The organism is Thainema salinarum CENA647 (assembly GCF_057732415.1).
On sequence record NZ_JBYJZJ010000022.1, the window covers coordinates 5,523,689 to 5,581,359 of the forward strand.

Sequence of the window (57,671 nt, forward strand, 5' to 3'; positions counted from 1 at the left end):
ATTTGGCGTCGAAATGCCGCCGCTTCCCCCTGGCGCACCGTTTCCAATTCCGCCCGTCCCCTCACCCTCAGAATTACCGCTCGATTCCGAAGCCAGCTTTTTCCAGGCGCTAGAGCTGGCCGCAACCGCTATTGATACCGTAGAAAATTTCGTCACGCTGGAGCCAGAAGGGATTCAGTTCCAAAGCCGCGTCCACTTCCGCTTGCCGCAGCTCAGCTATGCGCTGCTCGATGACGTGGATCAAATCTATGAGCAGATTCCTGCACCAACTTATTTTCTCGCCAGCGGTCAGGATTTGTCGAAACTGTGGCTAACGGTGAGTAGTTTACTGGAGGCCAATCCCGCGACGGCTGAATATCTCAACATGGCCCGCTTGGGCACACAATTGACGACAGGTTTAGATTTGGACGAGGATATCTTTCGCTGGATGGACGGGGAATACAGCCTATTCCTGTTTCCGAGCCGTTACAGCCTGCTGGATGATTTCTTACCTAATCTCGACTTGGGTTTAGGCGTGATGATCCAAACCCGCGATCGCAACTCTGCCGAAACCGCCCTTGCTGCCCTCAGCGATCTGGCAGCCAGCGCTCTGCAACTCGAAGTCACGCCTAGCCAGGTGAATGACCAACCGATTACAAGTCTACGCATCCCATCAGATGTCACGGTTCCCGCTAGTCTTGATCCCAATGTGTTTAGCTATGGCTGGGTGAATGACAATACTCTGGTGATGACGCTGGGCGAATCCCAAATGTCACTGCTCAATCCCGCCCCGCTCGATCCAATTTCGACCGCCTATCCGTTTTCCACCATCAATCAGCGCTTGCCTCATCCCAACTATGGTTACGCCTTTCTCAATACGGGTGCAACACTGTCCCTGATTTATCAATTGCTGCCATCAGAATGGAAAACAGCCGAATTTCGCGAAGTTCAGCGCTTTCTCGGCTCCATCCACAGCTTCAGCAGCACCCTCTCCAGCTCCGAAGACTATCTGCAAGCCGACTTCCTCTTCGGCCTCTCCCCTGCCCGACAACCATTACCTTAACTCCCTCGCTCTCCTCGACTCCCTTTACTACCCCCTTCTCCCTCAGCCCTTCTACAGCCTCTACAGCCTCTACAGCCCTCTACCTACCCACTACACCAAGCATCATATTCCTGGTCTTTGAAGGCATCTGGATATTCCGCACGGAATTGTTCAAATGCTGTTTGCTCCAGCGATTCAAATTTCTGACGTGCAAATTCGGCCTGTAGTGCATCCACCACGCTCCAAGCCTCGGCGCAGGCAGGAGAATTCGGGCCGTTCTCCTGGCAAATTTGGCGAGCCGTTGCTGACAGTTGCTGAATCTGATTCGCCAGTTCAAATTCTTGTGGCTTTTCAATGGCGCAACTGCGATGCAGGATGTCGGTCACAGACAAAATGCCCAGTAATTCGGATTGAATGACCGGAGCACAATGCAAATCATGTTGGGTTAATAACCGAGCCGCATATTCAATTCCTAAATCTGGATTGAGTACAATGCAGGGCTTGGTCATAATTTCATAAACTCGGATGCGCCTTGGATTGTGACCAAACGCAATCACTTTGCCGACAATGTCGCAATCTGTGATGATACCGTAGGCATCAAATTCATGGCTTTTCTGCACAATGATTGCCCGTATACCTCGTTCCCGCATGACTTGAGCGGCTTCGGCCACCGTCGCCGAATTCCGAATGGTCACGACATTCTGGGTCATAATGTCGGAGACTTTCATCATCATGGTCACTTTCTCCTGCTTCGCTTAACCCTGTCAAAATTATTGGATCAAAATGCCTCGTTTCGCCGATCTAATCACGCCAAGTAGTCTGTGGAGCCTCTGGGTTCCGGTGACATTATTGTTATTCATTTGTCTGGCAGCGGTTTATTTCGCCAGGTTTAGTCGTTAGTCGCTATTATCAAGGCAATTATCTATCTCTAATCTGTCTGGATTACGAAGCATCGAATGTCCTCATCCCTCGCTAAAAACGCGATCGCGTTCCTGATTGATCTGGCCGAACGAGGCGAGATCGATCCGTGGGATGTGAAAGTCATCGAAGTGATTGATCGCTTTTTGGCTGAATTGGGATCACTACAACTGCCGCAGAGCGGCCAGGGACGAACAGCCTATGAAGCGAATTTGTCCCAGTCGGGACAGGCATTTTTGTATGCGTCGATGCTGGTTCTGCTCAAGGCCGATACTCTTGCTCGGATAGAGGCCGAAGAAGAGGTCGAGGAGGAACCTTTTGCGGAAGAATGGCTAGCCGAGGGGACGAACGATGCGCCCCTGCCCCACAAGCTGGAAAAAACGCTGAAGCGGCGTACAGCAGCTACGCCACCCCCCAGTCGGCGAGTGACGCTCACTGATCTCATTGAGCAGTTGGAGCTGATGGCGGCGGCAATGGCGAATGCGACACCGAGATCGCGCCGTCCCCGTCCTCGGCCCCAATCTGCTCGACAGGCCGTTCGCGCCATCAATCAACTGGCTCACCAAGAAAATCTCTCTGAAATTGCCAGCACTCTGGAAGCGTTTCTACATCAGTATTGGCAAGACAATCTAACTAACGATCAGGAATGGATCGACTTTGAATATTTGCTGTCGCTGTGGCCTGCTGGCGCATCTGGTATTAACAGCGATAGGAATGGGAATGGTGCGATCTCAGTTTCTCCTGCCCACGATTCACATTCACAACATCATGGAGAACAGGCCACCGATCGAGTCGGCGTGTTCTGGGCGCTTCTTTTTCTATCAGCCCAGTCCAAAGTAGAACTTTCCCAAGACGAGTTCTATGGAGCACTGAAAGTCCGTCATCTATCTCCAGATAGTATTAAATCGCCATCTCAATAACTTCATGTTTTGTTAAACCATACGACAACGTTTCAGCATATCGAAGCTCAATTCTCAGCCCAATCCGTACGGTTCTTGGCTTTACAGGGTTTAGAAACCGCATTAAATTTCAGTAAGCTTCTGTAAAGACCATCCTGAAGTACTTAGGGTAAACCGTTAAATTCGGTAAATTAGACCCAGTATCTCTCAGCAGCACAGCTGCATACCGTAAAATCTCTAAATTTGATTCAGAGATTAGGTTTTCCAATATGGGTTTCTAGCATCACATCCGACATGTTATGCCAGATGTATAGGTTTGTAAGTAGCTGTACGCAACTAAGCTAAAAACCTAAAAAATGGAAAGGTGCCCCTCCGGGCACCTCCTCAAATTTTTAGATCAGCTTATTCCCATCAGCCCACTTAGTAAAATCCGTCATACATCTAATCCATAGAGAGTTCTCACCTCACTTTGAAGGCCGCTCATATAGCTTTGACCACTAAACGCGGGAATAATTATAACTAAGTACATAACGGTCACCTTCTAAGTGAGAACCATATCTCAGTCCTTCGTTTGGCATGCTGTCTGCCCCCAAATTTCTGATGTCAGTTACAGCCTTGCTTCATACAGGATCTGAATCATAAATCCAGCCACGAAACCTTAAATGGTTTCGACTTGCGGGTTTAGTACTGGGCTAGTCGGCTAGACGTCAATATACTCAATTCAAACCGAGGGAATAGCCCTCTAAGGCACACCTCCGGTTGAGATTTTTAGTTCAATTTTCGCCTGGCGACTTACTAGCTGCTTAGTGATACATCTTGAAGATTACAAAGTTGAGAGAAGTGAATCTATGAAAGCCATGATTCTGGCAGCGGGTAAAGGTACTCGTGTTCGTCCAATCACGTACACCATTCCCAAGCCAATGATTCCAATTCTGCAAAAGCCAGTAATGGAGTTCCTGCTGGAACTGTTACGTGAGCATGGGTTCGATCAAATCATGGTGAATGTCAGCCATCTCGCCAATGAAATTGAATCCTACTTCCGGGATGGACAACGATTTGGTGTAGAAATTGGATACTCCTTCGAAGGCCGAATTGCCGATGGAGAACTAATTGGTGAAGCCGTTGGTTCAGCTGGCGGCATGCGCAAAATTCAAGACTTTTATCCGTTCTTCGACGACACATTTATTGTTCTCTGCGGTGATGCCCTGATCGATCTCGATCTCACTGAAGCCGTGCGTCAGCACCGTGAAAAGGGTTCGATTGCCACAATCATTATGAAATCCGTACCTCGTGAAGAAGTCTCCAGCTATGGAGTTGTTGTCACGGATAAAGATGGCCGCATTCAATCTTTCCAAGAAAAGCCAGCTGTTAATGAGGCTCTAAGTACGAGTATCAATACCGGGATTTACATTTTCGAACCGGAAATCTTTAACTTCATTCCCTCCGGCCAACCCTTTGACATTGGTGGCGATCTGTTTCCGGCGTTGGTTCGGGCTGATGCGCCGTTCTACGGCATCACAATGGACTTCCAGTGGGTAGATATAGGTAAAGTGCCGGACTATTGGCACGCTGTTCGTGAAGTGTTGTCTGGGCATGTTCGCAATGTACCGATTCCAGGCCGCGAGGTAATGCCGGGTGTTTACACGGGGATGAACGTTAAAGTGAACTGGGATAAAGTCAATATCCGTGGGCCTGTTTACATCGGTGGCATGACCCAAATCGAAGATGGAGTCAATATTGTTGGCCCAACGATGATTGGCCCCAACTGCCGCATTTGCGCTGGGGCGGAAGTGGACAACAGCGTTATCTTCGAATACTCGCGGCTTGGCCCCGGCATTCGACTTGTCGATAAGCTGGTGTTTGGTCGCTACTGTGTAGATAAAACGGGTGCTGCAATCGACGTTCAGGCAGCGGCACTTGACTGGCTAATTACCGATGCCCGTCAGGCCGAACCCTGCATACCGCCAGATGGTCACGAGGCTCTCGTTGAGCTGTTGGGACAAGCTGTATAGACGGCTGATTACACCTATCTAGTTAAAAGGCTCTGACGTAGTTTATCAGAGCCTTTTTGATCAGACTTCGGCTAATCAAAGCTTGCTCTTTATTGATTTAAAACCCGAAAGAGCGATGTCGCCACTAATTGCAGTGGCGACATCGCTCTTTCGGGTTTAACGCAGGATATGAGACGAGGTGCTTAGTAAGCATCCTGCAACTCGTAAAAGTCAGGCGAAATATAATCTTTACGCAGCGGCCAACCTACCCAATCTTCCGGCATTAGCAAGCGCTTCAAATTGGGATGGCCCTCATATACAATGCCGAACATGTCATAGCTTTCCCGCTCTTGCCAGTCAGCAGACTTCCAGATCCAATAAACAGACGGCACTGTAGGGTTATCACGAGGCAAAAATACTTTAATTCTCACCTCTTCGGGCCGATCGGCATTATCATCTACCTTTATCAGATGGTACATGCTGACCAGTTCTCCGCCCGGCCCTGTGTCGTAAGCTGCTTGGCACTGTAAATAGTTAAATCCGTATGCATAGAGCGCCGTGGAAAATGGGATTAGATATTCAGGTTCAATCTTTAGAACCTCAACCCCCAAATGATCAGGTTCTACAACTTCATGCTCAAAGCCGTTCTCAGTTAGCCAGCGAGAAACCTTACCAGCCTCAACAATGTTTGCTGATTCTTCTGGTGCCTGAGTTTCTTCTTTGGACTTATCTTCAGCCACGCTAACGCTCCTCCTTTTCTACTTCAGCCGATTCTAAAGCTTCCGGCGCAGGCATTCCTATAGAAGCCATTAGCTCCTTCGGTGGTGCTTGCCGAGTTTCAGTCCGTAAGTACTTCCCGTCATGAATTTGAGGAACGACATTCATATTATGGGTTGTGCTGTAGTAGCGATGGGTCTGCTTCAAATAACCCCGCTCTTGCATCGATTCATTGGCAACTTTCTTCCGCAACTTGATGATGGCATCAATAATGGCCTCTGGGCGCGGAGGACAGCCTGGCATATAGACATCCACTGGAATAAGCTTGTCCACTCCTCGTACTGCTGTGGGAGAGTCTGCGCTAAACATACCGCCAGTAATCGTACAAGCTCCCATTGCAATCACATACTTTGGTTCCGGCATCTGCTCATACAGACGAACTAAAGCCGGAGCCATTTTCATTGTGATAGTTCCTGCTGTAATGATCAGATCTGCTTGTCGGGGACTTGAACGAGGCAGCAAACCAAATCGGTCAAAATCAAAGCGAGAACCAATTAAAGCTGCAAACTCAATGAAGCAACAGGCTGTACCGTACAGCAGCGGGAACAAACTAGATAGCCTCGACCAGTTGTAGAGATCATCAACGGTCGTCAGGATAACGTTCTCAGACAGATCCTGTGTAACAGTTGGTGGACTTGTCGGATTCGCTATACGTTCGTTCGGCTGCATCAACATAGAATTTTGTTTTGGTGTCGTATTAGACGTCATGACCACTCCAATGCTCCTTTTCTCCATGCGTAGACAAGGCCAACAACCAAAATTGCGATAAAGATGAGAGCCTCGACAAACGCAAGTAGTCCTAGCTTGCTAAACGCAACTGCCCATGGGTAAAGAAAAACCGTTTCCACATCAAAAATGACAAAAACCAGGGCAAACATGTAATACCGAATATTGAATTGAATCCAGGCTCCCCCAATCGGTTCCATACCCGACTCATATGTTGTTTTCCGCTCTGGGCCACGGCTATCGGGGCGCAGTAACTTGGATGCAGTGAGAGCCAAAATCGGGACTAGGCTACAGATAATCAGGAAACCCAAAAAATATTCGTATCCAGACAGAACAAACACGGCAGTACGCTCTTACTAGTTTTTCCAATGAATTCTGTTGCTTGCGCTTTACATTTCACATTATAAAGATCATTCAGGGCATATCTAATCTGGGTTTCGATAGAGATCCGTCAACCTTTCCATTAGTAACACTTAGTAACACTATGATATTGCTCAATCTGGTTCTCATTAATACGGGAATACAGTTCATTGATGCAGTTCAGTAAAGCGATGCTGAATTAGGTCAGCACATGAGCAAGTTGAATATGGATGACCCAACAACACTACAATGCTTTACTGCGTTAGTGTATAGCATCCAAAGCTTGTTCAATTTCAATCTGGTTACATGAATTTCAGAATATGGGATGTGCTACGTTCTCATTTTCATCGGCAGCTCCAGTAATTCAGATTTCACGGCGATTTCAAGCAATTTGATCGACTCAACCCTGAGATTGGGGAGCGCTGTATGTCATAATCGTTTACAGAGTTTTAATGTTGATGGGTCAGGGAGCTGTTCAGCAATGACCATAGAAGAGCCTGATGCGATCTCATCTGCATCTACAGATACTGCTGCTGAAGATGCACCTGTAGAATTCGATTGTTATGAGTGTTTAGCATGTGGCTATACCTATGAGCCCCTTAAAGGCGACAGTCGAACTCAAATTAAACCAAATACGTTATTTACAGAGCTGCCTGAGGACTGGCGCTGTCCTGTTTGTGGCGCTCGTAAATCCAGATTTACAAATATTGGTCCCAAAGGTACACCATCAGGGTTTAAGGAAAATCTGGGCTATGGGTTTGGCGTAAATACCCTAACACCCGCTCAAAAGAACATCCTGATTTTTGGTGGTCTTGCCCTTGGCCTGATCTTTTTCCTAAGCTTGTACGGTCTACAGTAAGAAAACTGGCTTAAGTAAACATCGTTTTAGTGTGACGTTGAATTAATCGTGATGCAGTCAATCTTGAGACACCTTAGAAAGGTTGTAGCGCTAGTCGCCATCGTTTTGCTGGGGACAGGTTGCAACGCCTATCTGGACTCCTTGGAATCTAACCCTTGGACTCCTGTGGCGTTAGATACTGATACAACCATGTTGGATTTAGCGTTCACAGACGATTTGAATCACGGTTGGTTGGTTGGCAAGCGTTCTACTCTGTACGAAACCCAAGATGGCGGCAAGACTTGGGAATCCCGAAAGCTAGAGTTGGGAGAACAGCCTCATACGTTTACATCGGTCAGTTTTAGTGGCGAGGAGGGCTGGATAGTGGGTCAGCCCAGTATCCTGCTGCACACCACGGACGGTGGAAAGTCGTGGTCACAGATTGCTCTGAGTGAACAGCTACCGGGCGAGCCTGAGACAATCAAAGCTTTGGGTACTAAGTCCGCAGAAATGACGACCGATGTTGGGGCGATTTACCAAACCAATGATGGTGGAGCTAACTGGAAAGCGCTGGTTCAGCAAGCCGTTGGCGTAGTCCGTAATATCTCTCGTTCAGCCGATGGTCGATATGTCGCGGTATCATCTCGGGGTAACTTCTATTCCACTTGGGAACCGGGGCAAGCTGCTTGGCAACAGCACAATCGTACCAGCTCTAAGCGCCTACAAAATATGGGCTTTGGCTCTGACGGTCAATTGTGGACTATTGCTCGGGGTGGAGAAATCCAGTTTAGTGAACCCAATTCCTACGAAGAGTGGAAAGATGCTGTCAATCCTGAATTCTCAACGAGTTGGGGTCTGTTGGATTTGGCCTATCGTACGCCGGAAGAAATCTGGGTAACAGGCGGCAGTGGCAATTTACTCTGTAGCCTAGATGGCGGACAAACCTGGCTCAAGGATCGAGCAGTTGAAAATGTTCCTGGTAATTTTTACAAGATTGTCTTTTTGAATCAGGACAAAGGATTTGTCATTGGGCAAAATGGTGTTTTGTTAAGGTATGACGCATAATCTTCACAAGCGCCTTCTGCCTAGACACATAGCGTTCAGATGATTTTCTGAATAGTTTCATTGAAGCTCTTTAGCGTGTGCTTCAGCTTAAATTATGCGGTTTAGGGACAACATATGCTTTGACTTTGTTGAAAGTAATCTTGTTACAAAACCTCTAATTCCGTATTATTGAAGAAGACTTTAGTTGCTGTCAGAGGAGAAACATAAATGGCTGGTTCGACTGGAGAAAGACCGTTTTCAGATATTGTTACCAGTATTCGTTACTGGATTATCCACAGCATTACGATTCCGGCTTTGTTTATCGCTGGCTGGTTGTTTGTAAGTACTGGTTTGGCTTACGATGCTTTTGGCACCCCACGTCCGAACGAATACTATACTCAAGATCGAATTGATTTGCCAATTCTTCAAGATCGATTTGATGCGAAGCAAGAAATCGATCAGTTTACGGCGAAGTAATTTTGTGTTTTTGAAAGAGTAAATTTAAGCTAATGACTGGAAATAGTCCTAACCAACCCACTGTATATCCCATTTTTACGGTTCGATGGCTAGCCGTACATACGTTGGCCGTTCCAACTGTATTTTTCTTGGGCGCGATCGCGGCCATGCAGTTTATTCAGCGCTAGGAGATTATTGTGGCTCAAAGACCCGGCAAAAATCCTAACAGCCAACCTGTTGAACTTAACCGAACCTCTTTATACTTAGGTTTGTTGCTAGTTTTCGTTCTTGGTTTGCTGTTTTCAAGCTACTTCTTTAACTAAACTCTTGATTTATTGCAAGAGTTAAACGGTTTCAAATCTTTGATGATACAGAATATTATTTTTGAATGGCTGTTACTTAGCCATCGTGATTAGGAGGAGATAATGGCACAGACAGGTCGTATTCCTTTGTGGATCGTTGCAACAATTGCAGGAACAGGCGTTTTAGTAGTAGTTGGCTTGTTCTTCTACGGCGCTTATGTCGGCGTCGGTTCAGCAATGTAGGGTTTAGGAATAGAAACCTAGCCCAACGAAAAAAGAAGAGGTTGTGACTGAGTCACAACCTCTTCTTTTTTAGGTAACTGAATTAAAACTTTGATTCAGATAAAGCCGAATCAGAGTTTAAGCTTGTTGCCCACGCTCAATGTACAAGAACAAGAACGCCATTGTGATTGCTGGGAAAACCAGTCCTACAACAGGAACGAGAATGGACGGTAAATAAGATGCTGCCATTTGAAAGTACCTTTCTATAAGGATCAGTTTCTTCCAAAAACTTACTGTGTTGTTTGTCCTAAATTGGAAATTGCTAAAGATTTTTAACAAAACAAGAATCTAGCAGAGGCTTTGGGCAGATTTAGCGGCCAGATGATCGATTAAAACTCAAGTTTGCTGATGTCTGCTCCTCCACTGAACGCTTTTTAGACAAATCGTTCCCGTCCTAAAAGCGCTCGATTCCTTCCATTTCTTGAAACTGGAACGACTTGGCCCCTTCACCACAGGTCTTGGGGGTGGGGAAAATCTTGCCTGGATTGGCTAGCCCTTGAGGATTAAACGTACTGCGAACCCACTGCATTGTTTCCAAATCAGCGGCGCTAAACATGTCTGGCATGTAGCAGCGCTTGTCTGCACCGATGCCATGTTCGCCGGATATACTGCCACCGACAGCGACGCAGAGCTTGAGAATGTCGCCACCCAATTCTTCAACAGCCTCCAGTTGACCGGCAATAGAGTTGTTATACAAAATTAGTGGATGAAGGTTCCCATCTCCAGCATGAAAGACGTTTGCAACCCGATAGCCATGCTTTTTTCCAAGTCGCTCAATTTCTTGTAGAACATAGGGGAGCTGAGTACGAGGGATAACGCCATCTTGCACGTAATAGTCTGGGCTTAATTTACCCATCGCGGCAAAAGCCGCTTTTCGGCCTTTCCAAAGGCGTAATCGTTCATCGGGCTGCGCTGCTACAGTAATATTGCGTGCTCCATTCTGTTTGCAGATGGCTTTTACTCGGTCGGTATTTGTTGCGACTTCGGCATTGAGACCATCGAGTTCAATCAGCAGAATGGCTTCTGCATCACGGGGATAGCACTCAGTCATCACCACATCTTCAACGGCATTGATGCTGAAGTTGTCCATCATCTCCATGCCAGCAGGAATGATGCCACTACTAATGATGTCAGAGACAGCCGAGCCAGCGGCTTCAACGCTCGTAAAATCGGCTAGGAGTACCTGGATTGCCTCAGGTGATTTGAGAATCTTTAAGGTGATTTCAGTTGCAATGCCTAATGTTCCTTCTGAACCAACAAAGATGCCGGTGAGGTCGTAGCCTGGCATCTCTGGAACGGGGCTGCCGAGATCAACGATGTCTCCTGTGGGAGTGACGACTTTGAGAGCTAGTACATGGTTCGTCGTCACGCCGTATTTGAGGCAGTGAACGCCGCCAGAATTCTCTGCCACATTGCCGCCGATTGAACATACGCTTTGGCTAGAGGGATCCGGCGCATAGTAAAAACCTGCACCGCTGACAGCCTGAGTCACCCAGTTATTAATTACACCGGGCTGAACGGTAATACGCTGGTTTTCTAGATCCAGGGAGAGAATGCGATTCATAGTTGCCGTCACAATTAGAACGCAGTCCTCTATAGGAAGCGCACCGCCTGATAAGCCGGTGCCCGCACCTCGGGCGACGAAGGGGACAGAATAGCGATCGCAGATCTGAACGGCTGCTGCCACCTCTTCCGTGGTGTGAGGTAGGACAACAACGGCTGGACGTTGCCGATAACTGGTTAATCCATCACATTCATAGACCAACAGCTCTTCTCGCCGTCGAATGACTTTCTTTTTGCCAAGGGTGGATTCAAAAGCTTTGACAATGGCAGACCAGTCATACTGAGTTGGTGTAGCGGTTTGATTACGAGTCAACATAGTTTAAGCGTAGGCGTCTGTTGATACTTAAATGCTACATCTTTAGCGTTTAGCAGGCAGACTAGAATGAAAGCCTGCCCCATGTCGTACGAAATATCTAGCAGTGGTTCTTCAACTTCAGACTCAACACCAAGAGCAGATTTCGGCTCAGGCCGAACATCTCTACCCAGAAGAATGTTGCGGATTAATGATCGGCCTGCTCGATCACAGTAGCCAGCCTGAGACACGTCGAGTGGTTGAAATTTGGCCAACTCAAAATACCTGGACAGCCGATGTCATGGAGCGTAGCGAGATTGAAAATAGTTTTTCTGAAGCGTCCGATTTTGGTAAAGAACGGCGATTTTGGATTGACCCCAAGGAACTTCTCGAGGCACAGAAATATGCACGAGCGCACAAGCTCGATATAATTGGGATCTATCATTCTCACCCTGATCATGTTGCAGTGCCATCAGAGTGCGATCGCACATTTGCTTGGCCGCAATATTCTTATCTGATTGTTTCTGTTCAGCAGGGTAAAGCTCAAGACTATCAAAGCTGGACTCTTGACGATCAGCATCAGTTTCAAGCTGAGGAGATCATAACCCCAGAGTTTCAGGTTCGAGAACAGTTTTAGGCTCGCTCTCTAACTTGAGCCATCAATCGATCAATCAACCTTTCGTGCCCATCGATTCAGCGTCTCGCCCTCGCGAAGATTCTTATGCTCAATCCCAACCTGGATGAAATCCAACTCAATAAACAAGAATACGAGCGCTACTCGCGCCACCTAATCTTGCCCGAAGTCGGCTTGGAGGGCCAAAAGCGCCTCAAAGCCGCCAGCGTGCTCTGTATTGGCACGGGTGGATTAGGTTCCCCCCTGCTGCTGTATCTGGCGGCGGCTGGCATCGGTCGGATTGGTATCGTCGATTTCGACGTTGTTGACCATTCCAACCTGCAGCGCCAAGTCATTCACGGCACGTCCTGGGTTGGTAAGCCCAAAATTGTTTCCGCCAAAGATCGCATCCTGGAAATTAATCCCTACTGCCAGGTTGATCTATATGAAACGCGGCTCAGCTCAGAAAATGCTCTTGATATCGTTGAACCCTACGACATTGTTGTAGACGGTACGGACAATTTCCCAACCCGCTATTTGGTCAACGACGCCTGCGTCCTGCTCAACAAGCCCAATGTTTACGGCTCTATCTTCCGCTTCGAGGGACAGGCCACTGTCTTCAACTATGAAGGTGGGCCAAACTATCGCGATCTCTATCCCGAACCGCCGCCGCCAGGACTGGTTCCATCCTGTGCTGAGGGAGGAGTTTTAGGCATTCTGCCTGGGGTGATTGGTGTTATTCAGGCCACTGAAACCATCAAGATTATTCTTGGTAAAGGCACTACCCTAAATGGCCGTCTGCTGCTCTACAACTCTCTCGACATGACTTTCCGGGAATTGAAGCTGCGTCCCAATCCAGAACGCCCAGTTATCGAAAAGCTGATTGACTACGAGCAGTTCTGTGGCATTCCTCAAGCCAAAGCCGCTGAGGAGAAAGAGCAAGCCGCTATCCCTGAAATGTCCGTCACGGAATTGAAAGAATTGTTGGATAGTGGTGCGAATAATTTTGTACTGTTGGATGTTCGGAATCCCAACGAGTATGAAATTGCTAAAATTCCAGGTTCTGTTTTAATTCCGTTGCCGGATATTGAAAATGGTTCTGGGGTTGACAAGGTCAAAGAGCTACTCAACGGTCATCGCCTAATTGCCCACTGTAAGATGGGTGGTCGCTCCGCTAAAGCGTTGGGTATTCTCAAGCAGTCCGGCATTGAAGGAACCAACGTCAAAGGTGGTATTACGGCCTGGAGCCGTGAGGTTGATGCATCCGTTCCAGAATACTAAGGTATTCCAACCAGGATGCTTCTTTGTTAAAAAGGAATGATGAAGCCCCAAAACCGGGAAATCGCTGGTTTTGGGGCTTTCTAGATTTAATGAAACTGAAACTGTATTAGACTTTATCGGAAATTGTTTTGTGGCGCGGCGAAGCCGCGCCACAAAACAATTTCCAACCCCAAAAACTTTATTTCCAATAAAGTCTATTGTACTGGCCCATACGATTAGTAGTTCTCAAGCCTGTCTTCGCTGCACAGAAACGATATGTCCTAACGGGGCTGACTACAGCTGCAAATTTGAGCGAGACAAAATTTTCTCATCAGAATTTAACAATGCTGCGCGCTCAAGGTCGGGATAATCTATAGACTACTAGGTTTATAGTTCTGACCTGTGGGAATATCACCAGTCATCTAGGTTTAGAGCGTTTTTCTTGCAGTGCTATTTGGGCGAAACACCCTTGAAACGCCCTTATCCCAACCAACATAGCGACTGCCATCAACAGCGACCCGATGATTGTATTAGCTTTAGTAATAGGTCTGATTTGAATCTATGTAGTGGGTTCTTGACGATAAAACAACAACAGAGTTGTTTTAATTGATAGAATAGAGTCTATCGAATGCTGTACATTGCATTGAGGTAAGTCGATTTTGATTCACGCGACCCTACATCAACTGCGAGTCTTTGAAGCCACTGCTCGCCACGGCAGCTTTACAAGAGCGGCGGAAGAGCTTTACCTAACGCAACCAACTGTGTCAATTCAAGTCAAACAATTGACAAAGGCGATCGGTTTACCTCTATTTGAGCAAATTGGCAAGCGGCTATATTTAACGGAAGCAGGCCAAGCACTGCTAGAAACATCTCAAGAGATTTTTTCACGGCTAGAGCAATTCGACATGTCGGTGGCAAATCTCAAGGGTATGAAACAGGGGCGACTAAGCTTGGCTGTCATCACAACGGCAAAATATTTTGTTCCTCGTTTGCTTGGCCCCTTTTGCGAACGCTATCCGGGCATTGACGTGGCGCTGCAAGTGACTAATCATGAAGTCATCCAAGAGCGCATGGCAAATAATGAAGATGATTTATACATCGTCAGTCAGCCACCTGAACATTTAGATCTAGACAGCCATCCATTTCTAGAAAATCCGTTGGTTGTGCTGGCTCGCAAAAACCATCCTTTAGCTGAATCGACCAATATCCCGATTGAAAAGCTAGATGGAGAGGCTTTTATTATGCGTGAACCGGGTTCTGGTACGCGAAAAGCGGTTCAGCAGCTATTTGAAAAATATAATATTGAAGTCAAAGTTCGTCTAGAACTGGGCAGTAATGAAGCAATTAAGCAAGCGATCGCAGGTGGGCTAGGCATCTCAGTTTTATCTCGCCACACGCTGATTTCAGAGGGTATTGGTGGCGAGCTGACTATTCTTGACGTCGATCATTTTCCGATTCAGCGCCAGTGGTATGTGGCTCACTTAGCGGGCAAGCAGCTCTCAATCGTGGCTGAAACATTTCTCGATTACCTGCTGAAGGAGAGCAAGACAATTGCCAACGAGATTACACCTGCACAGTTAGCAAAGATTTCGTAACTCCGATCAATTGGCTGCTGCAGTTAGTACGGCGACTCAGTTACAGCAAAAATACAAAATACAAAAGAATGCGGGGAAGGTAATTCGTCACCGCCCCCGCATTCTTTTTATTACGGTTCGGGTTCAACGGGGTTCGAAACTTCAATGCAGCTACAGATCACAGCTACAGATCAATGCAAAGCACAAGTAGAGCACTAAAAATATTTAGCGTTGCAAGCAGCTCTGGAAGCATTGATAAAAGCATTGATATGGGATGACAAACTACAACCAGGCCCAACTGACCACTTTATTTTGATTCTACTTTGGTGCTCTAAAGAATCCTTATCAATGCAGCCCGTCATTTTCCATCAAGTTGGTGATCAACAGCACTTATGTCCGTTTATTAGGGCAAAATCGAAATAAATTTAATCAGATGTATAAGCTCTGCTTTTCAGAAAGCGGATTGCAGCCTCCACGGCGGGCTAAAATCCGCCTGCACTGCACGAAAAGCCCCCGATAGCAGCTTAATTTTAATAAGAAATTTATATATTAAGTGCAATTCTACCCCTGCTTTTTAGCCGTGATTGGTCACGATCTCAACGATCCAATTTTCTCTATCCAAAATACTGCTGATTACTAGCGATCATCTACGTTTCGTGGACTAACATTCACTGCTCAGTAATGCGATCGCAGTTTGAGATCCGCAAGTATACGAATGCATAAAAAGAAGAATCAGCTTAGATTTTCGATTGGTGCATTAATTGACCTGCTGAACTGCTCAAACAACCAATAGCAAAGAATCACAAGATTCAAGATCAGGGTCATTATCCAGCGAATTTCCTTTCAAAATTTGGTAGTTAATCTTGACAAGGTTGTGTGATAGCAGGTAGAAATCCTTTTCATGGATGCATCAAGGTAGTTCCTGGGTAGAATACCTAGGGAAATAGCAAAGGCTCATCGAGTAAATGTCATTGCTGTCATAAGGCAATCAAATGCTTTGCCGCCATGCTAATGTGTCGAGTTTAATAGTTGGGTGCTTGAATTTTTTGTTAAGTAGTGTAATCTTGTCTAAATAAAAAAAGCGGAGTAATGTTACCTAGGCAGAAATTCTGTCGTAACACCGCTGCTGATAGTCAAGATTGCTATCGCAAGCTGTTCAGTGAACTGGTTTCGAATCGGTTGATTCATACACAGCAGTTGAACGCTGGTCATTAGGAGGTCGTTCCTTGAAACGAGTATTTCTGCAGGAGGCTAAGGTTGCCTCCTCTCACAACTTTGAAGCTGGTTTGGTTTCAGCCAGATCACAGAAGCAAGAGTTGTCTGGAGGCAATCGTAAGGCGCGCACTTCTGCCGCCATGCTGGGTCTTGCTTTATCGATGGGGGCATCTGGTGTCATATTCCATCGGGACAGCGAGGCCATCGCATCTGAGCCGATGACAGCCGAGCCTGCATTTTCTGCCAATCCGATGCCGCAGGCAGTTTCCTCGACTCGCCACATTGTTCGAGAGGGGCAAACGCTATGGCAAATCGCTCAGGAGCATCAAGTTGATGTCAGCGCGTTAGCCGCAATCAACGGTTTATCACCGGATGCGCTACTTCCAGTTGGCACCGCTTTGCAAGTTCCGGCGAAAACCGAAGCTGAAGTCGCCGTCCAGGTGCCTACTTCACCGGCAAAACCACAGCAGGACAGTGTAGGTAAAGCTGTAGAAAAGCTGATTCCTGAGCAGACAAATATCAGCTCTAGCCTGAATCGCTACGAGCAAGCTGATGAGAGCTTAAAGGTTGCTCAGGATGAGTCACTTGTTCGTCTCCGCCAAAGTTCAGATGAATTGAGTGCGGCTTTGGCAAGCGAGCAGACAGAAACTAGCGTAGAAGCCAACCTAGATGATTCTGCATCCAAGCCAGAATCATTAGCGCTTGATAGCTTGGATGCAGATGTAATTCAGCCCGAAGTGGAAACCAGCACAGCGGTTACCGTAGCTGCAATGCCAGAACCTGGCACATCTGCTGATATATCCACTGATGAGCTTGCCGCTAACAACAATCTGAACATTAGCAATACTGCAGAGATCGGCTCAGTACAAGCAGCTGCTTCAGACAGCGTGGCCACACCTTCTACAGAGACGACGGCAACCATTGCTGAGGTTCCAGTCAACTTCAGATCCATTCAAAACTCAGCCGATGCGGATGAGCTACCGTCTGTTTTGCCGCAGATTCAGGTTGATCAGCCGCTATTAAGCATCTCGACTGATGCCAGTGCTGTCGTGGCAACTGAATCTGTGCATGTGGCAACCAATGCAGATACTGCCGCAGAATCCCAAGTGCAAAACACAGCGGTTCAACCTGTCGATCAAAGAAGCTACCAAATCCAGCCTGGGGATACGCTGAATCGAATTGCTCGCCAATATGGAGTAACACGCGAGCAATTGATCAGTGCGAACAATATTAGTAATCCCAATGTTATTTGGGCTGGTGCGACTTTGGTGATTCCCAGTAATACTGACAATTCCGAGGAATCCTCCATTAGCCTCAAAGAGACAGAAACTCCAGTGACAGTTGCGGCCAACCGTGACGTTGTGAACTTATTGGAGCGCCGTTCACAATCTGACGCTGCAATAGAGTCGTCCACAGATCAATCGAGATCATTACTAGACTCTCGGGCTGATTCCTCTATGAGCCAGGAGATTGCGGCAATTCGTCAGCAATCATCCGAGTCCAGTGCAAATTCTTACAGCTCAGAATCGGATCGCAATATTAGTCCTTACGCGGCTCGATTGCTAGAAGAAATTCGGGAAATGCGATCGCAAAAAGCTGAACAAGCAGCCTCATCCGTTGCGCAAGAAGATGTTCAGCCGGAAGACGGTGTTCAGCAGGTTGCGGCGATTGCACCGGCTCAATCGGCAGACGCATTAGAGCAAGAACCAATCAATCCTGAATTTGAGCGCCAGAATCAATCCGAAAATCGGACTTCAGAGCAAGAAGCAGTTGCGGAAGAGCGCAATAATGCCGATTCTCAGCTCGTTGCAGCGGCTCCTGTTGGTTCTGAAAGCTATGCACCTTTAGCGCAGCCAGTGTCAGGGCAAATGGTTTCACCTGAGTTACCAGGTTTGCCTAATTCTGAAGAGTATCTCCCTGAAGCAATTTCGAATGGATACATTTGGCCGGCTCAAGGTGTCCTCACATCAGGCTATGGCTGGCGCTGGGGTCGGATGCATAAGGGAATCGACGTTGCCGCACCAGTTGGGACCCCAATTTATGCCTCTGCTTCCGGCGTAGTCGAGCGTTCAGGTTGGAACTCTGGTGGATACGGTAATCTCGTCGATATCCGTCATCCAGATGGCTCCATGACTCGCTATGCCCACAACAGCCGTTTGTTGGTTAGCGTTGGGCAGCGGGTTCGCCAAGGTGAGCAGATTGCGGAAATGGGCAGTACGGGTTATAGCACTGGTCCGCATGTTCACTTCGAGATTCATCCTCCCAATCAAGGCGCAACTAATCCAATGGCCTTTTTGCCAAGCCGCTAAGTGCTTTGACTGTGATCTGGAACAAGCAGCTATCCTTCAGCAACTTGTTCCAGATCACCTAGGCTTGGTCAGCTTAAATGCGGACTACCCTTGTTTTAATTGCCGATCCCACTCTTCAGTAAAGAATATTTTTGGGTTGCCATTGTCCCGTTTAGTGATACAATTAAAAACTGTTGAGGTTTGCGAAGCAGCCGCAACAAAGCAAGGCTCAGTAGCTCAGTTGGTTAGAGCAGGGGACTCATAAGCCTCGTGTCGCGTGTTCAAATCACGCCTGAGCCATTTTTATAAAATTGCAAAAGCCGTGGGTAAATAAACTCACGGCTCTTACAGTTTTTAATTCTGGACTCTCACCATAGAAAAAATTTTATCTAACAAAATATCTAACAAAAATTATGCAGATTCATCGAGGAGGAGAGTAAAAATACTTACCCCTATGACGATTATGATATGGTTGTAATACTGCGCGGCCAGTTGAAAGCTAGCGAATCACCAATTTTTTGTGTACTAAATCCAATCAAAGGTTAGACGACTGGATTGTTAGGGAGAAATTGTATGAATTATTCTGAGAACTGCCTCCGTGTTGGCCAGGAGGCTCCTGACTTCACTGCAACAGCCGTCGTTGATCAAGAATTTAAGACAATCAAACTTTCCGATTACAGAGGTAAATACGTCGTTCTATTTTTCTATCCGCTCGACTTTACGTTTGTTTGTCCAACTGAAATTGCAGCATTTAGCGATCGCTATTCTGAATTCAAAGAACTGGGTACGGAAGTGCTGGGTGTATCGGTTGATAGTGAGTTCTCCCACTTGGCCTGGATTCAAACCGATCGCAAAATGGGAGGCGTTGGCGACCTTAACTATCCTCTGGTGTCAGATATCAAAAAGGAAATTAGCACGGCTTATAACGTCCTCGATCCGGATGCTGGGGTTGCGTTGCGAGGTCTGTTCATCATCGATAAGGAAGGGGTTGTTCAGCACGCAACCATTAACAATCTTTCATTTGGACGGAATGTTGATGAAACGTTGCGAGTACTCCACGCGATTCAGCACGTTCAGAAATATCCAGACGAAGTCTGCCCAGCCGGTTGGCAACCAGGCGAAAAGACCATGACACCTGATCCAATTAAGTCAAAAGAGTTTTTTGCAACTGCTTAGAAGATAACCGCTGTTGGCAAGCAGTCGATCAGATCGCGCCACATCGTGGTTGACAAAAGCCCGTTTATTGTTGCAAAAGCTGCTTTTGCAACAATAAACGGGCTTTCATATGTAGGCAAATAAATGAGCAAGTCGAATTAGGGGTAGACTTTTTTATAGTTCAATTGTACTATATGCGTAGACAAATCATTGTCTAGCCTCTCATTTGGGACTGCCGTGATGCTGTTTCTCGAACCACATTGGAGATCAAGTTTGATCTTGCTCCAGCATTGGTTTTCGAGAAGCAGCATTTATTTCTTTTTCTGTAAGATTGATCGCGATCGCAAACTTATCAGTACAATGAGTCGTCAAACTGTACGAACTCGGCTGTTATTAAGCCATTGATTGCAAATCATTAGCCAAAAGGATATCCAGTTATGGAGCGACGCCAGTTTTTAAATTGGGTTGGAATTGGGTTTCTTGCTACGTCTTTACCAGTTGCGATCGCAGCCTGCGACTCCGGGTCTTCAGACTCTACGATAACTGGTACCGATGAAGAAGGAACTGCAGTTGGCACATTAGCTCAATTAGCGCAAGACGGTTCTATTCTCAACGAGAGCGGTGCTAACTCTATTCTTGTGATTGCTGATCCCAATGCTGACGGTAGCGTTGTGGCCGTGAACCCTACCTGTACTCATGCTGGATGCGCTGTGGAGTGGGATACCGACCAAACCCAGTTTATTTGTCCCTGTCATGACTCGAAATTTGACACCAGCGGAGCCGTAACTCAAGGACCTGCGACCAAGCCATTAACCGTCTATTCCACCATCATTAACGGTGAACAAATCTTAGTGCAAACTAGTTAATTTTTTGGTCAGCTTTGCGGTACGATGATTAGCATTTGTGGTGTATCTACATCGAGTCTATAACCGCTAGATATAATGCAGTGTATTGTAATGTAGCACCTGTTCAGCGCTATATCTGCATAGCATTTTCAGTTCTCCTCACACAAAATTAAGTTATGAATCGACTGTCACTCTTCCAGATTCGTAACTGGCCATCTCGTCGAAGCCAGTTGGTTATTCTCAGCCTTTTAACCGCCTTAGGATTGACACTGCTCGCAGCTAAACCTGCTGCTGTTTCTGCTATCGAGGCTAGTTCGCAACAGGCGACAGCGCCTCTATCGTGGAATCATGCCTCATTCCCGGTTGAGAATTTTCAGGACTATACCTCGCCCTTTGGCTACCGTAATTCTCCCTACGGTGGCGGAACTCGCTTCCACTACGGGCTTGATCTGGCTGCTCCACGGGGTAGCTATATCCGCAACTGGTGGGCTGGCTACGTAGCTGAAGTCTCCGATGATAGCGCCTGCGGCACGATGGTTGCCGTTCAGTCCGGTGAGTGGACACATATCTATTGCCACATGGAAGGCTGGGTTGAAACTGTGGACGGCAAACGAGCCATCGTCGATCGGGATGGTGGATTAGTCATTTCCGAAGGGCAGCGGGTGCCTACTGGAGCACGGATTGGCCGAGTGGGGATGAGCGGTCGCACGACGGGGCCTCACCTGCACTGGGGCATGAAATATTCATCGCAGTGGGTTGATCCAGGTATGGTGCTCAAGGCAATGTATGACCAACAGCAGTATTCTCAGGCTGCTCCTAGCGAGTAGTGTATTGATCCGACCTCGATGTGACACTAAAACGTCGTGTTAAACCCAGAAGAGGCGGTTTTGTTGCCATAGTCGCAGCTACAAAATCGCCTTTTAACTTACAAGGTGCAAGACGGTGTTGCTAGACCTAATGTTGTAAAGACTGTCTAACCTGTGATTGACAGTTAGCTCTGACAACCGAGCGATGCCCGATGCTAGGTTTCCTTTCTACGGTACAAAGTGGGGGGGCTGATCAGCGCTTCCGCTTTTATTGTTATAGGAAAAACTGATGAGCGATCGCTACGAAAAAAAATACACCAAGCCCGATTTGCGCCGTGAAATCAAAGACGATTTGATGCAGTCCGATAAAGGCGGTAAGCCTGGGCAGTGGTCAGCCCGTAAAAGCCAGCTGCTTGTGCAGGAGTATGAAAAGCAGGGCGGCGGCTATAAAAACGATGAAAAAGACGAGTCTGCCAAATCGCTGGAGCAGTGGTCAGAGGAAGATTGGCAAACTCAAGGCGGCAGTAGCAAAGCCCGTCAGGATGATAAAACGAAGCGCTATTTGCCAAAAGCCGTTTGGGACAAGCTGAGCGATTCTGAGAAAAAAGAAGCCGAAAAGAGTAAACGAAAAGCCTCCAAAAACGGTCAGCAGCACGTGGAATGGCCGGATGCGGTGCAAAAGGCAATGGATGAGTTCAAGCAAGAGCAATCTAGCTCTGGCTCCAGTGATTCTGACAATGAACCCACGAAGGAGGAACTGTACGAACAGGCGCAAGAGATGGAGATCAGTGGCCGCAGCTCAATGAAAAAAGATGAGCTGAAGCAAGCTGTTCAATCTGCTCAGGCCGATGCCGATGAGCTGGATGAGAAAACTTGTGAAGAACTGTATGAACAGGCGCAAGAACTGGAGATTGAAGGGCGGAGCAAGATGAATAAGGATGAACTGAAAAATGCGATCGCATCGCAAGATTAATGCCTATAAAAACAGCTTAAAAGTAACTGAATTGAGCCTAAACTAAACAACGTCATCAGAGTAACAATTGCTGGCTATCCGGCTACTGTACAATCAGACGGTTGATCCCCAGGTGTTTGACGCGAATGCTGTCTCTAGCAGCCACTTCGCCAAGACCTACTTGGGGATTTAATTATGTTGAAACCACGTCCACTGGACAAAAACCCAACTATCATTTTTAGCAAAATGCGGCCTAAGCGAGCATTTCGCCAAAAATTACTCTGAGAGAAAAATAGTGGATTTCGCATGTTCTATCGTTATGTGACGATTTATAAGGTAGTTAACGCTGCATGAGCGGTTTCACTGTTAGCCTATTGCCAAAAATCGCTAAAATTCTCAACTGCGGCCTAACTTTCATTACAATTTTGCCGATAGGAAGCCGCTTGATTCGAAATAACTATCATTAGTGCATTGACGCTCTTAACCCAACTTGGTTTAGGATGAGTTCTAATCTAAATAATTATTCATAAATAAAAGCAATTAAAAACCAGACGCTCAACGCTATGTTAAAAGCCCCTTTGAAGCAAGCCCTGTATGTCATCCGTCGCAACTCGATGGCTCGACGACATCCTCGTCGGATGAATCGATGGTTTAAATGGCTTGCTCCAGGCTTGTTTATCAAGCGATGGTTGCTGATCAGCCTAGCCGGGATGCTGCTGGCTGGATTAGGACTCGCGATCTGGCTAAAAATGACGCCCGTCTTTTACACCGCCCGCTTTGTTGGTAATGCGCTTGAAATCGTTACGACCATTGTGCCAAGTTATGTCAGCGGGCCGCTTGTGCTGCTAGGCGGAGTTGGTCTCTTACTTTGGGGGCAATCTCGCACGCTGGGCGCAATTACCGAAGTGCTGATGCCGGACAGCGATGAGGAACTAGTCGATGTATTGCTACAGCATCGGCGGCTGTATCGGGGGCCAAAAATTGTCGTTATCGGTGGCGGTACAGGGCTGTCAACTCTACTTCGGGGGCTGAAAAGCTACAGCGCTAACATCACCGCTATTGTTACAGTGGCCGATGATGGCGGGTCGTCCGGACGACTGCGGCGGGAAATCGGCGTGTTGCCGCCTGGCGATATTCGCAACTGCCTGGCGGCACTGGCTGACGAAGAGAAACTGCTCACGGAACTGTTTCAGTACCGCTTCAAAGCGGGCGCAGGACTGTCGGGTCACAGCTTTGGTAACTTGTTTTTGACCGCGATGACCGAGGTGACGGGCGATCTGGAGCAGGCGATTGCCGCTTCGTCCAAAGTTTTAGCGGTACGAGGGGAAGTGCTACCCGCGACGCTAAGCGATGTTTGCCTATGGGCTGAACTGTCCGATGGGCGGCTGATTCACGGTGAATCGAATATTACGGAAGCCAAAGGCCGGATTGTCAATATCGGCTGTCTGCCCGCTAATCCGCCTGCGCTACCGAAAGCGATTCAAGCTATTAAAGAGGCAGACTATATCGTGATTGGCCCCGGTAGCCTCTATACCAGCATTGTGCCGAATTTACTTGTTCCAGACATTGCTCATGCGATCGCACAGCGGACAGATATTCCCCGCATCTATGTCTGCAACATCATGACCCAGCCGGGCGAAACGGATAACTATACCGTTGCCGATCACCTGCGAGTGCTGGATGCCATTTGCAATCGTTCCCTTTGCGATGCGGTGTTGGTGCAGCGGCGGGTGCCCTCTGCCGGAACGCTGATCCGCTATGCCCAGAGCAATTCCCATCCGGTTTTCTTTGACCGCGAGAACATCATGCACCTGGGCCGCCGAATCGTGATGGCTAACGTGATGGAAGAAGACATGAATACGGGCTATGTGCGGCACAGTCCCGACCGTTTAGCCCGCGTCCTGCTGCGCTGGTATACCCGCGTCCATAAGACATCTTAAGCCCGCTTGGCACAAGGCGCGATAGGTTTCATTCAACTGCGCATCCGGCGGGACAAACACGATCAGGCCGTCCCGCCCGCGCGAGAGCAAGACTCGATAGCTATTCAGCCGCAACTGATACGGATCGCGGACATGGCGCTGACGGGTGTGAGTCTGCCACTGACCATCCTGCCAGCGCAAATCGCTGCCCCAGCAGACAATGGGCAAATCTAGCTCCAGTCCCTGACAGCTAAATTCCGTCGCCACCCGCTCAAAGGCACAGCAGGATAGAGGCGCATCCGGCGGATCGACGTACCAGGGACCAATCTTCATCCACTGCGTGGACTTGTAATCGTTGGGAATCCCATAATTCGGTAAGTTCCGAGCACGAGACGAAGCCAGCAGTCCGTAGCGCTTGTTAGGCGATTGAACATAGCGATCGCAACAGTACTGCTTGGCTAATTCCAAATCGCGAGTCACATAGGCATCAAATCCCTCGGCTTCCAGCCGGGGCATCCAGGCGGCGGCCTGTTCGAGTTCACCATTAAGCAGGTCGGCAATCCAGCTCTGCACATCCTGCGCCAGGTGACTGCGAAGGGACAGGCTGAGATTGAACTGTGGATCAACGTGTAGTCGTTCAGCAGCAACAGCATCGAACCATTTCGCCTGAGCGGGCGCACAGTGAACCTGCCAGTTGGCCTGAGCCGCTTGCAGCGACTGATTCCACTGCTCAATGCCGTCTTCCTCGCCCACATGAATCGTCTGCCCCTCACCAATCAGCGCCACCACGATTGACCAGTCCGGAATCCGCTCGGCAATCCGCAAAATGGCTCCGCTGGCGGCACTATTGATGCCGTACTTTTCCGACATACGATCGCAATCCCAGGCGCGTTGGGCCTCGTCGAACACGATAATGTGCTCCGGCGGCGCGGTTTGACGGCGCACTTCGTACTGCAAGTAGAAGTTACGCACCGCTTGAACAAATACCTTGCTGTTCAGCGCATACTGCAACACCTGCACCAGCGGCGCGTTACCCGTGAGGAAAACGGCTTGGGGCTGATTTGAATCCTGGTCTTTGAGCGGATTTTGATAGACGTACTGTAGCCCGACCAGCGTTTTCCCGGCTCCCGGCACGCCCGTAATCAGCACCAAATGCCGCTCTTGCTGCTGCTGCGCCTGAAGCGTCAACTTATGCAAGAAATCCAGCAGGTCGGGAATACCCACGCTCTGCGCTTGCCGAATGCTGGGCAGTGGTTCCTGCCGAAAAATCTGCTGCGCGGCTTGAACCACCGTCGGTAATGGCGCATAGTCCGACTGCACCCACTGCTCGGCGTTGATGTCTGGCTCAACGGGCTGGAGTTGATTAAGGTATTCAGCAATTTGATGAGGCGCGATCGCAGTTACCGTTCTTGTATCTCCATATTCCTGACTGGTCACAGGAGGCCCAGAGGCAAAGGACTGACTGGCGCGAGTCGGCACAATCAGCGGCATGACCGGATGATGATGAGAAGCTTGATGATAGGTGGCTAAATCGCGGGCATAAGCGGCAACTTGGTCACAGTCGGCCAGCGAAGGCTTACTCTTTTGTTTGAATTCAAATACTAAAATACGACCCGCTCCCAGCAGAACTAAATCCAGTCGGCGTCCGCCTTCGCGGGGTAGTTCATATTCAAAAATGAGCGTCCAGTTTTGCTGTTGGGATGGTTTGAGATGGGAGAGTTGCGATCGCAAAATGTCGCCGCTATCCTGCCACGCTTGTTTTTGAGTCGTTGTAGCTTGCTGCTGATAAAGCTGCTGATAGCGGGTACAAAGCTGAGCGAACCATTCGTCGGCTGGCAGAGCTAAAAACTGCTGTACGGAACCCATCCAGCCATATTGTCCTTGCGCTGTGGCACCGATATCGAAATTTAGCTCAGTAGAAATCATCTCAAGGCGATAAATATATACAGCAGCAGATGCTGTTTGAGAGTCTAAACGACATAATTACTAGAACCATCATTCGTTAGACTGACGCGGCGTGCCTAATTTCAAGGCAAGTTAATATATTGGATTTTTTGTTATGGCTAATTGGTTTGACTCAGCAGCGAAAGCAGCAGGCAAAACAGCAAATAATCTCGGTAAAAATATTAGTAAGACGACATCTGGACTAGCCGAAGCCGCAGGTGAAACAGCCAGCAGTATTGGCAAAAACGTGAGTCACGCGACATCTAGTGTCGTGACAACCGTTCGAGGCTGGTTGCCGTTTTCGAATGAAGATACCCTTGCGTTCTTTGCGATCCTTTTTGCTGTTGCCGCCGCAGACCAAAAGATTGATGAAGATGAGATGAGCTTCATTCTGTCGAGTCCTGAAGCGGACAAATTATCGGCTGAGGAGAAAGAAACGTTACAGTCATATTCTTACAATCCACCCTCATTAGAGGAATCTATCCAGAAGTTATCAAAAGCAGATCGCGAACTCAAATTTGGCTTGATGTTCTATATTCTGAGCCTAGTATGGTCTGACCAGAATATGACAGCCGAGGAGGAATCTGCGATTAAAACGGCTCAGCGAGAGTTTGAGATTAATGACGTACAGGTCAAGGCAATTGAAGACTTTATTAATGTGCTAGATCAAACCCGACATGGGCAAGATCAAGCATCAATTGATCAGGTGAAAGCCGCAACTAAACGGATGGAAAATGTTGGGATTCCGGTTCAAGCCATGACACATTCGCAGGACAGTGCAGACGAAAATATGGAATATTCCGATGAAGCTTTTTGGGACAAGATGAGAGCATTTGGCACAAAGGCCGGAAAAAGTCTCGTCGAGCAGGCTTTTGTGATGTGGAATGCCCTTCATGATCCAAAAACTCCCATTTCAGCCAAGCTAACCATTGCAGGTGCATTGGCCTACTGGATTCTCCCGGTGGATATGATTCCTGATGTGCTGCCTGCCGTCGGATTCACGGATGATTTATCGGCCATTACAGCCGCACTTGCCAGTATTGCAATGAGCATCACGCCTGAAATGAAAACGAAGGCAAAAGCACAAACGGCAGCTTTATTTAATGAGCAAGACATTCCTGAATCAGAGATTTTGTAGAGATTCGTAGAGAAGGGATGTGCGATCGCAATTTATCGCAATTTATGGCAATGTGATGCGATGCTTGATTGCCCAGTAGGGCAATTGAAACATTGGCCTCTGTTGCCTGACGCAGCGAAGCGGGAAGGCTAACATGGGGAGGCTTTTGCTTTCTCTACTGAATATCGCCAAGTATCGCTACCGATCTGCACCATGCCTATTCTGACGATTTGTGAAACGGGTCTACTTGCTGACAATGCTGGTTTTGCCGCGATGGTGAGTATTGATCATCAAACGCGGTATGAGATTAGGGTTCACGATCCGTTTGATGCGCGGAAAGAGCGGGAGCTAGAGTTCTACTTTGAGCAGTGGATTAAGTTTCCATTTGACGATTACGTAATCGCACAGCGGGCGGCGGCGAGCATTGAAACCTATGGTCACGACCTGTTTAAGCAGGTATTTGCTGATCCAGATGCCTACAGCGACTATAAGCAAGCCTGTCGCGAGGGACTGACCCAACTGCGGATTGAAATTGAGGGCAATTCACCGGATTTTCAGGCGCTGCACTGGGAGGCGCTGAAAGACCCGAAGCAGCCGCGACCGTTTGCGGTGGAGGGTATTTTTACGCGCAAGCGGTTTCAAAAAGGCATTACCCAAATTGATCTGCAATCATCGCCGACGATTAATTTGCTGGTGGTGACGGCGCGACCGGATGAGGAATCGGATGTGGGCTATCGGACGATTTCGCGACCGCTGATTGAGGCGATTCACACGGCGCAGTTGCGGGTGAATGTGGAAATTTTGCGTCCGGGGACGTATCAGGCGCTATCGGATCATTTGGAAGGGAAGGAAGGGCATTATCACATTGTCCATTTTGACGCGCATGGGGGATTGATGACTCATGAGCAGTACAAACAGGGCGTGAAGGCGGATCGCTATACGTATCAGGCGCGGTATGGCCGAGATGATCTAGAGCGCTATGACGGGGTGAAGGCGTTTTTGTTTTTGGAGGGGCAGAGCAAAGGCAAGGCCGATCCGGTGGAAGCGGAGGAATTGGCGAAATTACTGACAGGCAAAGGCATCCCCATTTGTATTTTGAACGCCTGCCAATCGGGGAAACAGTTAAAAACAGAAGGCGGAAAAAAGGCAGAAGCGGACGAAACAGAACCGGAAATCCAAAATCCAAAATCCGCAATCCAAAATTCCGAGACCAGTTTGGGCAGTCGGCTGATGGCGGCAGGTGTGCAGATGGTTGTGGCGATGGGCTATTCCGTCACCGTGACGGCGGCGGCGCTGATGATGGAGAAGCTGTATGGTCAGTTGTTTGCGCAGCAGGGGATTCCGGAGGCGATTCGGCTGGGGCGGAAGGAGCTGTATAACCAGAAGAATCGGCGGGTGTATTTTAACCAAATTGTGGAGCTGGAGGACTGGCTGCTGCCCGTGGTGTATGCCAATCGGGATGTGGATTTGAAGCTGCGGGAGTTTACGTCTCAGGAACGCACCGAATACCTGATGCAGCGGCGGCAGCGCTATCGGTTTAGCGGCGCGACCTATGGCTTTGTGGGGCGCGATCTTGAAATTCTCAAGATTGAGAAAGCGCTGCTGCAGCACAATATTTTGCTGCTGCGGGGGATGGGCGGCACGGGCAAGACGACGCTGCTCAACTATCTGCGGGAGTGGTGGCAGACGACGAATTTTGTGCGGGATGTGTTCTATTTTGGCTATGACGAAACGGCGCATACGCTCCAGCAAATTCTACGGGTGATTGGTAAAGGGCTGTATCCTGACTCTCGTAAATTTTCAGACTTTGAATCAATGCCGATTGAGGCGCAGATGGAAGATGTGGCCGATCACCTGCGGGCGAAACCCTATGGGCTGATGCTGGATAATTTGGAGTCGGTGACGGGGCAGGCGTTGGCGATTCAGAATACGCTGCCGGAGGCGGAACAGGCGCAGATTCGCGAGTTTTTGCTGCTGTTGCGGGGTGGCGAAACGAAGGTGGTGCTGGGGTCGCGGAGTGGGGAAGAGTGGTTGGCGGATGTGTATACGAAGGCGGGGAAGGCGAATGTGTATCCGCTGGCGGGGCTAGACCCGGAATCGCGGACGGTGCTGGCGGAGAAGATTTTGGATGCCCAGGTGGGGAACCCGAAGCGAATTGCGGAACTGCGGAAAGATGACGGGTTTAAGCGGCTGATGAAACTGCTGGCGGGGTATCCGCTGGCGATGGAGGTGGTGCTGGCGAATTTGGCGAACCAGTCGCCGCAGCAGATTTTGGACAGGCTACAGGCGGCGGATGTGGATCTGAATGTGGGGGGTGGGGATAAGACGAATAATATTCTCAAATGTGTGGAATATTCGCACAGTAATTTGTCACCGGATGCCCAGAAATTGTTGGTGTGTTTGGCACCGTTTAATAGTTTTATTGATCGGGCAGATTTAGAAAATTACGGCCAGCAATTGCAGGAGCGGGAGCCGTTTAAGGATTATGATTTTAGTCGGTTTGATGAAGCAATTCAGGAGGCGATTCAGTGGGGTTTGCTGTCGGGAATGAACCCGGATGGATCCCCCCTAGCCCCCCTTAAAAAAGGGGGGAAAGATTATTGAGTATTCAACCGATTTTCCCTTATTTTTTGCGGACGAAGCTGAATGACCTGGATGCCGCGACCCGCGATGCGCTCTATGACGGGTTTAAGGCACACTATCAGGGCTTGGCGGGTAGCTATCAGCAGTTGATGAAATCCAAGAATCCGCAAGAACGACAACTGGGACTTCTCTTCTGTCGTCTAGAGTATGAAAATCTCTATAGTGCATTAAAGATTAGTTTAGCTAATCGTGAAATTCCAGAGATCTTTAATTGCTTAGGATTGTATTTCAATATTTCTAATAATTCTCAAAAAGAACTAGAGATCTTGGAATTTGTATGTAATGCACTAGGTCAGTATCCTTCAAACGTTAAAGTTGATGGGTTAGGAGAAACTATTGTTCGCGCTTTTGGTCAACGTGCAAATCTTTATCTAAAGACACAGAAATATCGAAAAGCGGAGGAAGCTTATAATCAGGTTCTTGATGTTTTAGAAGAAGTTACAGATATAGATCATCAGGAAAAACAACTTCTGGCTGCAAACACTTACCACATGTTAGGTATGGTTGCCGAAGAGCTGAGGGAGTTTGAGCAGGCGCGATCTCACTATCAAAAGGCGCTCGACATCAAAATTGAATTCAATGACCGCTATAGCCAAGCTCGCACCTACCACCAGTTAGGCAGGGTTGCCCAAGAGCTAAGGGAGTTTGAGCAGGCGCGATCTCACTATCAAAAGGCGCTCGATCTCAAAATTGAATTCAACGACCGCTATAGCCAAGCTCATACCTACCACCAGTTAGGCATGGTTGCCCAAAAGCTGAGGGAGTTTGAGCAGGCGCGATCTCACTATCAAAAGGCGCTCGATATCTGCATTGAATTCAACGACCGTTACAGCCAAGCCAGCACCTACCACATGTTAGGTATGGTTGCCGAAGAGCTGAGGGAGTTTGAGCAGACGCGATTTCACTATCAGCAGGCGCTCGATATCTTCATTGAATTCAACGACCGCTATAACCAAGCGAACGTCTACCACCAGTTAGGCAGTGTTGCCCAAGAGCTGAGGGAGTTTGAGCAGGCGCGATTTCACTATCAAAAGGCGCTCGATATCTGCATTGAATTCAACGACCGCTACAGCCAAGCCAGCACCTATGGTCAATTAGGAAATCTTTGCAAGGCTCTACGTGAATATGAGCAGGCGCAACAGCATTTCCAAAATGCTCTTACGATTCACATGGATTTTAATGATCGCCACAGCCAAGCACTGGATCATCACAATTTAGGCATGGTTTCCCAAGAGCTGAGGGAGTTTGAGCAGGCGCGATCGCACTATCAAAAGGCGCTCGACATCAAAATTGAATTCAACGACCGCTACAGCCAAGCGGGCACCTACCACCAGTTAGGCAGGGTTGCCGAAGAGCTGAGGGAGTTTGAGCAGGCGCAGTCTCACTATCAAAAGGCGCTCGACATCAAAATTGAATTCAACGACCGCTACAGCCAAGCGGGCACCTACCACCAGTTAGGCAGGGTTGCCCAAGAGCTAAGGGAGTATGAGCAGGCGCAGTCTCATTACCAAAAAGCATTAGAGACATATACGGAATATGGGGATGAACATAATGGTGGAATTGTTTTCCGAAGTTTTGCCCGACTTTATCAAACCACCCAAGACCCCAACATCCTCACATCTGTCGCCCAATGCCTCAACGCCACCCCCGCAGACATGCAGCAACTCTTCGCCAATTTCAACCGCGATGAATAGAACAGTCTGAAAACCCAAACCGTTGCGTAAGGGTGGGTTTAGCCGACAAATGGTAAATTCGAGGCAAAATCGGTCAACAAAACCCGCCCCTACAACGGGCATCATCATTACCGAAACGTTACGTAGGGGCAAATGGCCATTTGCCCCTACAGGTGGGGTATTTTTAACCATTTTGACCGTTTATTCCGGTTCCGGTTCCGTGTAGTCGCAAAACGTGCGAATCCCCAACTTCAACACCCAGAGCACAACAACAGTGGCAATCGCCGGATTAATCGGCAGCGTCACCAAATCAATCACATACACAATCAGCCCCGCCAGCAGCGCCGCCTCGCCCGGTTTCTTGTTGTACTCCTCCACCTTGGCCAGAAACCCATCATCCCCACAGATCTCCCGCCGCAGATTCTTCAGAAACACCTGCCGCAGCGTCTTGCGCTCCTCCCCATAAACCGCCGTGCCCGCTTCTGCCGCGATCAGATCTTCCAGGCTGGTTTTTAGATCGCCATCATGTTCTTGCAGAGTTGCGATCGCAGGTTGGGCTTCGTCATAATCCTGAAGCAGCTCCTGGACAGTTTGCAGTTCAGTGGAAGATAGCTGGGGACTCATACATGATCTATGGGTTCAGGGCATCTGAATTTTAGAGCAAATCCTTTCGTTTCGTTTTCACTCGTTCGTAAAACTCTTCCATTGCTTCAATAAACGAGTTCTCCCGCGACCAAAAGGGTGGAAAATCACCCTGCTTCTTCACGACCACAGCCGACACCGTTGAAGGTGCAGGTACTTCAATCGTCTGTGGCAATCGCTTTTCCCCTTGCCAGAAGGCTTTGGCGCTCAGTTCTGTCGCCTCAACTAGCTGCGGTTTCGTGTAGTAGGATTCAACGGGTGTGGGCGGATGCCGCTGAGCCGAAAGTTCGGCAGATAGAGCTTGACCGAGTGGCGTTTTAGCCAATTCGGCTTTAAGTTCCTCTTTCTTGAGACCCCGCAGTTCAAAGAGCAAAAACGGATCCCGATCTAGCTCAGCCGCGATTAGATAATACACTCCGGCAACATGCTTACAGGGATTGTTCCAATCGGGGCAGGAGCAGCGGGTGTGAAAGTCTCTGTTACTTGCAGGCAGCAGATGCAGCCCCAGCGTATGGAAACTGTCTTCAATATTTTCCGGAATTTCGTTCAGCAACAGCCGCGAAATCAGACCTGCCTTAGACGCAATCAGTGCAATGACAGCCGTCCATTTAGCTTTACTAATTGGCTCAAAATCAATCAGCACATCATATCGCGGTTCGCTATAAACGCCAAAGTAGGGATTAACAGAACCCCGCACCTGCGCCGTAATCAGTCCCCGATCAATCTTAAAGCCAATCACTTTACCGTTGCTGGCATAGGAGCGCCCCCGACTCAAACGGCCTGAATCGGTCAGCTCTTCAATTGCTTCAATAAATTTTTGTCCCCACCAGGATCGACTAAATTTAGCCATAATTTTGACTCCCAGGACTACTCCAAAATGGCATTGCGATTCAGGGCAATCAGTTGCTTAAAGGCATCATTATCTAACTCCGTCAGCCAGGATTCATCGGCACCCACAATTGCTCCGGCCAGCTTTTTCTTATCTTCAATCATCTGATCAATGCGTTCTTCCAGTGTCCCCATCGTGACAAACTTATGCACGAAGACGTTCTTCTGCTGACCAATTCGGAAGGCACGGTCAGTGGCCTGATCTTCCACAGCCGGATTCCACCAGCGGTCGAAATGAAACACGTGGTTAGCTTTGGTCAAGGTAATCCCCACACCCGCTGCTTTGAGAGATAAGACAAAAATTGACGGTTCCGTTTCTGGATCTTGGAACTGGGTAATCATCTGTTCCCGCTTGTTGCGGTTGGTGCCGCCGTGGATGTAGTAGGTGTTGTAGTGGCGGGTGTGGCGCAGGTGGTTGGCGAGAGCATCGCCAATTTCGCGGAACTGGCTAAAGACAAGAGCGCTCTCCCCTTCTTCAATTACTTCGTCCAGCATTTCTAGTAACCGATCCAGCTTGTGCGATCGCTCTGCTGTAAACCCGCTTTCATCCTGCAAAAACTGGCGGGGATGGTTGCAGATTTGCTTCAGTTTCGTCAAGGTAGCCAGAATTAATCCTTTACGCTTCATCCCCTCAGCAGCTTCCAGCTGCTCGGTGACATCCTTGAGTACGGCTTCATACAGGGACGCTTGCTCTTTGGTCAGATTACAGTAAAGCTTCTGCTCTACCTTATCGGGCAGGTCTTTAATAATCGCCTGATCGGTTTTGACTCGCCGCAGGATGAACGGCTCCACCAGTTTCTTGAGCGTGGCCGAGCGAGTGGGGCTGTTGTCTTTCTGGATCGGCATTTCGAACTGCTTGCGAAATTGCGTCTGGGTGCCCAAATAGCCGGGATTAAGGAAGTTAAAGATTGACCACAAATCCAGCAGGCGGTTCTCTACGGGCGTTCCGGTCAGGGCCAGCCGATGGTGGGCATTGAGCTTCAGAATCGCCTTGGTCTGAGCCGTTTTGGGATTTTTGATATTCTGCGCTTCGTCCAGGACAATCCGGTGCCAGGTAATGCCCGTCAGCAGCTTGGCATCCTTACGAGCCAGGGTAAAGGAAGTGATAATCACGTCATGCTGGCGACAGAGGGCTTTGAATTCTTTCGTATCTTTTGTGCGATCGCTACCGTGATGCACCACCACCGTTAAATGGGGCGCAAACTTGTGCAGTTCGTGATACCAGTTGCCCACAACGGAGGTGGGCGCGATCAGCAGGGTTGGCGGCACTTGCTTGACTCCGGCCTGGGTTGCCATTTCTCGCTCTTGCACGAGACGAGCAATCACCTGCACTGTTTTGCCCAAGCCCATGTCGTCCGCCAGACAACCATTAAGGCCCAGATTTTCCAAATAGTGCAGCCAGGACAGGCCCCGCTTCTGGTAATCCCGCAGATTGCCTTGGAGCTGATCGGGATTGGGGGTTAGCTCCAAGCGGCCTTTGTCGCTGAGCTGGGTCAGCATCGTCGCCAAGACATCATTGCGATCGAAATCGACTTCTAGCTCATCATCTTCGCCAGCCGTCAGCCGCATGAAGTCAAGCAGACTCATTTCCGGATTGTCGGCCTGCTGCTGCTTCCAGAAGTCCAGCATTTGCTGCATTTTCTCCTGGTCTAGCTCCATCCACTGACCGCGAAACTTGACCAGCGGCGACTTAGCCTGCACCAGTTGCTGCCACTCCTGTTCGCTGACGGGCTGGTCACCAATGGACATCTCGTATTTGTACTGCACCAGCGTTTCAAACGAGAAGTAGCTCTTGGCCTTGTCGTTGCCGCCCAGAGATTTGCCCTTGGCCTTGAGCCGAATCTTGGCCCGCTGCCGTCCTTTTGGTGTCCACCAGGCAGGCACAATAATCTTGTAGCCAGCATCCTCCAGCACCCAAGCGGAATCCTTGAGGAAGTCAAACGCCGTATTTAGATCGACAAAGATGCCGACAGGCTCATCGGTTTCGAGTCCTTGCCAAAAATTAGGATAAATTCGCGCCGTATAGCCCAGATTCATCAGCAGATGCTGCTCAAAATCCTCGCCGAACTGCTTCCGCAGTTCCCGCTCTTGTTTGCCCCGCAGTCGCCAAAAGTCCATGAGGGCGATTTGCAGCGATGGGTCATGCTTGGGTGCAACTTGAAACAGGATTTGCCACGGATCATCTGGTTTTGCAGGTTCCTCCAGTTTGAATCCCACATGAAACGGAGCTTCGGTTTCAGAGCGAGTAATGCGATCGCGCCATCCCTGCCACTGCTGATAGCGTTCTAAATGATAAGCCGTGCCAGCCCAAGGGTATCTAAGGTTCTGAGTTAGGCAGCTTTCAACTAAGGAGCCTTCGATTTTCTTGAGGTAGGTCTGGGGTAAAGAAAAGGATGTACCTCTGACCAGATCATTCACCCAGCATTCTGAAAAATGCCGCAGGAGAGTTTTGCGGTCATAAAAGGTCGGTCGGTCTGGCTCTTTCTCAAATCCAGCTACACACAGATGCGGCATGTATTCAACATAGGCATCCAAGCTGGCTTCGTAGCGATCGCCAACGATATCCCAGGCTGGATAAATCTCAGCATCACCACCTAATCGCTGACTAGCTGCTTTCGCTTCTGCTTGAGCCTGAATTTGCGCCTTGCTAGTGTTTGCTCGGGTCGATTTCGATGAGGCTTTAGACCGAGATTTAGAGCGGCTAGATGTTTTGGCAGCAGCAGACGACGCTTGATCTAAATGACGATACTTCAGCGCAGGAATATACTGATCGCGCAGAATCACCTGCTTCAGAGATTGGGTGTAGTGATACCAAAACAGCAGGTCGGCTCCGAGCTGCACATCCGCCAGATTGTAGAGCGCCAGAAAGTGCAGGTCATTCAGCACACTGATAATTTGAGTATTCTCTCGAATTGGATAGCAGTCTATTTTCCAGAACTGCCAATCAAATGTGTCGGGGCTTTCATCTTCTAAATAACGCGATAGCTCCAAAGACGGCAGCGGCTCGTCCTCGGTTGTGGGCAACAGGAAGTAACACTGTGTAATGTAATCCTCCAGCTTGCGAGCACCCAGAACTTTAACCCCCAACTCATCCGCCAGGGTCGCTGCTAATTCCGGCGCAAACAAATGGCGAGGATGACCCGACCGACGGCGGCGGCTTTTCTCGTCGGTTTCAATCCAGAGATAAAATGTACCCGTTTGAATAAAATCGTCAGTTGGCTGGGGAATCCAAGTGCCGTGGAGAATTTTCATCATAGCGTCAACCCTTGACGCAGCTTCAGTAGGAATGATTGTGCTGATCTTACACTAACGGCTCTGACGAATTCTGTACGTTGCGTTTACTGAGCTTGTGAAATGGGTTTGGCGGCAGGAGCATCCGTTGCCCTGGGCTGAATCAGCAGAAATCCGGCGACCTCGTCCACTACCCAGTAAGAGGGCTGCGGTAGCTGAGCCTGATCCGCAGCGGGAATCAAGAAATACTGATCGGGTTGCCAAAACTGCTGTAATGTCTGTGGCCCAGCGGGTCGAATATAGCGATCGCTATAGAAATCCAGGCTGGGCCGATGATAGGAAAACGTGGTCAGGATTTTGCTTTGAGCGGGCGTATGCTCCTTAAGCATGGCGGCCACGGGCTGCACAGGGAAAGCTTCATTCAGTTCCCAGAGCCAGAAATCAGAGCTGACAAAGATTAATAGCACCACGTACAGTCCGTTGATTAGTACCGGAATAAAGTTGCGATCGCACTTCCCCAACAACCACGCTGCAATGCCCAGCGTTCCCGCCAGCACTAGACCAATGGGCATCAGCAACCACTGCTGCTCGATCCAGCCGATGACAAAACCACCGATCAAGCTAGCAACTGCGATCGCACCTAGCAGCCAGCTCCAAACCTTGTAAAACGGTCGGCGGTTCACCCAAATCTCGCCAAGCTGTGCGCCAATTGCCAGCGCCACAAACGGATACAGCGGCATGATGTACCAGGACAGCTTGGTGTCCATAACGGAAATTGTGCCCAGGTAAACCACTGTACCGACCAGTACTAACTGCGCCCAGGGTTGCGATCGCAATTTCCAGGCCAGCCACAGACTGCTCGGCCAGAACAGCAGCCACGGCCAGCCATACTCCAGCAGTTCAACGAAGTAGAACCATAACGGTTCCTGATGGTTGTCCACTGCTGCCCAAATCCGGTCAAGCGACTGGCCCATCACGTGTCCCTGCCAGAAGGTTGTGCCGTAGTGCTGAAACTGAAGCGCGTACCATGCGATCGCAGGTAGCAGCCCCAATACCAAACCAGCCCAGGCAATTGGACTTTTGAGTAAATTCCACTGCCGATTAACAAGCAGAAAGATTCCGGCTACAGCTCCCAACAGCACAGCCAGCAAGCCTTTCGTCAATGCAACCAGCCCCAGAGCCAGTCCAATGCCCAATCCCCAGCGGCGATCCTGTCGCGCTTGCAGCAAGCAGTATAGTAAAGCTAGAAACAGCGTAACGGCAACGCCATCGCGCATGGCTAAGCGTCCGTGGCGAGCGACAGGCAGGAGGGTTAGATAGACGCCTGCACTGCATACGGCAAAGGCTTTCTGGACAAACAGCTTCCGTCCTAGTAGGAAGAGTAATGGCACAGCCAAGGCACTGACAGCGGCAGGCATGAAGCGAGCTGTCCAGGTCTGGACGCCGCCAAGGCTATAGCCGATGTTAATCAGCCATTCCACCAGTGGCGGTTTATTCAAATACGGCGCACCGTAGATGGTCGGATAGAGCCAGTCGCCGGATCGATACATTTCCTTAGCGACTTGGGCAATCGTGCCTTCGTCCCAATCGCGCAGGGCAACCTGTCCCAGGTTGAGCCAATAGAGAAAGAGAGCTGCGATCGCAAACCCAACCGCGCACCAAGCATCGGACTTTTGCAGTTTTTGCCAAAGAACTGACCCGTTGAACTCGCTGAGTAGACGCTGAGCCATATAAGCTGAGCCACCTAGAGACGAAGGTATGCCATTGGCAGAATAGCAAATTGGCTGAGGTGCGATCGCGCCTTTAGCTAAGTGATCAATTATTAATAAACTTCTCGAAAACCTCGCCGAAGTCTTCGCGCATATAGTTTTGCTGAGCGTATTTCAGCCAATTGAAGGTGTATTGATTAATGGCCTTAAACTGCTCTTCAATCGAATCTGAAACGTTGAAGCGATTTCCCAAATTGGTGGCTGTTTTCAAGCTGTCTTGGGCATACTGAAACATCAAGCTATTTTCATGCTGAATCGTGCCAATTTTTGTCAACGACTTATACAGATCCTTGAGCGCTGTTAAGTAGTTTTTAGCAACAGCAATGGAATACTGAGAATTACCCATCGTAAATTTAATCTCGATATCCATATCGATGGTGCCAGCCGTTTCTAGCCGCACATCTCGAATGACATTCACTTGGTATGGATACCGATTCAGCATCCGCCGCTTGCTGGTGGCGGAGGTACCGTCGAGATGAATCAAGGCGAGATTGGTGAAACAGTATTCGTCGGTTTTTGATTTAATCAGAAAATATATCTTTTCATTTTCTTCGTGCATAACGTAGTTATCAGTTTCCACCTTGTCAAAGTCGGCGGGTTTGATAACAGCACCAATATCGCTCAATCCCAAGGCATCAGCGGCTATGTTCTTAAACATGTTGTATAAGTCTCACAAGTTGATCGGCATCAATCTAACTCATCTGATGAGGGAGTTGCCACTTTTGCCGTCCTCTAGGATATAGGGCCTTATCTTTGCCCTATATTGAAAGCCTATAAGGTATTACAATCCGTGATTTTTTGAAACATCTAGCGTTTCTGTCTCCACTTCCAGCTTGTACTTATTAATTTTGCTGACTTCTGTGAAGGTATAAATAAAAATCAAGCTAATCATCATCATCTCTCCACCATCTTCTACGACCCCTATTAAGAAATTCAGGTTTTTCCAAAACCAATGATTCATGCCAGCAGTGATTGAGTGGAATATATCTACGACTATGCCAAAGAAGGCTAAAGCGGCCACTAAACCTATAAGCCGTATAGATTTATGTCTAAATGAGCGCGAACCATATTTATAGGCCCAACCAATTACAAATAAGAAGACTAGAGCTGCCAATAACGATACGAGTATTTCTCCATAATCTTGAATTCTTAGCGACATCCACTTCATACTTGGGGTGCAAAGCCTAATTTTCTAAATATCAGATTGCCAAGATTTTCATGAAGTGAGAATGCATCATCAACCAGCAAGTAGCAGAAAAATAAGCTCCAAGTCAAATAAAATCGCTCTATCAGTAAACCGATAACAGTCAAATTAATAATAGACCACAGAAGTTTGATGTACTGAAAAAACTCTGCATAGCTGCGATCGCGTTCAATATCAAACAGTGGACTTGAGATGAAGGGAAGATACTCTCGACAGATGTGAATACCAATAAACACTGTATCAGCAAGCAATACTAGGATCAGCAGATATATGAGCAGGAAATCATATGGCCTAGAAGACCATATAAGAGGCACATCCCCACGCTTGAAGAACTTTCTCACGGCAACCACTCTGGCAAGGTTAACTTATTGCTTACCTCAGGTTAACCTAATTTTTACCAACACTCCGGCTAGTTCTTGCCAACCAACGAAAGGGTAAAAGTTTGGCTATCTTTGAGCACAGTGCGATCGCAGTCACAGTTAATTTTCTTTTGGTGTTTTCATTTTTAGGGCTGATGGTAGCATTCCGGTTTTGGAATACATCAGAATATTCTTTAAACGGAGTCAGGTGCCTTGAAATACAGCAATCTCAAATTGATTATGAACAGGCCGCCCCGGCGGGGCGGCCTGTTCATAATCAATTTAGTTCACCAGCTATTCAATAGAGCTGTAGATAACGAGATTGACTACTTTCAAGAATCAAGAGATGCGATCGCACAAACCGCTGCTTTCTTTAGCATTCAACGGGCCAATCACGCCTCTTTTAGACTGGTGCGATCGCGACCTGTAACCATTTGGCTGAGAGGTGCGATCGCATTTCTGCTGCTGGATCTCACCTTTTAATACTGGCATCGCGCTAATCACGGCATTCCATTCCTGGGGCGCTTTCATAATGCTCACCATTGTGATCCTAATCTAGATGTTTTGACTGGATTCCGCTTTTACTTTGGCAAAATGCTGTTCTCGGCGATGCTGCGGGCAGATCAGGCAGGTCTAATCGGTGCATCGCTGCCCATTTATCTGATCTACGAGCTGTTTTATCAGTCTAATACCCTATTCCATCCCAGCAATGTGCGCCTGCCCCACGCCTTAGAACGTCGGCTCAACTGGATCCTCGTCACGCCCCGGATGCACGGTATTCATCATTCCCAGGTACGCGAAGAAACTAATTCTAACTACTCAGTCATTCTGCCCTGGTGGGATCGGCTGCACAGAACGCTGCGTCTCAATGTGCCACAGTCTGAAATTATGGTTGGCATGCCAGCCTATACCGATCCGGCGGATAACAAGCTGAGCCACGTTTTGGCGCTGTCGTTTCAACCCTAGCGCGATTGTTGGCTCAAGCAGCAGCCGTTTCCGACTGCTCGCAATCCGACTGTCTTAGGCGATGACCCCACGCCAATGGTGAGTCAGGCCTAGTTAACAGTTCAAACGATCTCCAAAAAGAAAGAGCCGCAGAAGCGGCTCTTTCTTTTCTATTCCTGAACGTCTTTAATCTTGGGCATCCTTCGGTGATTGGGGATGACCTAGCAGTTGCTCAAATCGTTCTTTTGACCAGGATTCAGTTGAGTAGGCAACAGCGCTGATGTCGGCAATGCGGATTAGCCAAACCGTCCGCTGATAGGGATCTTCGTCTTCGTCATCTTGCCAATCAAGGTCAACATCGAATGAGGAGTCAGACTCATCTGGAACATAGACCGAGACAATTTCGAGAAATTCATGATCAAGATGAATTGGAATACCTGAAAAACCACTGCCCAGTGCCCGTACCCAAATCTCTTGGCCCTGCTGCAAGGCTTCTTCTAGACGTTGATACAGCAGGTTGGATTTGCGATCGCGCATGGCGGGCTGATTGGAGTCGAGCCGCAGATGTTCCATGAGCTTCTTCCTCCGAAATATCGTACTACAGAATAATACAAGTCAACTAAAGCCGTTTTAGGAAATTTCATGCTTCAGTTTCAAAATTTGGTGTAGGCTACGTGCTACACGCTCATCTCTTCGTCGATTAATTCATTGGTCTTGAATTCACCCCCAAAAATTTGTACATCTCGTTGATTATGTCGGTACTATACCCACACAAGCAACCAAATCCACCAAATTAATTGATATTGATCGGATATCGATCGATATTTGGCGTTTGTTAATGCCTATCCCTCACAAATCCCATCAGAATTTTTACATTAACTGTCACACAATCTGGCAACTTCTCCACAGATCCTAAGGTTATGCGAGGATATTTATCTCGCAACAAAATACATTGGCCATCGCTTTAACTCCGTGTTAGGCACTGAGCCACGCTTCTGACAATCATCTCACCATTTGAAATTGACGAAACGATGCAAGCAATAAATGAGCCAACCTTTGTGGGTGCAACACCAATTCGATTTGACCAGTTCTACCGTTATGAAGAGCTAAATCGATTACTCCACGATTTTGCTACTACTTATCCTAATCTAGTCCGAATTCACAGCATTGGCCGTAGCTACAAAGGTCGAGATATCTGGTTGCTGACAGTAACAAATTTTGCTAGCGGCATCGACACCGAAAAACCAGCCCTTTGGGTTGATGGCAATATTCATTCGGTGGAACTGGCTGCATCTACTGCCTGCCTGTATCTGCTGCATAGCCTGGTTAAGAGCTACGGCACTGATTCAGAGATTACCCGCTGTTTAGATAGCCGCGTTTTTTACATTTGTCCTAGAGTTAATCCGGACGGAGCCGAGTGGGCACTGGCGGATCAACCAAAGCATGTGCGCTCCAGCATTCGCCCCTATCCGGCTAGCTTCAACGATTTCCCCCCAGACGGACTGGTGCAACAGGACGTGGATGGAGACGGACGGATTCTCCACATGCGGATTCCCGATCCGAGTGGCGCTTGGAAAGTGTGCCCAGATGATCCTCGGCTGATGGTGCGCCGTGATCCGGTAGAAACCGGAGGCACCTACTACCGGATTTTTCCAGAGGGGATAGTTGAGAACTATGATGGCGCTTTGATCAATCTGCAACCCCACCGAGAACAGCTCGATTTGAATCGCAACTTTCCGGCTCAGTGGCGACCGGAACACGAACAGCCCGGTGCTGGCGACTATCCTACCTCGGAACCGGAAGCGCAAGCGCTGGTGCAGTTTGTCACCGAGCATCCCAATATCACAGGTGCGATCGCATTTCATACCTATGGTGGCTTGCTGCTGCGGCCCTTCAGCTATCGCCCAGATGAAGAACTTGATACTCAAGATCTACGGGTCTACAACCAGATTGGCCAAAAAGGCACAGAGCTGACTCAGTATCCTGCCGTTTCGATTTATCACGAGTTCCGCCCCGATAAAGATGTCGCCACGGGTGCCTTTGATGACTGGATGTATGAGCATCAGGGCGTCTTTGCCTGGACGGTAGAAATCTGGAGTCCACCTCAGCAGGCCAAACTAAACAATATTGATCTGGTGGACTGGCGACAGGATCACCCAGTGGAGGACGACCTGAAAATCATGCGCTGGGTCGATCAGGAACTAGACGGAAAGGGTTACGTAGACTGGTATCCGTTTGAACATCCCCAATTGGGCACGATTGAGCTGGGTGGCTGGGACTGGATTCGCACCTGGGCCAATCCACCCGCCTCGCATCTGGAGCGGGAGGTGGCGCTGTTTCCCAAATGGCTGGTGTGGCACCTGCTAATTTCGCCCAAGCTGGAGCTGTGGCAGGCTGAGGCCAAGTGCTTAGGCGACGATATTTATGACGTGCGGCTGGTGGTGCAAAACACGGGCTGGCTACCTAGCTACGTGACGCAGCAGGCCAAGCAGCGCAAGATTGTCCAGGGCTGCCGAGCGGAGATTCACCTGCCCGCAGCGGCTAAGCTGCTGTCGGGTAAACCTAGCGTTGATATCGGCCAACTAGAAGGCCGTGCCTATAAGCGACCGCTGCCCTATGCCGACGTGACGGACGATCGCGCCAAAGCCGAGTGGATTGTGCAGGCACCTCCTGGTACTCAAATTTCACTCACAGCTCAGCACGACCGCGCAGGCACCGTTCGCGCCACCGTGACCTGTTTGCCAGCAGACGATATTACCTGACCCAGTGAACATGACCGAGCGACATACTGACATTCTGGTGATTGGCGGCGGCACGGGCGGCACGGCAGCAGCCATCCAGGCGGCGCGGCGCGGCGCACGGGTAATCTTGGTCAGCGAATATTCTTGGCTGGGTGGTATGCTCACCGCCGCAGGGGTAGCGGCTCCCGACGGGAACGAACTAGCTGCCTTTCATACGGGCCTGTGGGGCGCGTTTTTGCGCGAACTGGAGCAGCGTCAGCCAGAAGGACTCGATCACGCCTGGGTCAGCTTCTTCACCTACGATCCCGCAGTTGGTGCCCAAATCTTTGCCGACTGGGTGGCGGAACTACCTAATCTGGAGTGGATTATAGGCTGCACACCAACCCAGATTTATCGTGAAGGAAATCGAATTCTCGGCGCACAGTTCCAAGATTTGAGCATTTACGCCCAGATCACAATAGATGGGACGGAACTCGGAGATGCGATCGCACTTTCTCACACTTCCTACCGCTGGGGCTGGGACGAGTTTGACCCACCGGAACCAACCATCCAATCCGCCATACAGCGCGATCCAGACCATCTGCATAATCTCCAGCAAACCTATCCAGTCCAGTCGCCTACCTGGGTCGTGATTATGCAGGACTACGGTGCAGGGCATGTCGCACCGCCCATTCCCGCTCCACCGGGATATTCTGCCGCTGCCTTTAAGAATGCCTGGACAGGCTATGGGGCTGCCTCATTCCTCAACTATGGCCGATTGCCGGGTAATCGATTCATGATCAACTGGCCGCAGGCTGGCAACGATTACAGTCAGCAGTTGAACCGATTAATTGAATCGAATGCCGCCCGCCAAGAATTTTGGCAGGAAGCCAAGCACTACAGCCAGGGATTTGCCCACTTCATCCAAACTGAAATTGCCCCGCGCTATGGCCTAGCCGAAAACACGTTTCCCACAGTGCCCAATTCGCCGGGTGGCGGTGCGTTTGCCCTTTATCCCTACTATCGCGAAAGTCGACGCTTGGTTGGCGTCACGACCATCCGCGAAGACGATATCCTGCCTGTACCAGGCGGACAGGCGGCGCGGTTACCCGTGAATCAGCAGGGCCAAATGAGCGCGATCGCAGTTGGTAACTACGCCAATGATCACCACTATCCCGGCGATCAGTTACCGCTGACGCCCAAATCTGTGCGCTGGGGCGGTCGCTGGACGGGAACGCCGTTCACAATTCCCTACGAGGCACTGGTGCCGCAGCAGGTGGATGGTTTGCTGGCCTGTGACAAGAACATTTCTGTTTCCCACATTGCCAACGGGGCGACGCGGCTGCAACCTGTTGTTCTGGGCATCGGCCAAGCCGCAGGCATGGCGGCAGCGCTCTGTATTGAACAGGACATTCAACCCCGCGATTTAAATGTGCGATCGCTCCAGCAGGCGTTAGTCTACGACCCAACGGCACCAGTGGCAGTGGTGCCATTGCTCAATGTATTGCCGACCGACCCCGATTGGGCCAACCAGCAGCTGTTCTACTGCCAATTCCCCGAAAAATATCCGGTAGACGGCATGGTTTCTGAGCATCACAACAATGGTAGGGACGTCGGCGATGGTAATTGTAGGGGCGAATGGCCATTCGCCCCTACAGGTGGTGTTTGGCAGATACACGGGACGTTCAAAAAACAAAACGACCAATATTGGTTAATTGATCCGAGCAACCTACAGCAACCTACGCCGTTCTCAGAATTGCCGTCCAAACTGTTGCTAGTGACGCTGTGGCCGCAGGTGAATCAGCAGTTGATCAACCTCCCAGACGGTTGCCAAGTTGCCGTACAGGGCCGTTTTAATCCGAGTGGAAACTGGTTTTTGACAGGTGCGATCGCACGTAGTTGACCTGTATCCAGACAACTCTCTCACAGCACGACGTGTGTCTATCCAGCTCATAAACAAAGCAGCATGGCGCTCTGCCATGCTGTTCGCTTGCAACGATTCAATTGGAAAAGCCGATTGCTTAAAAACTGATGCGTTCAGATACACGCCAGAGTTCACCCCAAATCGGTTGAGCAGTTCTGCAACAGCTCAAAAGCTCGTAACAGTCTCGGCTCCACTCGAAACCACTCGGAAAAAACTAGTTGTGTGAGACGCATGTGTCATGTAAACAACGTAATCTCCCATCAAAAAATAAACCACCATCATAGCGGCAGCCGCAGCTGCCACCAGGCAACCGGCCAACATGAGAGAAAATTCTTGGACTTCGATTGCTTGCTGCATGAGATGCAGTGACCAAGCAACCATGCCAATGACAGCAATGATAATAAGGAACATGCTATGAGGGAGCTTTTAAGCTAGCTTTATCATTAAGAGCTTTATTTTACATATTGTAACAACAGTTAATCTTAACTGTCGCCCGATAAATCTTAAAAGATCCCAATTTTATTGGCACAGTCCGTTCAGCTTTTTTGTTACGAAACCCACATACAAATCCAGTCTATCCCTGCTACCCCGTGAATCTAAGCCTCACACAGACTCAATCCGCCGATCACAGCCGATTGGAGACATTTTCGTAAATGTCTCACTGCATGGAACTTTTACAAGAACAGTCTGAATTTTTACAGCGCATGGGGAACAAGCTGCCGCACTGGAATCTGGTGTTGAGTCAGATGGTCTTTAATTTCGGCTACGGTTAGCTGACCGTAATGCAGTAAGGACGCCAGCAGTGCCGCTTCGGCCTTGCCTTCCGTCAGCGCTTCACGAATGTGGTCACAGTTGCCCGCGCCACCGGAGGCAATCACGGGAATTTCTACCTGTTCAGCGATGGTGCGGGTTAGCTCTAAGTCATATCCAGCCTGGGTTCCATCCGCATCCATGCTGGTGATCAGCAGTTCCCCCGCACCCCGCTGCGCCACTTCTTTGGCCCATGCGATCGCATCTAGTCCAGTATTCTCTCGTCCTCCCCGCACGTACACATCCCAGCCCGGATGCTCAGGATCAGTGCGGCGACGAGCATCGATTGCCACCACGATACACTGGCAGCCAAAGCGATCGCTGGCTTCACTAATAAAGTCCGGATTACGCACTGCAGAGGAATTAATACTGACCTTATCGGCTCCGGCTCGTAACAGTTTTTTAATCGTTTCTAAGGAACTGATGCCCCCACCCACCGTCAGCGGGATGAAAACCTGCTCGGCAGTCCGATACACTACGTCGTAAATGATGTCTCGGTCTTCGTGAGTGGCCGTAATGTCAAGAAACACCAGTTCATCTGCGCCAGCCTCGTTGTAGGCTTGAGCCAGTTCAACCGGATCGCCCGCATCCCGCAAATCAACAAAATTGACGCCCTTTACGACCCGTCCGGCCTTCACATCCAAACAGGGCAGAATTCGTTTTGCTAGCATAATCATGCTCCTCGTACATGCAACTGACTCAACATGCCATCTTTATTCTGACCAGTCGTTGACATTTGTTCGTCAAACGGGCGGGATCAGATTACAGCTTTATTAAACCTGCCGAGCTTTTGGGAGAAGAGTGACATCCTGAAGCTAGACAGTCTGAATAGAGGTAGCGGTAATTGGGTTGTAATCCCTTTAACCCCACCTAAACAGAATGACTATAACAGGTCAGTCTTATCAAATGGCTTGATAAACTGATGGATTCAGTGAGTAATAAACTGTGAGTGATAAACCCAAAATTGTCGATCTCGGCATCCTTGATACTGATTATGCTCAGATGGTTGAAGCTGAGCCAGTACCAGATGCTCTGAGACAACGGCTTGATGAAGAGAACTATGATGTGGCCTATCTCAGCAAACAGGCCCGTCTCTATCGCTATGCCAAAAATCAGGAAGACCGGGATGATCTGCTGTGCAAAATTGCTAACAAGGCGGGACTTTTTACTCTGGCCGACATGGAAGCGATTGATGATCGAACGCGCATGAACGGTATGTTTAGCCTTGAGCCAGCGGAGCGCCAACAGGTGGTTAACTGGCTATATGATGAGATGCAGATTCAGATTTAGCATCCGTTTCGTTTCAGTTCATCTTTCATTTAGTCAAGACCAGTGCTGCTGATTTTTACTGATTTAGACGGAACCCTGTTAAATCAGGACGACTATGCCTACCAAGCGGCTCTGCCCCAGCTTGAGCGCCTCAAACAGGCAAAGATTCCCGTCATTCCGGTTACCAGTAAAACCCGTGCCGAAGTTGAGCATCTACGTCAGGCAGTAGGCTTAAGCGAACCATTTATTGTCGAAAACGGCAGCGGTGTGTTTATTCCGCAGGCTGAAACGCGCTTTGATCTAGCAAAAACGGCGGATCGGGGTACATACCGACTGCTACAGCTTGGCTGTACCTACGCCGAGGCACGTGCAGCTCTAGGACTGTTGGCGCAGGCTTTAGAGCTGGAGCTGATTGGATTTGGTGATATGTCTGTAGCAGATGTGGTGGAGCGGACAGGATTACCCGCTGCCGACGCTGAACAAGCCAAAATGAGGGACTTTACCGAACCGTTTGTTACTCCTAAACAGCGTTCTGCTGAGCAGATTGAGCAAGCTGTGCAGGCCGAAGGTTTCCAGGTCGTCGTTGGCGATCGCTTTTCCCATTTGATTGGGCCAGGTGCGGGCAAAGGGAAAGCCGTGCAGCAACTTGTCGATGCCTATCAGCGATCGCAACTCGATACCCCAGTTACAACTATTGGCCTGGGCAATAGCCCCAATGATCTCGCCATGCTGGAAGTCGTCGATATCCCAGTGGTTATCCCCGGTTTGCAAGGGCCACACCCGCAGTTAGCCAATCGCGGCTGGCGGATTGCCGATGCACCGGGTTGTCAGGGCTGGGCCAGTGCGATCGCAGATCTCACCCAACATCTAGCTTGAATGCTGTGCCCCGAACGTTGGTCATACAATAAACCTGCGATCGCGCTTTTCGGGAAGCCGCGCTCCGCGCGGCTTCCCGAAAAATAGTGGTTTTACTTAAGCGCGGAGCGCTACAACGCTATTTGATAAACAGCATTTCCTGGTAAGTTGGCAGTGGCCAGAAGCTATCTGGAATCTCACCTTCTAGAGCATCGACGTATCCGCGCACTTCATCCATGAGTGGACGAATCGTGGATGCACAGTACTGCATGTTCTCTTCGGTAGATGCAAAGCTGTGTTTTTCCATAGCAGTGCTGAGTTTGCTGATTGTTGCTACCAGTGCATTGGTCAAATCAGCCACTGTCTTAGCACTTTCCTTTTCAAAATCGATGCCCAAGCCAGACAGGCTGGCAATGGTGGACGACAGCTTGGACAAGTACTCAACTGCTGCGGGGTAAACCAAGGTCTTGGCCATATTGATTACAAGCCTGGCTTCAACCTCGATCGATAGAATGTACTGCTCGGCATAGACCTCAAAGCGGCTTTCCAGTTCAACTGGCGTCAGTACCCCAGTCTTTTTAAATAAATCCTCAATATATTCTGCTTTGAGGACAGGCAGAGCATCCGCTGTGGTGGGCAGGTTCGCTAATCCCCGATCTTCAACCGCCATTTTGTGCCATGCCTCAGAATAGCCATTGCCACCAAAGATCACCGCACCATGCTCTTCCATCACTTCTTTGAGCACAGTGATGATGGCTGAGTTGAGATCTAAACCTTTCGAAAGCTCGTTTTCCAGGCGATTACCTATCCAATCCAGCGAATCGGCCAGCATGGTATTGAGTACAATCAGCGGCCCTGAGACAGACTGGTTGGAGCCAACAGCGCGGAATTCAAAGCGGTTGCCCGTGAATGCAAAGGGTGAGGTGCGGTTGCGATCGCCCGCATCCTTCGTCAACGTGGGCAAAACATCAACGCCTAAATCCAAGACTCCTTTCTGGCTAGATTCCTTAACGGTACCGGTTTTGATTTGCTCAAACACTTCTTCAAGCTGAGTCCCCAGATACACCGACATGATCGCTGGCGGTGCTTCGTTGGCTCCTAAACGGTGGTCATTACTGGCAGTTGCGATCGCAGCTCGCATCAGGGGGCCATACTTGTGAACACCGCGAATCACCGCACCGCAGAACACTAAGAATTGAGCGTTATCGTGAGGCGAATCGCCAGGATCTAACAAATTGCCTTGAGTAGAATTGCCAACTGACCAGTTGACGTGTTTACCGGAGCCGTTGATCCCCGCAAAGGGCTTTTCGTGCAGCAAACACATAAAGCCATGCTTTTTAGCCGTATGGCGCAGAACCGTCATAATCAGCTGCTGATGGTCGCTGGCAACGTTGGCCGCTTCAAAAAAAGGCGCAATTTCAAACTGTCCAGGCGCAACTTCGTTGTGGCGGGTTTTGGCCGGAATACCTAGCTTGTATAGAGTTTCTTCCACATCCTGCATGAAGACCTGCACCCGCTCTGGAATTGCTCCAAAGTAGTGGTCATCAAACTCCTGGCCCTTGGCAGGTGCTTTACCAAATAGTGTACGACCCGCTAAGAGCAAATCAGGCCGCAGGCTGGCAAAATTAGCATCTACTAAGAAATACTCCTGCTCTGCTCCACAACTGGAATTGACAGGTGCAACATTTTCATTGCCCAACAGCTTCAAAACCTTGTTAGCCGCCTTATCCATCGCGGCAATAGAGCGTAAGAGCGGGACTTTCTTATCCAGTGCTTCTCCCGTCCAAGACACGAAAACAGTGGGGATGCACAACGTAGAACCGTTATCCGTTTCCATGATGTAGGCCGGACTAGTGACATCCCAGCCCGTGTATCCCCGCGCTTCAAACGTATCCCGAATGCCGCCGTTGGGAAATGAGGAACCATCTGGCTCACCCTGGACAAGGACTTTACCAGAAAACTCTGAGATCACCTTGCCATCACCCTGCACGGAAATGAAGCCATCGTGTTTTTCCGCCGTCAAATTCGTCATTGGATAAAAGACGTGGGCGTAGTAGAGTGCGCCTTTTGCCATCGCCCAATCTCTCATAGCCGTGGCCACAGCATCGGCAACAGATAGATCGAGCTTTTCACCTGTCAAAATCGTTTTTTGGATGGATTTGAAGACGGCTTTCGGAAGGCTCGCCTGCATTTTGCTGAGATCAAAGACATTTTCAGCCCAAATTTCCTCCAAGCATTTTGGCGGTTTGGGTGGCATTAACTGCCGATTTGTGATTTGATAAACTGCTTGAACTCGAGCTTCATTTCCACTCATAATCTATCACTTGCAAAGTTTGAACTACCCGATAGTAATCAGACCTTGTTTCTTTAAAAGGACAGAAATTATACCAAAACAAAAAATTTATAATCTGTTTGTAATATTTGACTTCGAGAGAAAAGATAACGAGAGGAAGCTGGCGTTACTAAACCGAGATTTCTTTTTACTGGCTCTGAGCTACCAAGACGGTATCAAACTATCTTCTCGCTTTGCGAGACATCGTAATGTTGCTCTACGAATCAGTAACGCCTGTTAGGAGTAATTCAAGTTTGAACTTGATTAAATGCACTTATCCCACGAGCCGCAAGTTTACGTTGTGCTGCAAACTACAGATCTCACTATCACCATAGCCATTGAAAATCTGCCAATTGATGCGAATTGAGCGTAACAAAACCGCGGCGAAATACAGTTATTAGTGAAGCTAGCTAACTCCTCAAATTGTACCAAACCTAAAAGTGGGCATTGATCATCGCATTGCTACATCAAATGCCCACTTATACATTTGTCTTGGAAAAGGTTTAAAAATTAAGGCCGTGAGTCAGCTAATGGCCCAAATCTAGGCACCTCGCCGCAGAGCTAGCTCAACCTGCTGAAATTCCCGCTCTAAACGAGCTTTTAGCTTTTCAGGAACTGGGCGATTGGGATAGGAGCTGTAGTGCCCTGCTAGGGAATTCAGCGCTGTTCGTACCGTAGTGAAAGACGCCAACGTTTGTACCGAGGAGTCGCGACGGTAGCGGGCTGCGTAGTCATTAATCATCTGGCGCGCGTCGGCTTGCGCTTCAGCTTGAACATCTGACCCCTCAGGGGCATTGAGTGCCGATTTCATCGTATCAATCAAGGCCAAGGTGTCTTGGCGATAGTCACCTGAAAGCGTCGAGGCGACATTGGCAGAGCAGGCAACGGTGGTCAGGCCAATGAAGGCAACCATAACTAAACTAAGTAGGCGAGATAGAAACTTTCTCATATAAAACCTCTGTAATCTAAACGCAAACGGCAGAAAATGTCAGAGCTAAAAATCTGATGTTTTGCACGTTGACATATCCTGACAATCCTACCGTGAGATGGGATCGCTGCCGAAATCCTTCAGATAGATATAAAAAGCCAAGATCTCAAGCTAGCATCTGCATGCAAAAAAGCGAGACTTGTTGCCGCTGAGCGGCAACAAGTCTCGCTTTTAAGGGGTTATGAAATTGAAACTACTATGGTGCTAGAGCGTTACCGCGTAGCAAGCTGCCAATCGTTTTGGCGGTAATTTTCATCTGAGTGATGGGGTTAGCCGGAACTACCGTCTTGTAAAGGTAGCTGTCGAATGTCAGCTTTTGTACATCGATATCAGCACACATTTCAACAAAGGCTTCCCGTGTGGCATCAGAACGGTAGAACACCCGCTGGAGTATATCCAAAACCAAGTAGGTTATGCCATACTGCTTATCCCAACGCTTGATGTAAAGCTTTAGCTCATCCTCAGTGGGAACTCGTTGGCCATTTTGGGAGAACTCCACAATGGTTTCTGCACACATGCGGGCCGACTTAGCGGCAAAGTAAATGCCTTCGCCAGAGGACTTGGTAACGGTACCCGCAGCGTCACCCACCAGAGCCACACGACCGACCACACGACGCGGACGGGGGTGCTCAGGGATGGGGTGAGCTTCAACTTTGATAATTTCACCACCCGCTAGGCGATGAGCAGCGCGGGCCCGGATGCCTGCCTGAAGCTGCTTGATCTTGGCCTGGTTGACGCGCATGGTGCCTGTACCGACAGCCACGTGGTCATATTTCGGGAAGACCCAAGCGTAGAAGTCGGGCGAAACGTCGTCACCGACATACATTTCGGCCAAATCTTCGTAATACGCCATTTTGTCTTCGGGCAGACGGATACGCTCTTGGAATGCGATCGCATAGTTGTAATCGCCAGCGTCAATCGCCCGCGCAATCCGAGAGTTTGCGCCATCGGCACCAATCACCAGATCAACCTTGAGCGTTTTGTGCTCTCCCGTCAGGCTGCCATTGGAATGATCAGCGTAATGGAGAATATAGGGATCACGATCGTTACCCGGAATCTCCAGTTTGTGTACCGTGCCGTTGATCAGCTTGGCACCTAATTCCTTAGCGCGATCGCGCAAAAATCCATCTAGCACTTCCCGACGGCACATGCCGATGTACTCGTCGTCTTTCAGCGTGCTGCCAATATTGACTTCAACATTGGATGGTGAAATCATCTTCATCTTGCGGACGCGACGATCGATGATTTCAGGTGGCAAATCAAATTCGTCTACCATGCAGAGCGGAATCGCGCCGCCGCAGGGCTTCGCGTTATCCAACTTCCGCTCAATCAGGTAGGTTTCGATACCTGCTTTTACAAGTGTCTCGGCAGCCGAAGAGCCTGCCGGACCAGACCAACAACAGCAACCCGTAGTGTCAACGGTACTTACTCCACGTCTCTAGAAGCTACGAGTGGCATCGTATCACGGCCTTAATCCTCGCTCGGGGGATTACTCGCCACATGTGACTGAACTGAAATAGTCCGTAACAAATCGTGATTTTTTAGGGCGCTTCTCTATCGGTCAACTGCTGAATTTTTTATAAGTTAGGCTCGTCGTTGTGACGTGGCAGTTACTCATGATTTGATTCTGAAGGTTGGGCAGGTCGTGATCAATCATGGAAACAATTGCGTCCACAGTAATTTTACGAAGGAGCACGGACGGAATCATGAAGAAATCCTTCCTTTTCTCTCATCAGCGCTTTAATATTCTCGTCAACTTTTTTATACAACAGTAAAGTTGCTTAAAGATAACTTGTCGCAATTTATACCAAACGGCATAGTCAAACTATAAGCTGATTTAACTTTAACTTAACTTTTTGGCTGGAGCTGTAAGCCGTTAGGGCTGCTACCGACTGAAACCATAACAACCAAACCAAGCGCTGTGCTGACTGAACCCGACCTGCAATTTTCTTAATTTAGGTTGGTACGTTCAAGCCGTTAATGTTGCGGAACCTTGTAAATTCATTTCATCTAAACCATTTAAGCCATGTCTGTTCAAAAAGGTACGATTTTAATTTCAAAAGAGGGTCATTATTATCGAGTTCTTGAGTGCGATCGCAATGCGGTTTCGCTGATGCGGATTAACGGCTACACGATATTTGCTTGTCGCCCCGAATATATTGAGGGCCAGTTTCGTTCGCTATAGCGCAGTTGCCATCCAGGTACTATACATAACCCCGAAAAGGGCGATGCTGCTCATGGAGCAGCATCGCCCTTCTAGCTTTAATGATGAGTTGATGAGTTATTCGGTGCAAGCACCCACGGCTGCTACAGCGGCTTCAAGCGCGATCGCAACGTGTGTCCAGTGGGTGCCGCCCTGACAGAAGGCAACGTAGGGTTCTCGTAATGGCCCGTCTGCCGAAAACTCAGAGGTGCTGCCATCAATGAATGTGCCACCTGCCATCACCAGTTCGCTTTCATAACCTGGCATTCCGGCTGGTATCGGATCGAGATAGGAGCCAATTGGAGAGTGCTGTTGAATCGCACGGCAAAAGGCAATCAACTTTTTAGGTGAACCAAATTGAATGGCTTGAATTACATCCCGGCGCGGCGCGGTCGGCAGAGGATTCACGGGATAGTCCAACTGATGGAAAACCTGGGCCGTTAAGTGATTCCCTTTCAGCGCTTCGCCCACCATCTGCGGTGCCAGAAAGAGTCCTTGAAACAGCAATCGATTTTGATCAAACGTCGCGCCGCCCGCTGTACCGATCCCCGGAGCCGTGAGACGATTGGCCGCTAGCTCAACTAAATCAGCCCGTCCGGCCACATATCCGCCTGCCGTCGCAATCGTGCCACCCGGATTTTTAATCAATGAACCCGCCATCAGATCCGCCCCTACCATCGTGGGTTCCTGGGCCTCTACAAACTCGCCGTAGCAGTTATCGACGAAACATACCACTTCCGGATTCTGTCTCTTAACTGAGTCAATTATCCGCTGAATATCTACAATGGAGAGGCTAGGTCGCCAAGAGTACCCACAGGAACGTTGGATCAGCACCATACGGGTGCGATCGCGAACTGCATTGGCGAGTGTAGGCCAGTCTATGCTGCCTGCCTCGGTTAGTGCTAGCTGTCGATACGTGATGCCAAAATCCTGGAGGGAACCCTGACCTTTTCCACGAAGTCCAATCACTTCTTCGAGCGTGTCATAAGGAGAACCGGCAACGGCTAACAGTTCATCACCAGGACGCAGGACGCCAAACAAGGCGGATGCGATCGCATGGGTGCCAGACACAAACTGAACCCGTACGGCAGCAGCTTCTGCTCCCATAACATCAGCAAATACCTGATCAAGCACCTGTCGTCCCAAATCACCATGTCCATACCCTGTGACACTGGCGAAATGATGGACTCCGACACGGTGCTTCTGAAATGCTGTAAGAACTCGCCTGAGATTTTCCTTGACCTGTGCATCAATTCCGGAAAAAATCTGGAAGAGCGCCTTTTCTGCGTCTTGAATCGACGTTGAACTGTCCATAGCTTAGATTCTCAGGGAGTTTGACCGCGAAATGTGCAGATTGGGCTTCAAAATTGACGATTGAGATTATCGCATGACTGTTGCAACAACAACTAAACTTCCATATTCCTGGCCGACAATCATTTTCATGGCGGCCATTCACATTGGGGCACTGTTTGCCTTTTTACCCAGCAACTTTAGCTGGCCAGCAGTAGGAATCATGCTGTTCCTGCACTGGGTCACAGGTGGCTTGGGCATTACTCTCGGACTGCACCGTTTGGTCAGTCACCGCAGTTTCCAAACGCCCAAGTGGCTTGAGTATTTTCTCGTGTTCTGCGCCAGCTTGGCTTGTCAAGGTGGGCCGATTGAATGGGTTGGTTTACACCGCCACCATCATGCCTATTCTGATCAGGCTAACGACCATCACAATTCCAATAAGGGATTCTGGTGGAGCCACATGGCTTGGATGTTCTACGATGTGCCTGCTCGATCAGAACTACCTCGTTTTACAAAAGACATTATTGATGATCCGATTTATCAGTTCTTTGAAAAGTACTTTTTAGTTGTCCAGGCCGGACTGGGCATTGTTCTATATGCATTAGGCGAGCTGTCCGGATTTGGCGGCTGGTCGTTTGTCGTCTGGGGCATTTTTGTGCGCCTCGTTGCGGTTTACCACTGCACCTGGTTTGTGAATAGTGCAACCCACAAGTTTGGCTACCGCTCCCATGAATCTGGCGATGCGTCTACCAACTGCTGGTGGGTTGCATTACTGACCTACGGCGAAGGCTGGCACAATAATCACCATGCCTATCAATATTCAGCTCGCCACGGCTTGCAGTGGTGGGAGTTTGATATGACCTGGATAACCATCCGTACCCTAGAAACATTGGGATTAGCTAAAAAGGTTAAGCTGCCTCAAAAAGTTTAGGTATCAAATCCCTCAATGCCAATAACTAAGCAGGATCATCAAAGCCAATTAGCTTTGACCCAAGTTTGCAGAGAGACTATCAAATAATGATTTTCTCAAACCGACTAAAGCGATAGTTAAAAAACTGGAAAAGCGCGCTAACAGCGCGCTTTTCTGTTAATGGTGGTTCGTTATTAAAGTTTTATTCTCGCTGCTTGTTCTCGCTGAACGTAAACATCTGAACGTCAATAAAAGCCCTATGTTACGTGTACTATCTGCGATCGCACTTTTGCTCCAATCGTTTGCCCTCCACATTTCAGCTACCTACCAATCAGCGTTATCCGCATTATCCTCCGTACACCTCCGCCACCTCGCCATACTGCCTCTTCTCGCGGGAACGATGTTGCTCACGGCTTGTGATCTGCCCCAAGTGAGTGCGGAAGATCGGCTGTTTTTGCCCGTATCAATCGAGTTTTTAGACGAGTTTAGCTGGCCAACGGAGTTTAAATTTGAGGGCACCAGAGTCGGAGGATTATCCGGGATTGTCTATGACCGCAACCGCGATCGCTTTTATGCGGTATCAGACGACCATCAATCTGCGGCCCGGTTTTACACTCTTCGCCTACAGGTCGATCCGGAAAACTCGGCTCCTCAAATTGCATCGGTAGACGTGGAATCCGTCACGACTCTTTTATCTGAATCTGGTGAGCCTTATCCAGCCGATGTATTAGACGCCGAGGGAATTGCGCTATCACCACGCGATAGCGTTTTTATTTCGAGTGAAGGTGTGGCCTACAGTGGAGCTGTGCCGACCATTGCGGAATTCGATTTAGCCACTGGGCAATGGCTGCAAGACTTACAAATTCCGACCCGTTTCCTGCCTGAAAAAATCGAGACGGACGAAGGCATCGTTGAAACAGGTATTCAGCAAAACTTGGGATTTGAAGCACTGACGATCAACCCAGTCGGTATGGCTTCCCCAATGGTTGAGCCATTTCGCTTATTTACCGCTACTGAATCTGCTTTAATGCAGGATTTAGACCTCTCTGGTGAAAGTCTGGCTGTGCATAATCGCCTGCTGCACTACCTGATTGGCGAAGATCAAACCACGCTCATTTCTGAGCATTTATACCCGATGACGCCGGATGAACTCGGCACAGTTTACAGCGGTCTGTCAGAACTTATGGTGTTAGATCAAGCGGGGCATTTTCTGGCGCTAGAGCGTTCTCTGGGTGTCTGGGGATTTGGGGCCAAACTGTATCAGATTGCCACAGGTGCCGCTACTGATACATCTGCGATCGCATCCTTGAAGGGAGATGTTTCAGCGATTCAACCGATTCGAAAGCGGCTACTTTTAGATCTAAAAGACCTAAATATTGAACTGGATAACCTCGAAGGAATAACTTTCGGCCCTCGCCTACCTGATGGCAGTCAAAGTTTGCTGTTGCTCAGTGACAATAATTTTAGAACTGAACAAATCACTCAACTTTTATTATTTCGTATCCGATATTAGCGCTGTTTTTGTAATAGATATTGCAGTAGAATTGTGTTAAAAAAGCCAAGAGGAGCAGGACGGGCTAAGCCCGTCCTGCTCCTCTTGGCTTTTTTTTTGCTGGTTGAACCTATGTACTCTGAGCGGACGAAAATGAAATACCCCGCCGCAAGCGGACGGGGTATCAGAATCAAAAAAGAGCAAGTTGATTATCCCGATGCAATTTGAGGTAATCTTTGCCTTGGGCTTGAACATATTTGGCGATCATTCCTTCATCCCCGTGGCGGCCTACTGTACTCGCAAAATATCCATCACTCCAAAACTCGCCTCCCCAAAGTTTCTGCTTCACTTGAGGGCATCGTTTGAA

General features: G+C 49.0%; 51 protein-coding genes, 1 tRNA gene and 1 pseudogene (1 of these 53 cut by a window edge). 31 read left to right on the forward strand and 22 right to left on the reverse strand.

Annotated features, from left to right (window positions below; genetic code table 11):
- The first annotated feature begins 13 nt into the window (after positions 1-13).
- On the forward strand, positions 14-1,042 hold the full coding sequence (locus AC286M_RS30930; RefSeq protein WP_488208053.1) for a DUF3352 domain-containing protein: 1,029 nt from the start codon (positions 14-16) through the stop codon (positions 1,040-1,042).
- A gap of 83 nt (positions 1,043-1,125) precedes the next feature.
- Here AC286M_RS30930 and AC286M_RS30935 read toward each other — a convergent pair whose 3' ends face one another.
- Positions 1,126-1,755: a CBS domain-containing protein gene (locus tag AC286M_RS30935; protein WP_488208054.1), complete on the reverse strand. Its 630-nt coding sequence runs from the start codon at positions 1,753-1,755 to the stop codon at positions 1,126-1,128.
- Between the two features lie 222 nt (positions 1,756-1,977).
- Between AC286M_RS30935 and AC286M_RS30940 the strand changes: the two genes are divergently transcribed.
- On the forward strand, positions 1,978-2,859 hold the full coding sequence (locus tag AC286M_RS30940) for a segregation/condensation protein A (RefSeq protein WP_488208055.1): 882 nt from the start codon (positions 1,978-1,980) through the stop codon (positions 2,857-2,859).
- An 827-nt stretch (positions 2,860-3,686) separates the two neighbouring features.
- Positions 3,687-4,850 (forward strand): nucleotidyltransferase family protein, encoded by a 1,164-nt coding sequence (locus AC286M_RS30945; protein ID WP_488208056.1) that lies wholly within the window; start codon positions 3,687-3,689, stop codon positions 4,848-4,850.
- Positions 4,851-5,032: 182 nt separating this feature from the next.
- Here AC286M_RS30945 and AC286M_RS30950 read toward each other — a convergent pair whose 3' ends face one another.
- Genes AC286M_RS30950 through ndhC form a run of 3 tightly spaced genes read right to left on the reverse strand, consistent with a single transcriptional unit; the run spans position 5,033 to position 6,673 of the window.
- Positions 5,033-5,569, reverse strand: coding sequence for an NAD(P)H-quinone oxidoreductase subunit J (locus AC286M_RS30950; RefSeq protein ID WP_488208057.1), 537 nt, complete (start codon positions 5,567-5,569; stop codon positions 5,033-5,035).
- 1 nt (position 5,570) lies between these two features.
- The gene (ndhK, locus tag AC286M_RS30955) at positions 5,571-6,281 is read right to left on the reverse strand and encodes a photosynthetic/respiratory NAD(P)H-quinone oxidoreductase subunit K (protein ID WP_488208873.1); all 711 of its coding nucleotides are present in this window, start codon (positions 6,279-6,281) and stop codon (positions 5,571-5,573) included.
- 29 nt (positions 6,282-6,310) lie between these two features.
- Positions 6,311-6,673, reverse strand: a complete 363-nt coding sequence (ndhC, locus tag AC286M_RS30960) for a photosynthetic/respiratory NAD(P)H-quinone oxidoreductase subunit C (protein WP_488208058.1) — start codon at positions 6,671-6,673, stop codon at positions 6,311-6,313.
- A 500-nt stretch (positions 6,674-7,173) separates the two neighbouring features.
- Here ndhC and AC286M_RS30965 point away from each other — a divergent pair, with 500 nt between their 5' ends.
- The 6 genes from AC286M_RS30965 (at position 7,174) to AC286M_RS30990 (ending at position 9,575) form a co-directional block, all read left to right on the forward strand.
- Entirely contained in the window at positions 7,174-7,551 is a 378-nt protein-coding gene (locus AC286M_RS30965; protein WP_488208059.1) for a rubredoxin, read from the forward strand.
- 51 nt (positions 7,552-7,602) lie between these two features.
- Positions 7,603-8,595 (forward strand): photosynthesis system II assembly factor Ycf48, encoded by a 993-nt coding sequence (locus AC286M_RS30970; protein WP_488208874.1) that lies wholly within the window; start codon positions 7,603-7,605, stop codon positions 8,593-8,595.
- A gap of 207 nt (positions 8,596-8,802) precedes the next feature.
- The gene (gene psbE, locus AC286M_RS30975; RefSeq protein WP_488208060.1) at positions 8,803-9,051 is read left to right on the forward strand and encodes a cytochrome b559 subunit alpha; all 249 of its coding nucleotides are present in this window, start codon (positions 8,803-8,805) and stop codon (positions 9,049-9,051) included.
- A 32-nt stretch (positions 9,052-9,083) separates the two neighbouring features.
- A complete protein-coding gene (gene psbF, locus AC286M_RS30980) occupies positions 9,084-9,218 on the forward strand; it encodes a cytochrome b559 subunit beta (protein ID WP_488208061.1) in 135 nt (44 codons plus the stop codon).
- Between the two features lie 9 nt (positions 9,219-9,227).
- Positions 9,228-9,353 (forward strand): photosystem II reaction center protein PsbL, encoded by a 126-nt coding sequence (gene psbL / locus AC286M_RS30985; RefSeq protein ID WP_488208062.1) that lies wholly within the window; start codon positions 9,228-9,230, stop codon positions 9,351-9,353.
- Positions 9,354-9,455: 102 nt separating this feature from the next.
- Complete coding sequence (locus tag AC286M_RS30990; RefSeq protein ID WP_488208063.1) at positions 9,456-9,575, forward strand: photosystem II reaction center protein J; 120 nt, start codon at positions 9,456-9,458, stop codon at positions 9,573-9,575.
- A gap of 117 nt (positions 9,576-9,692) precedes the next feature.
- Here the strand turns inward: AC286M_RS30990 and psaI are convergent, their stop codons facing one another.
- Entirely contained in the window at positions 9,693-9,803 is a 111-nt protein-coding gene (gene psaI / locus AC286M_RS30995) for a photosystem I reaction center subunit VIII (RefSeq protein WP_488208064.1), read from the reverse strand.
- A gap of 205 nt (positions 9,804-10,008) precedes the next feature.
- Positions 10,009-11,493 carry a glycolate oxidase subunit GlcD gene (gene glcD, locus AC286M_RS31000; protein ID WP_488208065.1) on the reverse strand — a complete coding sequence of 495 codons (1,485 nt, stop codon included), beginning with the start codon at positions 11,491-11,493 and terminating at the stop codon, positions 10,009-10,011.
- A 103-nt stretch (positions 11,494-11,596) separates the two neighbouring features.
- On the opposite strand from glcD, the gene AC286M_RS31005 reads away from it, so the two are divergent.
- The 10 genes from AC286M_RS31005 (at position 11,597) to AC286M_RS31050 (ending at position 24,117) form a co-directional block, all read left to right on the forward strand.
- Positions 11,597-12,106: a M67 family metallopeptidase gene (locus tag AC286M_RS31005; protein WP_488208066.1), complete on the forward strand. Its 510-nt coding sequence runs from the start codon at positions 11,597-11,599 to the stop codon at positions 12,104-12,106.
- An 84-nt stretch (positions 12,107-12,190) separates the two neighbouring features.
- On the forward strand, positions 12,191-13,363 hold the full coding sequence (gene moeB, locus AC286M_RS31010) for a molybdopterin-synthase adenylyltransferase MoeB (RefSeq protein ID WP_488208067.1): 1,173 nt from the start codon (positions 12,191-12,193) through the stop codon (positions 13,361-13,363).
- A 638-nt stretch (positions 13,364-14,001) separates the two neighbouring features.
- On the forward strand, positions 14,002-14,937 hold the full coding sequence (locus AC286M_RS31015) for a LysR family transcriptional regulator (protein WP_488208068.1): 936 nt from the start codon (positions 14,002-14,004) through the stop codon (positions 14,935-14,937).
- A 1,205-nt stretch (positions 14,938-16,142) separates the two neighbouring features.
- Complete coding sequence (locus AC286M_RS31020; RefSeq protein ID WP_488208069.1) at positions 16,143-18,440, forward strand: peptidoglycan DD-metalloendopeptidase family protein; 2,298 nt, start codon at positions 16,143-16,145, stop codon at positions 18,438-18,440.
- A gap of 205 nt (positions 18,441-18,645) precedes the next feature.
- Positions 18,646-18,719: transfer RNA gene (locus AC286M_RS31025), tRNA-Met, on the forward strand.
- Between the two features lie 273 nt (positions 18,720-18,992).
- Positions 18,993-19,595, forward strand: a complete 603-nt coding sequence (locus AC286M_RS31030) for a peroxiredoxin (RefSeq protein WP_488208070.1) — start codon at positions 18,993-18,995, stop codon at positions 19,593-19,595.
- 416 nt (positions 19,596-20,011) lie between these two features.
- The gene (locus AC286M_RS31035) at positions 20,012-20,440 is read left to right on the forward strand and encodes a QcrA and Rieske domain-containing protein (protein ID WP_488208071.1); all 429 of its coding nucleotides are present in this window, start codon (positions 20,012-20,014) and stop codon (positions 20,438-20,440) included.
- 155 nt (positions 20,441-20,595) lie between these two features.
- A complete protein-coding gene (locus AC286M_RS31040) occupies positions 20,596-21,246 on the forward strand; it encodes a M23 family metallopeptidase (RefSeq protein WP_488208072.1) in 651 nt (216 codons plus the stop codon).
- A 268-nt stretch (positions 21,247-21,514) separates the two neighbouring features.
- On the forward strand, positions 21,515-22,198 hold the full coding sequence (locus AC286M_RS31045; protein ID WP_488208073.1) for a Rho termination factor N-terminal domain-containing protein: 684 nt from the start codon (positions 21,515-21,517) through the stop codon (positions 22,196-22,198).
- A gap of 542 nt (positions 22,199-22,740) precedes the next feature.
- A complete protein-coding gene (locus AC286M_RS31050; RefSeq protein WP_488208074.1) occupies positions 22,741-24,117 on the forward strand; it encodes a gluconeogenesis factor YvcK family protein in 1,377 nt (458 codons plus the stop codon).
- Here AC286M_RS31050 and AC286M_RS31055 read toward each other — a convergent pair.
- A complete protein-coding gene (locus AC286M_RS31055; RefSeq protein ID WP_488208075.1) occupies positions 24,067-26,022 on the reverse strand; it encodes a DNA/RNA helicase domain-containing protein in 1,956 nt (651 codons plus the stop codon). The two genes, AC286M_RS31050 and AC286M_RS31055, sit on opposite strands and share 51 nt — an antisense overlap.
- 133 nt (positions 26,023-26,155) lie before the next feature.
- Here AC286M_RS31055 and AC286M_RS31060 point away from each other — a divergent pair, with 133 nt between their 5' ends.
- The 3 genes from AC286M_RS31060 to AC286M_RS31070 all read left to right on the forward strand — a co-directional run bounded on the left by AC286M_RS31060 (position 26,156) and on the right by AC286M_RS31070 (position 31,494).
- Positions 26,156-27,178: a YkvA family protein gene (locus tag AC286M_RS31060; protein WP_488208076.1), complete on the forward strand. Its 1,023-nt coding sequence runs from the start codon at positions 26,156-26,158 to the stop codon at positions 27,176-27,178.
- A gap of 192 nt (positions 27,179-27,370) precedes the next feature.
- Positions 27,371-29,761 carry a CHAT domain-containing protein gene (locus tag AC286M_RS31065; protein WP_488208077.1) on the forward strand — a complete coding sequence of 797 codons (2,391 nt, stop codon included), beginning with the start codon at positions 27,371-27,373 and terminating at the stop codon, positions 29,759-29,761.
- Positions 29,758-31,494: a tetratricopeptide repeat protein gene (locus AC286M_RS31070; RefSeq protein ID WP_488208078.1), complete on the forward strand. Its 1,737-nt coding sequence runs from the start codon at positions 29,758-29,760 to the stop codon at positions 31,492-31,494. The genes AC286M_RS31065 and AC286M_RS31070 overlap by 4 nt, the downstream gene beginning before the upstream one ends.
- A gap of 180 nt (positions 31,495-31,674) precedes the next feature.
- On the opposite strand, the gene AC286M_RS31075 is transcribed toward AC286M_RS31070, so the two are convergent.
- From AC286M_RS31075 to AC286M_RS31105, 7 genes are all read right to left on the reverse strand, one after another.
- Entirely contained in the window at positions 31,675-32,097 is a 423-nt protein-coding gene (locus AC286M_RS31075) for a hypothetical protein (protein ID WP_488208079.1), read from the reverse strand.
- A 31-nt stretch (positions 32,098-32,128) separates the two neighbouring features.
- Complete coding sequence (locus AC286M_RS31080) at positions 32,129-32,965, reverse strand: SWIM zinc finger family protein (RefSeq protein WP_488208080.1); 837 nt, start codon at positions 32,963-32,965, stop codon at positions 32,129-32,131.
- Positions 32,966-32,982: 17 nt separating this feature from the next.
- Positions 32,983-36,258: a DEAD/DEAH box helicase gene (locus AC286M_RS31085; protein ID WP_488208081.1), complete on the reverse strand. Its 3,276-nt coding sequence runs from the start codon at positions 36,256-36,258 to the stop codon at positions 32,983-32,985.
- 83 nt (positions 36,259-36,341) lie between these two features.
- Positions 36,342-37,964, reverse strand: a complete 1,623-nt coding sequence (locus AC286M_RS31090; RefSeq protein ID WP_488208082.1) for an ArnT family glycosyltransferase — start codon at positions 37,962-37,964, stop codon at positions 36,342-36,344.
- An 85-nt stretch (positions 37,965-38,049) separates the two neighbouring features.
- Complete coding sequence (locus AC286M_RS31095) at positions 38,050-38,661, reverse strand: PH domain-containing protein (protein ID WP_488208083.1); 612 nt, start codon at positions 38,659-38,661, stop codon at positions 38,050-38,052.
- A 123-nt stretch (positions 38,662-38,784) separates the two neighbouring features.
- On the reverse strand, positions 38,785-39,171 hold the full coding sequence (locus tag AC286M_RS31100) for a hypothetical protein (RefSeq protein WP_488208084.1): 387 nt from the start codon (positions 39,169-39,171) through the stop codon (positions 38,785-38,787).
- Complete coding sequence (locus tag AC286M_RS31105; RefSeq protein ID WP_488208085.1) at positions 39,168-39,548, reverse strand: hypothetical protein; 381 nt, start codon at positions 39,546-39,548, stop codon at positions 39,168-39,170. Before AC286M_RS31105 ends, AC286M_RS31100 begins: the two co-directional genes overlap by 4 nt.
- Before the next feature lie 258 nt (positions 39,549-39,806).
- Here AC286M_RS31105 and AC286M_RS31110 point away from each other — a divergent pair, with 258 nt between their 5' ends.
- Both AC286M_RS31110 and AC286M_RS31115 read left to right on the forward strand, forming a co-directional pair.
- Positions 39,807-40,049 (forward strand): hypothetical protein, encoded by a 243-nt coding sequence (locus tag AC286M_RS31110; RefSeq protein WP_488208086.1) that lies wholly within the window; start codon positions 39,807-39,809, stop codon positions 40,047-40,049.
- A gap of 12 nt (positions 40,050-40,061) precedes the next feature.
- Positions 40,062-40,532, forward strand: a pseudogene (locus AC286M_RS31115) (sterol desaturase family protein); the annotation flags it as partial.
- A 165-nt stretch (positions 40,533-40,697) separates the two neighbouring features.
- Here the strand turns inward: AC286M_RS31115 and AC286M_RS31120 are convergent.
- The gene (locus AC286M_RS31120; RefSeq protein WP_488208087.1) at positions 40,698-41,084 is read right to left on the reverse strand and encodes a hypothetical protein; all 387 of its coding nucleotides are present in this window, start codon (positions 41,082-41,084) and stop codon (positions 40,698-40,700) included.
- A 458-nt stretch (positions 41,085-41,542) separates the two neighbouring features.
- Here AC286M_RS31120 and AC286M_RS31125 point away from each other — a divergent pair, with 458 nt between their 5' ends.
- Both AC286M_RS31125 and AC286M_RS31130 read left to right on the forward strand, forming a co-directional pair.
- Positions 41,543-43,273 (forward strand): M14 family metallopeptidase, encoded by a 1,731-nt coding sequence (locus AC286M_RS31125; RefSeq protein ID WP_488208088.1) that lies wholly within the window; start codon positions 41,543-41,545, stop codon positions 43,271-43,273.
- Between the two features lie 10 nt (positions 43,274-43,283).
- Positions 43,284-45,134 carry an FAD-dependent oxidoreductase gene (locus AC286M_RS31130; protein WP_488208089.1) on the forward strand — a complete coding sequence of 617 codons (1,851 nt, stop codon included), beginning with the start codon at positions 43,284-43,286 and terminating at the stop codon, positions 45,132-45,134.
- 186 nt (positions 45,135-45,320) lie between these two features.
- Here the strand turns inward: AC286M_RS31130 and AC286M_RS31135 are convergent, their stop codons facing one another.
- A complete protein-coding gene (locus AC286M_RS31135) occupies positions 45,321-45,536 on the reverse strand; it encodes a hypothetical protein (protein WP_488208090.1) in 216 nt (71 codons plus the stop codon).
- A 314-nt stretch (positions 45,537-45,850) separates the two neighbouring features.
- Entirely contained in the window at positions 45,851-46,636 is a 786-nt protein-coding gene (hisF, locus tag AC286M_RS31140) for an imidazole glycerol phosphate synthase subunit HisF (RefSeq protein WP_488208091.1), read from the reverse strand.
- A 274-nt stretch (positions 46,637-46,910) separates the two neighbouring features.
- Between hisF and AC286M_RS31145 the strand changes: the two genes are divergently transcribed.
- The gene (locus AC286M_RS31145) at positions 46,911-47,255 is read left to right on the forward strand and encodes a hypothetical protein (RefSeq protein ID WP_488208092.1); all 345 of its coding nucleotides are present in this window, start codon (positions 46,911-46,913) and stop codon (positions 47,253-47,255) included.
- Between the two features lie 42 nt (positions 47,256-47,297).
- Positions 47,298-48,110 (forward strand): HAD-IIB family hydrolase, encoded by an 813-nt coding sequence (locus AC286M_RS31150; RefSeq protein ID WP_488208093.1) that lies wholly within the window; start codon positions 47,298-47,300, stop codon positions 48,108-48,110.
- A gap of 118 nt (positions 48,111-48,228) precedes the next feature.
- Here AC286M_RS31150 and AC286M_RS31155 read toward each other — a convergent pair whose 3' ends face one another.
- The 3 genes from AC286M_RS31155 to chlP form a co-directional block, all read right to left on the reverse strand.
- A complete protein-coding gene (locus AC286M_RS31155) occupies positions 48,229-50,403 on the reverse strand; it encodes a glutamine synthetase III family protein (RefSeq protein WP_488208094.1) in 2,175 nt (724 codons plus the stop codon).
- A gap of 559 nt (positions 50,404-50,962) precedes the next feature.
- Positions 50,963-51,370, reverse strand: coding sequence for a photosystem II protein Psb27 (gene psb27, locus AC286M_RS31160; RefSeq protein WP_488208095.1), 408 nt, complete (start codon positions 51,368-51,370; stop codon positions 50,963-50,965).
- Between the two features lie 235 nt (positions 51,371-51,605).
- Positions 51,606-52,754, reverse strand: a complete 1,149-nt coding sequence (chlP, locus tag AC286M_RS31165) for a geranylgeranyl reductase (RefSeq protein WP_488208875.1) — start codon at positions 52,752-52,754, stop codon at positions 51,606-51,608.
- 681 nt (positions 52,755-53,435) lie between these two features.
- Between chlP and AC286M_RS31170 the strand changes: the two genes are divergently transcribed.
- Complete coding sequence (locus AC286M_RS31170) at positions 53,436-53,594, forward strand: hypothetical protein (RefSeq protein WP_488208096.1); 159 nt, start codon at positions 53,436-53,438, stop codon at positions 53,592-53,594.
- 96 nt (positions 53,595-53,690) lie between these two features.
- Here the strand turns inward: AC286M_RS31170 and AC286M_RS31175 are convergent, their stop codons facing one another.
- Entirely contained in the window at positions 53,691-54,926 is a 1,236-nt protein-coding gene (locus AC286M_RS31175) for a methionine gamma-lyase family protein (protein WP_488208097.1), read from the reverse strand.
- Between the two features lie 73 nt (positions 54,927-54,999).
- Between AC286M_RS31175 and AC286M_RS31180 the strand changes: the two genes are divergently transcribed.
- Positions 55,000-55,833, forward strand: coding sequence for an acyl-CoA desaturase (locus tag AC286M_RS31180; protein WP_488208098.1), 834 nt, complete (start codon positions 55,000-55,002; stop codon positions 55,831-55,833).
- A 238-nt stretch (positions 55,834-56,071) separates the two neighbouring features.
- Positions 56,072-57,325 (forward strand): esterase-like activity of phytase family protein, encoded by a 1,254-nt coding sequence (locus AC286M_RS31185; protein ID WP_488208099.1) that lies wholly within the window; start codon positions 56,072-56,074, stop codon positions 57,323-57,325.
- Positions 57,326-57,494: 169 nt separating this feature from the next.
- Here AC286M_RS31185 and tnpA read toward each other — a convergent pair whose 3' ends face one another.
- Positions 57,495-57,671 carry the 3' portion of an IS200/IS605 family transposase gene (gene tnpA, locus AC286M_RS31190; protein ID WP_488202591.1) on the reverse strand. 267 nt of this gene lie beyond the right edge of the window, so only the last 177 of its 444 coding nucleotides appear in the window; its start codon lies off the right edge, out of view; the stop codon is at positions 57,495-57,497.

Coding starts and splice junctions, on each gene's coding strand:
- AC286M_RS31045 (WP_488208073.1), top strand. CDS start 21,515: ATGAGCGATCGCTACGAAAAAAAATACACCAAGCCCGATTTGCGCCGT.
- AC286M_RS31035 (WP_488208071.1), top strand. CDS start 20,012: ATGGAGCGACGCCAGTTTTTAAATTGGGTTGGAATTGGGTTTCTTGCT.
- AC286M_RS31100 (WP_488208084.1), bottom strand. CDS start 39,171: ATGAAGTGGATGTCGCTAAGAATTCAAGATTATGGAGAAATACTCGTA.
- AC286M_RS31110 (WP_488208086.1), top strand. CDS start 39,807: ATGAACAGGCCGCCCCGGCGGGGCGGCCTGTTCATAATCAATTTAGTT.
- hisF (WP_488208091.1), bottom strand. CDS start 46,636: ATGCTAGCAAAACGAATTCTGCCCTGTTTGGATGTGAAGGCCGGACGG.
- AC286M_RS31060 (WP_488208076.1), top strand. CDS start 26,156: ATGGCTAATTGGTTTGACTCAGCAGCGAAAGCAGCAGGCAAAACAGCA.
- AC286M_RS31085 (WP_488208081.1), bottom strand. CDS start 36,258: ATGATGAAAATTCTCCACGGCACTTGGATTCCCCAGCCAACTGACGAT.
- AC286M_RS31180 (WP_488208098.1), top strand. CDS start 55,000: ATGACTGTTGCAACAACAACTAAACTTCCATATTCCTGGCCGACAATC.
- AC286M_RS30970 (WP_488208874.1), top strand. CDS start 7,603: ATGCAGTCAATCTTGAGACACCTTAGAAAGGTTGTAGCGCTAGTCGCC.
- AC286M_RS31125 (WP_488208088.1), top strand. CDS start 41,543: ATGCAAGCAATAAATGAGCCAACCTTTGTGGGTGCAACACCAATTCGA.
- AC286M_RS30930 (WP_488208053.1), top strand. CDS start 14: ATGCCGCCGCTTCCCCCTGGCGCACCGTTTCCAATTCCGCCCGTCCCC.
- psaI (WP_488208064.1), bottom strand. CDS start 9,803: ATGGCAGCATCTTATTTACCGTCCATTCTCGTTCCTGTTGTAGGACTG.
- AC286M_RS31090 (WP_488208082.1), bottom strand. CDS start 37,964: ATGGCTCAGCGTCTACTCAGCGAGTTCAACGGGTCAGTTCTTTGGCAA.
- AC286M_RS30945 (WP_488208056.1), top strand. CDS start 3,687: ATGAAAGCCATGATTCTGGCAGCGGGTAAAGGTACTCGTGTTCGTCCA.
- psb27 (WP_488208095.1), bottom strand. CDS start 51,370: ATGAGAAAGTTTCTATCTCGCCTACTTAGTTTAGTTATGGTTGCCTTC.
- moeB (WP_488208067.1), top strand. CDS start 12,191: ATGCTCAATCCCAACCTGGATGAAATCCAACTCAATAAACAAGAATAC.
- AC286M_RS31155 (WP_488208094.1), bottom strand. CDS start 50,403: ATGAGTGGAAATGAAGCTCGAGTTCAAGCAGTTTATCAAATCACAAAT.
- psbF (WP_488208061.1), top strand. CDS start 9,084: ATGACTGGAAATAGTCCTAACCAACCCACTGTATATCCCATTTTTACG.
- AC286M_RS31030 (WP_488208070.1), top strand. CDS start 18,993: ATGAATTATTCTGAGAACTGCCTCCGTGTTGGCCAGGAGGCTCCTGAC.
- AC286M_RS31080 (WP_488208080.1), bottom strand. CDS start 32,965: ATGGCTAAATTTAGTCGATCCTGGTGGGGACAAAAATTTATTGAAGCA.
- ndhK (WP_488208873.1), bottom strand. CDS start 6,281: ATGTTGATGCAGCCGAACGAACGTATAGCGAATCCGACAAGTCCACCA.
- AC286M_RS31170 (WP_488208096.1), top strand. CDS start 53,436: ATGTCTGTTCAAAAAGGTACGATTTTAATTTCAAAAGAGGGTCATTAT.
- AC286M_RS31065 (WP_488208077.1), top strand. CDS start 27,371: ATGCCTATTCTGACGATTTGTGAAACGGGTCTACTTGCTGACAATGCT.
- AC286M_RS31095 (WP_488208083.1), bottom strand. CDS start 38,661: ATGTTTAAGAACATAGCCGCTGATGCCTTGGGATTGAGCGATATTGGT.
- AC286M_RS31055 (WP_488208075.1), bottom strand. CDS start 26,022: ATGATTTCTACTGAGCTAAATTTCGATATCGGTGCCACAGCGCAAGGA.
- AC286M_RS30990 (WP_488208063.1), top strand. CDS start 9,456: ATGGCACAGACAGGTCGTATTCCTTTGTGGATCGTTGCAACAATTGCA.
- AC286M_RS31040 (WP_488208072.1), top strand. CDS start 20,596: ATGAATCGACTGTCACTCTTCCAGATTCGTAACTGGCCATCTCGTCGA.
- AC286M_RS30965 (WP_488208059.1), top strand. CDS start 7,174: ATGACCATAGAAGAGCCTGATGCGATCTCATCTGCATCTACAGATACT.
- AC286M_RS31075 (WP_488208079.1), bottom strand. CDS start 32,097: ATGAGTCCCCAGCTATCTTCCACTGAACTGCAAACTGTCCAGGAGCTG.
- AC286M_RS31175 (WP_488208097.1), bottom strand. CDS start 54,926: ATGGACAGTTCAACGTCGATTCAAGACGCAGAAAAGGCGCTCTTCCAG.
- AC286M_RS30940 (WP_488208055.1), top strand. CDS start 1,978: ATGTCCTCATCCCTCGCTAAAAACGCGATCGCGTTCCTGATTGATCTG.
- AC286M_RS31050 (WP_488208074.1), top strand. CDS start 22,741: ATGTTAAAAGCCCCTTTGAAGCAAGCCCTGTATGTCATCCGTCGCAAC.
- AC286M_RS31135 (WP_488208090.1), bottom strand. CDS start 45,536: ATGGTTGCTTGGTCACTGCATCTCATGCAGCAAGCAATCGAAGTCCAA.
- AC286M_RS31130 (WP_488208089.1), top strand. CDS start 43,284: ATGACCGAGCGACATACTGACATTCTGGTGATTGGCGGCGGCACGGGC.
- psbE (WP_488208060.1), top strand. CDS start 8,803: ATGGCTGGTTCGACTGGAGAAAGACCGTTTTCAGATATTGTTACCAGT.
- AC286M_RS31185 (WP_488208099.1), top strand. CDS start 56,072: ATGTTACGTGTACTATCTGCGATCGCACTTTTGCTCCAATCGTTTGCC.
- glcD (WP_488208065.1), bottom strand. CDS start 11,493: ATGTTGACTCGTAATCAAACCGCTACACCAACTCAGTATGACTGGTCT.
- AC286M_RS31120 (WP_488208087.1), bottom strand. CDS start 41,084: ATGGAACATCTGCGGCTCGACTCCAATCAGCCCGCCATGCGCGATCGC.
- AC286M_RS30935 (WP_488208054.1), bottom strand. CDS start 1,755: ATGATGATGAAAGTCTCCGACATTATGACCCAGAATGTCGTGACCATT.